Here is a 57,671-nt window from a genome sequence, read left to right on the forward strand (position 1 = left end):
CACCATAAAAGAGAAATCTCTACTTTCCAGCGGTAACACGTTGGGGGGCACGTCACATCTCTATAAAAAGCGTCACCTCATCGAAAATATGTTCGCCAAGCTTAAAGACCGGCGGCGTGTTGCCACCAGATACGACCGGTGCGGCTCACACATTCATGTCCGCTATCCATATCGTAGCAAGCTTCATTTTCTACCTCAAAGAATGAGCTTTGAGCCTAGGGCGCATCACGCTAACGCAGGCCATTTCGGTTCACAAAATGATGCCACTCAGCACGGGGAGTTCATCAACGTGAGGTTTGCTGTGGTTTTGTGAAAAATACGGCTGCAGACGCTCCATTTCTTCAGCCGTCAGCCCAAATAGCTTGCTGATCTTCAGTCTCCTTGTAGAGCCTGAATCAAAATCCCCTATAAAAATTAAGAGGTCCTGCATCTAAGGGGGAGCCGATACACCTCGGCCTTGTGCGGATGGAATATGATTATGATTACTTTGAAATAAAAAATATACTTTATGGTGCGAATATATGATCATTTAAATATACATAATAAATGTTGATCACATTTAAGCCGCTTTATGGTAGAGGGCTACTCACCTTTTATACTAAATTAAATCGTCATTTAAACAAAAATATATTATTTTTACGTTGATGAATGTTGGATTTGAGGTGATGTTTCTTGAGTGAAACATATTATGAGGCGGAAAGATTCCGTTGACATGATGCAGCGCAAGGATTGTTCGGGGACAATCCTGAAGGAGCCGTAATGAAAAATGCTTTGCGATATTTTTTGGGTGTAGCTGGCTTTTTAGGGGCGGGTACTCACGGCATTTGTGCTGCTCCATTTAGTACGGCTTTTGTTCCATACAAAGAAGCGGCAGCGGATACGCCAGTACATTTTGATGTGACTTTGCCTTTGCGTGATCCTGCTGGTTTAGCTGCGCTGGTTGAAAAACAGCACGATCCGGCGGCGCCAGAATATCATCATTGGTTGCAGCCTACAGATATTTTGAGCCGTTTTGGACCTACGGAATATGATGTCGCAAAAGCGAAAGCTGCTCTGGAAGCGCGGGGGCTGAATGTACAGCAAGAGGGTCGTACATTGCATGTGAGCGGACGTGCGGCACCGATTAATGCAACACTTTCAACGTCGCTTAAGGTTGCTCAGTTAGCGGGTGAGAAAGCCCATATTTATACAACGCGTAAGCCTGTATTGCCGGCTGAATTTATTGAAGGATCTGTAGTTACGGGGTTGAGTGCTCATGAGCACGTAGCACGTCCATATCTTCAGCATGTTAAGCTGCCAGAGAGTGTTCAAAACCCTCAAAATCGTTACTCAACCACAGGGGCATACTGGTTTACGGACCTTAAGCAGGCGTATGGCTATCCGTCTTATAACGCACGGATATCTACCTCAAATGGGGTGCGCCGTTTAGATGGAACTGGGGCGACAGTCGCTATTTTGATGGCATCTGACGTTTATGACAGTGATATCGAGGCTATGTTTGAGCATGAACAGTTCAAACAAAAAGCAGGGTTATCGGCCAATCCCAAGCTTGCAGGGCGTGTTGCTGTTGATGGCGGGGCAACAACAAGCAGTTCCGCTTTGGATGAGGCCTCACTTGATGTTCAGCAGGCTTTAGGTGGAGCTCCAGGAGCGAGTGTAATTTTATATACTCTACCCGATCTATCAGACACGCATATCATTGATGGTTATACGAAAATCATTAATGATAATAAGGCAGATGTTGTTTCATCTTCATTTGGTGGGTGTGAATTGTTCTACACCGCTGCTTATAATGAAGGCGTTGATCAGACACAGACATTAAATCTTGAGCATGAACTATTCCTTCAAGGGAATGCTCAGGGTATTACCTTCCTTGCGTCATCTGGCGATGAGGCCGGTTTGGAGTGCCCAAACCTTACATACCTCAATGGGTCGAATGGTCAGTTTATCCCGAGTGTTTCGACCCCCGCGGCAGATCCAAATGTAACGGCAGTTGGCGGAACAAATTTGGTGACAGCCTCCAGCACAGGATCGTTGGATTCAACATATTTGCGTGAAAACGCTTATGGTGATCCAGAAAGTTCTTATGATCCGGATAATGTTGGCGCGCAGGCTTCTGGTGGCTATTGGGGGGCTGGTGGTGGTTTATCAACCATTTTTGCAGCACCAAGCTATCAACAAAATGCGGGTATTAATACCGGGTCGACATCGAACCGTGCCTTACCAGATATTGGTATGCAAGTTGGCGGTTGCCCGGGCTTGGCGCAGTCTCCGTGCAACGGGGGAGATACCGCAGCAGAAGGGAATGGTAATTCTGAACGTTCAGCTGTTGTTGTTTATATTCAGGGGCAAGCATCAGGCTTGATTGGTACGTCTGTTGCATCACCAGAGTTCTCGTCAGTTGTCGCGCTTCTGGTCGAAAAGTCTGGACGTCAAGGAAACTTGAATCCTTATATTTATAATTTAGGGCACAAGCAGTCTTTGGCGCCGAATAGTCGATATGCTGCGTATCATCGGAATATTCCGGGGTATAATGGTGTAGTGACTAATGCGCAGCCTGCACAAACAGGAAATGAGTATTTTAACTATACTGTTGGTAATGGTACGCCTGTTGTAAAGAACTTTATTGGTGCTTATTCTGTGCCTAGTGCAGGAACACCGCAAACGTCAACGAATCCATAAGAAAAGAGGGCCCAACCGCGTAGGTTGGGCCTTTTGTTGGGTGGAGATTTAGCCGTTCAGTTTTAACTCGGTTGCCGTTTTTTGGCGAATATTACGGCAAGCTTCTTGGTCTGTCGTTAAATTAAGACCGTATGATGGTAAAGCGGTTTTCAGTTTTTGAGTGTAGTCTTCAGGAAGCCCTAGAGGTGCTGCATGTGCCGTCAGAAGTTTGAGCACAATAGCAGCGGAGACAGATGCGCCGGGGGAAGCGCCGAGTACGGCCGAGAGTGTACCGTCTGCGCTATTAATAACTTCAGTTCCTAATTTGAGAACGCCACGGCCTTTGGTTTCTGGGCGGATGATTTGCACCCGTTGTCCTGCGATGACACGATGCCAATCCTGCGTTTGAGCAAGAGGATATGTGTCTTGTAAGAAGGCCATGCGGTCTGCGTTGCTTTGGAACACTTCTGTCATCAGATAACGTACAAGCGAGAGATTATCGAAACCTGCACTCAGCGCGGGCCAGAGATTATTTTTTGTGAGAGAGCGTAGGTAATCGCTACGTGCACCCGTTTTTAAGAAGCGTGTTGTGAAACCGGCATATGGGCCAAAGAGAAGCTGTGGTTTCCCGTCGATCATACGTGTGTCCAGATGGGGGACAGACATTGGTGGAGCGCCGACTGGGGCCATGCCGTACACTTTTGCATGGTGGCGGGCGATGACGTCTGGGTTGGTACATTTCATCCAGATGCCGCTTACGGGGAAGCCAGCATATCCTTTGGCTTCAGGTAATTGTGCTTGTTGCAGTAAGGGTAGCGTTGCGCCGCCTGCACCGATGAAGACGCAGCGTGTTGAGAAGGTAATATCGCCTTGAGAACTGCGCGCGGTGATGGACCATCGGCCGCTCGGAGAACGCTGTAAGTCTGTAACGCGATGCTCGGTCAGTAGGCGCACAGAGCCTTTTTGCGTTAACCCTTTGAAGAGAGAGCGTGTGAGCGTCCCAAAATTGACGTCTGTTCCGTGTAAAACGCGTGTTGCAGCGACGGGCTCACTTGGGTTGCGGCCTTCCATTGCGAGAGGCGCCCAAGAGGTAATGGTTGCTGGATCTTCAGAGTATTCCATACCAGCAAAGCAATGATGCGCGGATAGTGCGGCATAGCGCTTTTTGAGGAATGCGACGTCCTTATGGCCATGGACGAGGGCGATATGCGGGCAATTTGTAATAAACTGCTCTGGAGATGGGAGCAGGTTATTGCGTACCCAATGCGCCCAGAGTTGGCGGGAGAGGTCAAAATCTGTGTTGATGCTCAAGGCTTTATCAATGGCGATGCTGCCATCTGTGGCCATGGGCGTATAATTGAGTTCACAATATGCGGCGTGACCTGTCCCGGCATTGTTCCATGCATTGCTGCTTTCTAAGCCCGCTTCGGGCAAACCTTCAAGCACAACAATGTTGAGATGCGGTGCCACCTCTTGGAGGAGTGCGGCAAAAGTCGCACTCATAATACCTGCGCCAATGAGCACGAGATCAGGGGAGGTTAATGTCCGCATGGTGCGTTAGCCGTTGTTTGAGTTGTTAGGCTGGAGAGTATTGGTGATGCGCAGTACGAGCCACGGTATAAGGAAGTAAAGCCAGACAAGAATGAGCATGAAGCGGGTCAAGCTGTGCATGTCTGCCTTGATAACATTGCGGCAAAACATGAAGGCGAGGCCAAGTGCGCAGGATACGCAAATGGCCCCAAAAAGGTTGCCCATGAGGCCGCGCCCATCATTCATCTGTTGGAAGCGTGTGATGATGCTGTTGTGTGTGTTCATGCTCATGGTGCTCAACAGGTTAGACAGTAAAATATTTGGCGCGTGGGTTCAGGAAGACGAGCGCAGATGTGGATTGCTCAGGGTGGAGCTGATAGCCATCTGATAGGGAAATCCCGACGCGTTCTGCCCCAAGAAGTCGTAGGATGGGTTCTTGGTCTTCCAAACGCGGGCAGGCGGGGTAGCCGAAGGAATAGCGTGATCCACGGTAGGACTGAGACAGCATTTTTTCCATGTCACGGTCATCTTCTGCGGCGAAGCCAAGTTCAGCGCGGATGCGCTTATGAGTGTATTCCGCCATGGCCTCGGCCATCTCCACAGATAGGCCGTGGAGATAGAGGTAGTCTTGGTAACGGTCAGCCTCAAACCATTCACGTGCTAGATCAGATGCTTTTTGGCCGACAGTGACCACTTGTAGGCCAATGACATCACGCTCTGGGTCATGAATGTCACGCACGAAATCTGCGATGCACTCGCCGTCTTCTTTCGGTTGGCGTGGCAGGGTGAAGCGTGTGGCTTCGGTGATGCCATCTTCTTCGAATAAGACGAGGTCATTGCCATCACCGGCCGCTTTCCAGTAGCCGTAAATGGCTTGAGGGCGGAGCACGTCTTGCTCTGCGCAGAGGGCGAGCATGCGTTTCATGACGGGGCGGAGTTCCGTTTTGGCGTACTCCATGAACTCTTCAAGAGAGCGGCCTTGCTTACGGAAGCCCCATTGGAATTGGTAGAGGGAGCGTTCGTTGAGGAAAGGCAGGACAGCGTTTGGTGCGGCTTCCACAACTTTAGCGCCCCAGAATGGTGGCGTGAGTACAGCTTCACTCCCGGCGATGCGTGCGCGGCGGGCGCGAGCAGCTTCTTTATCCACCGTACCAAAGCCGCGCGTTTCTTGTATTTCGGGGGCACGCGCGTTGCGGCGGGCACTTTTGCCTGCACGTTTGGTTTGGATAGCGGTGAGGTAGTCGTTGAATTTGCCTTGGGAAATCGTATCCATCAAGGAGAGGCCGTCAAACGCATCACGTGCATAGGCAACGTGACCGGGTTCCCCGCCACCGTAAGAGGCAGCACATTCTTCTTCAACGTAATTTCGGGTCAGAGCGGCACCGCCAAGGATCACCGGTACGTCAATGCCCTGACGGTGCATTTCTTCTAGGTTTTCCCGCATGATAACGGTTGATTTGACGAGAAGGCCGGACATGCCGATGGCATCGGCCTTATGTTCTTTCGCTGCCGTTATCATATCAGCAAGTGGGACTTTGATGCCCAGATTAATGACCTGATAACCGTTATTTGTCAGAATAATATCGACAAGGTTCTTACCAATATCATGCACGTCCCCCTTAACAGTGGCGAGGACCATTGTGCCGCGGTGTTGGCCTTCAACGCGTTCCATATGGGGCTCAAGCCATGCAACGGCGGTTTTCATGGTCTCAGCCGATTGCAGCACGAAGGGGAGTTGCATTTTTCCTGCGCCGAAGAGCTCTCCGACGACTTTCATGCCGTCGAGCAGGACGGTATTGATAATATCAAGGGCGGGCATGGTCTGCATGGCGGCTTCGAGGTCTTCCTCAATGCCTTTACGGTCCCCATCAACAATACGGTCTTTTAGGCGCTCAGCCGGAGTTTCGGCACGGCGCTTTTTGACGGCATCGGCCGCTTTACGGCCAGCAAACAGCTCAAGCAGCTTTTGCAGTGGGTCATAATCTTCAGTTCGGCGGTCAAAAATGAGATCTTCCGCAACTTTGACCTCTTCTGGTGCAATGAGGTGCAGTGGACGGATCTTGCTGACATGAACAATAGCGCCGGTCATGCCCGCTTTGACGGCATGATCCAAAAAGACGGAGTTTAACACGGCGCGAGCCGCCGGGTTGAGCCCGAAGGAAATGTTGGACAGGCCAAGAATGATTTGAATATCAGGGAACTTTTCCCGGATCATCCGAATGCCTTCGAGTGTCCACACCCCGAGTTTACGGTCATCCTCTACACCCGTAGCAATAGTGAAGGTGAGGGGGTCAATCATGAGGTCGGATTGAGGGAGGCCGTATTGTGTGCAGGCAAAATCAACCAGACGTTCGGCAATACGGAGTTTGTCGTGCGGTTCTTTCGCCATGCCCACTTCGTCAATGGTCAGGGCAATCATGGCAGCACCGAACTTGCGTGCAAGCTTCATGCGGTCATGTGCGTGCTCTTCGCCATCTTCAAAGTTGATGGAGTTGATGATGGGTTTGCCGCCATGGCGCTTGAGAGCGGCTTCGATAACGGGGGTTTCGGTGGAATCAATGACTAGGGGAGCGTTTACTGAAGACGTAAAGCGAGAGACAATTTCGTTCATCTCTGCCGTTTCATTGCGCCCGACAAAGGCCGTACAAATATCGAGGGCGTTGGACCCTTCAGACGCTTGTTCACGGCCAATGGCGACGCAGCCGTCCCAGTCTTGGGCTTCTTGCAGTTCACGCCATTTTTTGGACCCATTGGCGTTACAGCGTTCACCAATGGAGAAATAGCTGTTTTCTTGGCGTAGTGGTGTTTGTGTGTAGAGGCTAGCCACGGAGGGCATCCACACAGCATTACGCTTTACGGGTTTGGGGCGCAGACGCTCTCCGCCAAGGCGACGGAGCATTTTATCGAGGGCTGCAATATGTGGCACTGATGTGCCACAGCACCCACCAATGAGGTTGAGCCCATCTTCTTTGACGAAACGTTCAACCCATACGGCCATTTCATCTGGGCCGAGTGGGTAGACGGTTTGACCATCCACAAGTTCCGGAAGGCCAGCATTGGGCTGGATGGAGAGTAGGCCGGGCCAGTTCTCGGACAACCAGCGCACATGTTCAGCCATTTCTTGCGGGCCGGTTGCACAATTGAGGCCGAGTGACGGCACGCCAAGAGATTCGACGACGGTGGCCGCTGCGGCAATATCTGGGCCGACCAAGAGGGTGCCGGTTGTTTCGACCGTGACTTGTACAAAGATCGGCGCATCAGAGTTAAGCTCTAAACGTGCTTGTTTTGCGGCGTTCACGGCGGCTTTGATTTGTAATGTGTCTTGGCATGTTTCGATTAAAAAACCATCGACGCCACCATCAATAAGGCCGCGGCATTGCTCGATAATGCCTGCTTCCAGCGTGTCATAATCAATATTATTGAGCGTCGGGAGTTTTGTACCGGGGCCAATGGAGCCCATGACATAGCGGTGCCGATCATCAGCAAAGCTATCCGCGGCCTCTCGCGCAAGGATCGCGGCAGTACGATTAATTTCGCGTGCGCGGTCTTGAAGATCAAATTCGCTGAGTGTGACTATGGAGCCGCCGAATGTGTTGGTCTCCACCATATCCGCGCCGGCTTCGTAGTAACCACGGTGGATTTCACGAACGAGCTCTGGGCGGGAGAGATTGAGGATTTCTGTACAGTTCTCCTGCCCCCAGTAATCACGTTCAACCTCAAGATCGAGCATTTGAACGCGCGATCCCATGCCGCCGTCACACAGTAGGACCTGATCGGAAAGGGCGTCGAGCAGATGGGGGCGGGAAGACATGAAAGGCGGACCCTCGTAGAGAAACAGCAGCGATATTGCCGGCCTAACCGTCACCATGAGATGGCTGTAAAAACGGTGCGCCCGACGCGAGAAGAAGAACGTGTATAACGGGTGACGTTACCTGCTGGCAAACGGGTAAAAAGTCAGGCTATGGTGCTTGCCCATAAAATGATGAGTGTTTTGCAATGAAACCGCGCTTTTCCCTTGTTTTGCCGCTTTGTGTTGTCTTGGCAATTGTTTCTTGGGCAAGTGCATATCCCGTTACGCGCATGGCTTTGCAGGAGATGTCTCCATTGCCATTGGCCGCTACACGCTATGCATTGGCGGGGGGGATTGCGTTGTTATGGTTACTGGTAACGCGACCTCCTTTTCCCGCGCTGAAAGACTGGCCACAATTAATTGCCTGCGGTGCAACCGGAATTACTTTATACAACATCTTATTCAATAATGGTGAGGTGACGGTCAGTTCAGGTGCAACCAGTTTGCTTTTGGCGGCGATGCCCTTGATTTCAGCGTTGCTAGCTTCTGTGTTCCTTGGGGAGCACTTGCTCCTTCGCGGTTGGATTGGTTCATTGATGAGTTTTACTGGCGTGGCCCTGATTTCGTTGAATGAGGGGGGCGGTATGCACTTGGGGAAGGGGACTTTATTTATCATTGGGGCAGCATGCTGTGGCGCGTTGTATACGAATTTGCAGAGGCGCTTGATCCGCAAATATGGTGCTTTGCCCGTGATTGCCTATGTTTTGATTATTGGCGGTATTTTGCTGTCACCTTGGTTGATGGCTGGCATCACTCGTCTGGAGACGGCGGGGGCAGTTACGCGGTGGTCTGTTATTGAACTGGCTGTTTTACCTGCTGCGCTGGGCTATGCAGCATGGGGCTATGTGATCGGACAGTTAGGGGCTGCTCGTGGTGTTTTGTTTATGTATCTTTTACCGCCAGTGACCATGTTATTAGCGTTTGCGCTGAGCGGTGAGGTTCCCCGATGGTCGACCCTTGAGGGTGGGAGTGTGGTCATGGCGGGGCTGGCTTTGGCGACTTTCCCAGCGCGGCGGAAAGTGCCGGTTATTGTGCCGGAAACTGTTGAATTGGGTGAGGCGTGAGTCGGATCCCACTTTATATTACGCGTGACGTAGAATGCTTCAGTCGCGCGCAGCGTGAGTGTTGTGTGTGTGTGGCTTTAGGCCCCGTGTCTCGGGAAGGTTGGGTGGATGTGGTGGTGCAGCCCCCGCCTTCGCCTTTTCGGAGGCATAGTTTTGGTTGCGCGTGCTGTGCGCGTGACGGTTTGACGGTGCTTCTTGGTGGCTTGTTTCAAGAGTATGTGCGTGGAGTACGTCAGTTTGATGCTCTTGTTTTAGAAGTGACATCATCTGAATATGATGATGTTCAGACTTTATTGCAGCAAGATGCGTTATTAGCTGCGCGTTATGATGTGCAGGTTGAAGAATTAAAGGAAGAACAATGAATATTGCGTCATGGATGGAGCGGTCCGGAGTTGCTTTTGGGACAAGTGGCGCGCGCGGATTGGTCACCGCCATGACGGATGAAATTTGTTGTGTTTATACGCAGGCATTCCTGCGGCATTTAAGAGCAATAGGACAGTTTGAAGCGGGAGCGCTTGTTGCTGTGGCCGGGGATTTGCGGCCGAGCACGCCGCGGATTATGGCTGCTTGTATTGCGGCGATTCAGTTGGAAGGTGGCGTACCCGTTTATGGAGGCACTGTACCGACACCAGCTTTATGTACCTATGCATTTGCGCGGCGTATGCCATCTTTAATGGTGACAGGTAGCCATATTCCGGCTGATCGGAATGGTATTAAGTTTAATCGTGTGGATGGTGAATTCCTGAAAAGTGATGAAGCCGCCATGCGAGACGTAGCGGTGACGGTTCCTGATGGCTTATTTCGTGCTGATGGCTCTTTTGTTCAGGCGGTATCCCTGCCGCCGGTGACGGATATGGTGGCTGAATATGTGGCGCGTTATAGGGATGCCTTTGGGGATACAGTTCTTAAAGGGCAAACTCTGGGCGTCTATCAGCACTCTTCGGTTGGGCGCGATGTTGTTCCTTTGATTTTGCAGGCTTTAGGGGCTGAGGTTGTACCCTTGGCGCGCTCTGAGGTGTTCGTGCCGGTTGATACAGAAGCGGTGCGTCCAGAAGATAAAGCTTTGGCTCTGGAATGGGGCAAGGAGGGGCGTTTTCAGGCTGTCTTGACGATGGATGGAGATGCAGATCGGCCGCTTTTGGCTGATGAAAATGGGCAATGGCTGCGTGGCGATGTGCTCGGGATTTTATGTGCACGTTTTTTGAAGGCTGCGTATGTTGCAACGCCGGTTAGTAGTAATACGGCTTTGGAAAAAGCAGCATTTGCTGTGCAGATATATCGTACGCGTATTGGCTCCCCGTATGTGATTGCTGCGATGCAAGAGGCGATGACGATTGGCAATACCGCCGCCGGGCCGGTGGTAGGATATGAAGCCAATGGTGGCTTTTTGCTGCAAACAGATGTGACGTTACGGGCTGGTGTTTTGTCTGCCTTGCCAACGCGTGATGCGGTCTTGCCTATGTTGGCGGCGTTATGCGCTGCAGCGGAGCGCGGTGTTACTCTTTCTGCGCTATGTGCCGAGTTACCCTCGCGCTTTACGGCCAGTGATCGTTTGAAGGAGATGCCAACGGCGCAAAGCCGCGCCGCTCTGGAAGGTTTGAACAAGGACACATTGGCGGGAGCGAAAGCGTTGGGCTTTGTGGCGTTATGCGGCGATTTGGAGCGGGTAGATGTTACGGATGGCTTGCGTATGACGTTTGCCAATCATGAGATTATTCACTTGCGCCCCTCGGGCAATGCCCCAGAGTTACGTGTTTATGTCGAAGCCGCGACGCAAGAGCGCGCTACGATTTTGTTAGAGAATGGTTTGCGTGCTGTTTCTGTGTGGCGAGATGCTGGCTAGGGGCTTTTTACAAAAAGAAGATATTTAGGTTTGTTCTCGGGTGTTCTCTGGGATGCTGATTGAGGTCGTTATTTTTCAGAACGTCCAGTTTGGAGATCTGAAAAATAACGCTGCAGTCTTGGAGGCGTCAAAAGGTCTCTAACATTTTTCATATTGTCTTTTGGACAGCAAAAAGTCTCCGTAACCCGTCGTCGAGAGAGGAAGGTGTAATGTTGAGGCGCTGCTGCATAGGCGTAATGTCAAAGGTTTTATCTTCTAAGAGGCGGCGTATTTCTTCCGGCATGATGGTGGGGATGACGGCAATATGCCGTGTGTACTGAGCAAGGTAAGCGAGAAAAGAACCGGGGACAGAAATAATAGGACGTTGTTTTAGGCCCGCATGGTCGCTGATTTTTTGTACAAACTCGCGGTATGGTAGTGCCGTGCCGCCTGCAATGACGAGTGTCTCAGGGGTCGTGATGTGGCCATTAAGGAGTAGTGAGATACCGGCGATGATGCAGCGAATAACATCACGTTGTTCAATAGGCTGTACCCGCATGTTGCCACCGCCCGGTAAGGGGACCAAGGGTAATTTACGAATAAGATGCGTTAGGCGTTGCACGTTATTCTCACCATTGGCGCCGTAGATCATGGTGGGGTGCAGGAGTAAGGAGGGGCGCCCATTATCATGCAGCGCAGCTTCGCCCGCCAGAACACCATTACCATGTGCATCGGGCCAGCGGGTGAATTTGCGTGTGCTGCCTAATGCGATGATAGGAGCTGTGCTGGCTTGTAGAATGGCGGGTATATGGCTGGCATGTGCGGTATTGGCGATGAGTGTTACGCCTTGCAGGGCGGTCTGGAGCGTATCCTGATCGGTGAGGTCAGCCTGCATGACGCTCTGTAAATGCGGGCGTAGGTCATCAGGGAGCGTTTCAATGCGGCGTAGGACGGCACGGACATTGTAGCCTTGTGCGATGAGTGCGTTGCACAGGCTACGTCCGGAGCGGCCATTAGCCCCGATTACGGCGATGAGGGACATTATTTAACCGAAAATGTCATGACATTAGGGGTGAAGAGCAGCATTCCCCATGTCGGGTTATGCGCCAGAGCCGGTATCTGAGAAATTGGCAGAGGGGTGGGAGGCACAACGCTAAGGCTCAGCGTACGTCCATTAGGTGCAGTGATGTAGTCAAGCACAGGCGCGAAGACGGGTGCTGATTTGGTGATATTTTGTAAGCCTAGAAGAAGGCTCTTTTGATCTTCTTCGGAAAAGCTTGTTTTGGACAAAAGCAGAGGGGTGTCATGTATGAAGCGATCTCCTTGCAAAGAAAATTGTATATTATTTAGAAAAAAATCTGACCGTGGCGGCGTGGTTTCGGCAGAGGGGATCGTCCCCTTTTGTAGGTGCAGAGAAAACGTAAAATGTATGAAGTCAGGAATCGTGAGAGCCAGCTGTGAAGTTAGGTCATTGTGATTAAATGATACAATTGTGTTTTCTGTGATGGTCGAGCCTGCTCCGTTGAGGTGTACGGGGATTGTCTGTGAGCCAAGGCGAAGGTGTAAGCCTGTGGCTGTCAGGGCAGAATGTGTTCCGTCGTTTTCCGGTGCATTGTGGAAAGAAATTTGATCAATATATCCGTGATTATTACCAAAACTGACAGTGTTGTTGAGTGCAGTGAATGATGCCGTATTTGGAGGTGTGGGGGTATTATTCTTGAGGGTTTCTTGGATGGTGGTGGCTGTGTCGTCTATTTGTGCTGTGAACGCATCACACGTTAAAAAAATGGGTGTTGGGTAGGCTGGAGATGTACCGTCGTCTAAAGACGTTCTGCGAAGAGAGAGTGTCGTTGCGCGGTTTTTACCGTATCGGTCTAGCTGAGCATTCTGTGCGGTAAAGTACCATGCTTGCTGGGCTGTCCGGAGAGTGAAGCGGGCTGAGAGGTCTTCGGTCTCTCCATGATCAAGGATAATATTGCTCGCTTCAACAGCGGTAAGGCCAGCGCCGTGGTCTGGGGGAATGACAAGGCCGCGTAAATGCATTGTGTTAGCGTGTATATGGTAAGATGGGCCATCGAGAGATGGCTGCTCCAGATCAAGGCGTGAGAAGCTTGTTTCACCGGCTGGAGATAATGTCACATGCCCTAAATGCAGTTCATGTGCGCGGTAGGTGATATCGTGAATACGTAATGTGACGTCAGAAAGATGTGCGCCGCGCGCTAGAAGGTCAGGGCGTGCGGCGCTGTATTCAAGCGTCGAGCCTGGAGGGAGCGCGGCACGAAAGCGCGTTAGGCCGTTTTGAAGGGCGTGCTCAGGGCCATAATGGGTGCCGTAGGCGACAACGCCGGCAAAGGCCACTAAGAGGCTGGTGGCAAGTAAAGGGCGTTTCATAGCGGACTCCGACACGACTGCTATAATGCAGTAGGGCTAACTTACAGAGAATGTATGGCCGATAATGTATTTTTCTTATCACGGAGTGGCTTGAGAGCAAAAGTGGGTATAAAAATTACGGTAATATAATACCACATTGCTGTTTTTGGCAGAAAACTGCGGAAAATTAAAGGGTGTAGTGTAAAATAAGCACTTGACGAAAGGCGCTGATACCGCGATAACGCCGCACCTGATCCGCTCCCGGGCATGTTCCGGCGGGCGTTGTCCATAGGTGTGACCTTTTATTTGAGGTCATACCCCGAAACCGGAATATCAACGATGAAGACTACACAGTCGCTGAAGCCGGCGGAGGTGACGAAGAACTGGATCCTGATCGACGCTGAAGGGCTCGTTCTTGGCCGTCTCGCCACTATTATCGCCAATCGTCTGCGCGGCAAGCATAAGCCACAGTTCACCCCGCATGTTGATTGTGGCGACAATGTCGTCGTGATCAACGCGGAAAAGATTGCCCTGACAGGCAACAAGGTGGGCCAGAAGCTGTTCCACTACCACACGGGTCATCCGGGCGGTATTAAAGAGCGCACCATCACGCAGCGTCTGACGGGTAAGAACCCAGGTCACGTTGTTGAGAAGGCTGTCGAGCGTATGATTACGCGCGGCCCGCTGCAGCGCGCTCAAATGAAGCACCTGTACGTTTATGCTGGCGCAGAGCACCCGCATGACGGCCAGAAGCCCGTCAAGCTGGACGTGGCTGCGCTGAACCGCAAGAACACCGTTTCACACGAGTCGTAAGGCCTGACCATGTCCGAGACCCAAGAGCGCACCGGCACGCTGCAGGACCTTGCGAGCGCTGCCCCTTCAATTGCTACCAACGCAGCACCTGTTCGTGAAGCTAAGCACGACGCACAGGGCCGTTCCTACGCTACAGGCCGTCGTAAAGACGCTGTTGCTCGCGTATGGATCAAGCCAGGTAAGGGCGACATCATCGTCAACGGCCGTCCGGTCAAGACGTATTTCGCTCGTCCAGTTCTGCGTATGCTCCTTGCACAGCCATTCCTGATCACGGATCGTTACAACCAGTTTGACGTGTATTGCACGGTTGCTGGTGGCGGTCTGTCCGGTCAGGCTGGTGCAGTTCGTCACGGTATCTCCCGTGCACTGACGCATTACGAGCCAGGTCTGCGCGGTATCCTGAAGCTTGCTGGCTTCCTGACGCGTGACAGCCGTGTTGTTGAGCGTAAGAAGTACGGCCGTGCGAAGGCACGTCGTTCCTTCCAGTTCTCGAAGCGTTGATTTTTCAACGTCTTTGTTGGACAGAAAAAACCCGGCCATGTGCCGGGTTTTTTTGTGCTTTCTGCATTCGGTTCTCAGGGTGGAAGCGCACTATTGCTCGTAGCAGGTGTGCGGTCTGTCTCGTTATGTTCGCAAGAGAGGCGCAGTAGGTATCGAGCGTTTTTTTAGTCTTGCTGCTTGTTTGTGCTTTCGTGTCTTTTAAAAATAAAAAAGGTGCACTCACTGTTGGGCTGTGGCGTTGATGAGTGTGAGTAGTTCTTCAAGTGTGTGTATATTCTGATGCTGCATGATGAGTGTACGTCCGGTGTGTAATGCTTTTAATCGGGCGGCGCTGCGTGTGGCGGGGTCAGGGCACAGGTCATAATCCGCTATTTGGGCGAAGCCGATTGTGCGGCGGATAAGTTCAAGCCCGCAAAAGCCGCATGTATCCTGTAAAATGGTGGTTAGGGTACTTGTTAGTACGGAATATGCAGCGTCATTGGATAAGAGTGAGGCGGCATCTCCTTTGCGTTCTTGGAAGAGACGAGTGAGTTCTTCGCAAAAACTCTGCCAGAACTGTTGGATCTCTTTGAATAAAAGATCGTTTTTTTGGGGGGCGGCGCAGGCATGAAGTATCAGATTGCCGATATAAAGCCCGCAATCAAAGCCGATGGGGCCCATGAGGGCGAATTCACCATCAATGACGCGGATATCACTGCCGTGCAGCATGATGGAGCCGGTGTGCAGGTCCCCGTGGAGAAGCGCTTGGCGTTCTGTAAGGAAACGTATTTGGAGTGCAGTGACGGCACTGTGTAGCGCGGTGTCTTGTTGGAGCGCTGAGATCGTAGTTTCTAAGGCGGGTTCTGCCGGTGGGTTTCGTGAACAGGGGTGGAAGGGATCGTTTAAAATCAGGTCGACGGTGATGCGCGTTAGGGCTGTATTGCCTGAGAAGGCTTCGAGAATATTGGAGCCTGTTTCGAATGGTTGGGTCAGCCAACTGCTAGCGTGGGTCGCGCGGGCAATATAACGCCCGATTGGTGCTGAAAAGCCGCTGTTCACACTCCCGTTGATGAGGGCCGTACGCAAGACTTGATGTGGTATAAGCGCTTCCATGACCAGCAGGTACATTTCAGCATCATAGGTATACAGTTGCGGTGCATAAGGCGTCACTGCGGGGGCTGTATGCTGCATGTAGCGCGCTTCAAACAAGGCACGTTCCAATGGCATGGGCCAATCAGGGGCTACGCGAACATGTGGTAGAGCTTGTTTGCAGCAGAGTGCGCCGGCAGGGCCTGAAACAATAAAGACCAGATTGAGATTGCCATCACTGACTTCTCGGATGTGCCATTCCTGTGGGGAGGGGCCAAGGAGGTGGCTCAGGTCAGGGCGTTTTGTAAGCCAGTCCCGTAGTGTGATGGGCGTGAGGGCGTAATAGGGCATTAGGTGTGTTCCAGCAGGGCGCGTAATGTGGGGACGAATAGGCCATTAAATGATGCTTTGTGTGTAGGGTCTAGGCATGCAAGGGCATCATATTCTGCGTTACCGTCAGCTTTGCAGCGTGCGTCGATGACGTGGAAGGGGAGCATACTGTGGATTGAAACGCCGATATCAATGATATGTGTGCTGGGGTGTTCACACGCAAGAATGGGAGTGCCAATCTCCATCTCCTGAGGGAGTAGGCCGAGTTCCTCTTGCGCTTCTGCTTGTAGCTGTTCGGCAAGGCTAATTCGTGTTGTCTGTTCGCGTGTTTCAACGTTACCCGCTGGAATGCCCTGCCAGTATTCGGGCAGGTAAATAGAGCGGGCGGAGCGCTGGCCGATGATGATGCCATCAGCAGCATGAAAAAGGCCGACAACGGCGAGGGGTTTAAGAGGTTTGTCTGCAAAGAGTGCAGGGCATGTCATTTGTGCAAGGACATTTTTAAATTGATTCCAATGCCCTTCAATATGAGTGGTGGTGAGATGGTCCACGCAAAAGACGCGGCCATTATAAAGACTGGGATGTTGTGCTGTTTTTTGGCTCCAAATCTTGTCAATGGCATTGCTGTGTGTATGGCACAGCGGGTTGATTGTTTCATGTATGGCAATGTCTAAAGAGGCGTGAAGTGGCGTAATGGGCCAATGGTTGTGAGAGGACATGCTCAACCTATGATGCGTGTGTAATTGTGAGAGACTGGAGAATGCATGAGTGGTCTGAGATTGTGATGTGCGGTGTGGCGGGTGTGAGTTGTGGGAAAGCAAGAGACGTGAGGGACAACATTCCGTCATTGAAAACAATTTCAATGCTGCTGCTATTGATGAGTGCTGTGAATGTTAGGGTACGGTCGAAAGTGAGTGGGGCATTTCGCTCTGCAGTCCAAGCGATGTTTTGGGAAGGGGCAAAGCCTGAGTGATCACGCTTCAAGTTTACGTTGTTACGACTGGGAGACAAAATGAGAGTGAACGGCGTACCCTGACCGCTTTGAAAAGTGATGGTGATGTCACGCGGCCACTGACCATCGGTGGTTGATGTGATGGTAGCTTGGAGGGCGTAGCTTTCTGCATGTGTGAGGGGGATGGGTAAGGATTGTGTGGCGTGTAGTGTCTGTTTGTGTAGTGTTTGTTTTTGTAGGTTGTGAAAAATCTCAGTAGGGGCGATGAAGTTATTGGTCAGGATATAACCAGCATCGCTTTCTTGTAATGTCAGCGTGCGGACACGCGTGTAGCTGCCATAATAATTAATGCGGGGTAATTCTGTCGCATAATCCCAGTTATTCTTCCACGCGATGGCGTAATAGTATTCTTGTGGGTGAGATGTAAGCGGGTGATCACCCCAAATAGCGCAGGCGTAGAAGTCACTTCCGCCGTCTAGCCAGCGACCGGTTGGAGCATCTGGTGTGAATGTTTGACCATTAAATTGCCCGACCCAGTAATGGGCCCCAGTAGTGAAGCCATGACGGTAGCCGTTTGCGCTGCATAAAAGGACCCAGCGTTCTCCTTTGTGGTGTCCTTGGTGATCTCTGGCGACGATAGGGAAAAGGGTTGGGCATTCTAGGGTTCCTAAACTGTCGCACAGGAAGCCAGATAGGTAGGACCAGTCTGTGAGATTGGAAGAGCGGTAAAAGCCGATTTTTCCAATTTCTGCGAGGGACATGATCCAGCATTGTTCTTTTTCAAACCATGTAATGCGTGGGTCCCGAAAAACTTTATCTTTAATAGTAGTATTATTGGGCATTGGGTTCGTCATAACAGGGCGGTCAAAAGTAAAGCTTTTCCCGCCATCTGTAGAAAACCAGCGCGCCGTTCCTTGGCCATTGGGCATAGGCATGGTGCAAAGGGCAATAATGGTGTTTTTGCCTAATCCTGCGCGGTCATCATGATCAATGATGAGTGAGCCGCTCCATGGATCGCCGTAGGGGGTAGTATATTTAGGAATGGCAATATCAGCATCACGCCAGTGAATAAGATCGTGTGATGTGGCGAGTTTCCACGCTGTGCCGTTGCCTGTGGGAAAGTCAACGTTATAGAGATAGTAGAAGTGCCAAGTACCATTCACCTTAAGGATGGGTTGTGGGTCCCCACGGAAGGGTAAATGGCTCATTGGAACGCTTTCCTATGATCGCATGAGTTTTATCATGAGAGCATGTTTTTATAGAAAGGGATAGTGTCCAATAAGCCAAGTGTGCGGCTTAGTGCTGAGGGAGGCGAGGTTGTACGGTAACGTATTCTGTATTGCCTTCTGGTTGTAAATATAAAGTACTTTGGCGCTTGGGTATCCAGAGGCGGTAGTGTCGAAGAAAGTCAGCCCCCAAGAGATTTATATCAACATCAGCGACAGATAGTGTGATGTTGTGAAAATTAAGGGAATCAATACTGAAGCTTTTAAATTTGTGCAGATAATTTGTCACTTTATCTTCACTGACGCCATATGAACTCATTGATTTATCTGCATGTAGGTCTGTTTTTTTGATGCCTGCGTCGAGTACGTCATCTTCGGCGAGAAGTGTAGAACTCGCTCCACTGTCGATGATCGCATCAATGGGATGATCATTGATTTTGAGTGTCACGCCAATTTTATTGCGGTCATTGATGGGAGATGAAAAAGGAATAGAGGTATATTTTCCTGGCCATGGGGGAATTTGTCCTGTGCAGCCTTCTACGTCAAATAAAGCGATTTGATGTTGTGGAAGGTCCATTGCAATATCGTAATTACGCAGAAAATCTGCACCGAAGAGGCCAACAATAGGCAGGCCCGCAATCGTATTGTGTCCGGATTTCTCTCCTGTTGATAGGAGGGTTACATTTCGGGCTATTCCTGAGCCGATACCTAAGGTATCGACGGATACGAGATTGGCGAACGTGCTACCACCAACACCGTTGAGTAAAATAGACTGTGGTAGAGTAGTAACTCCTAATGGTTCTATTTGAGCTGACCAAATTAAGCTTTGTGAAGCACCTGTATCAACAAGAAATGCTACAGGGTGTCCGTTCACTGTGGCGCGTACAATTGGAGAGAAATTGTTGTTGATGACTTCCATATTGCCGAGAGAGGTAATATGACAAGAACCATCATCTGCGCAATTGGCTAATCCTAGAGCAAAAAGGGTGCATGCAAGAGATATATATTTCATAAATTAATTTCACCCCAATGTTATTGGTTGTTCATTTTTTTACAATAATTATAAATGAATAATTTAATCAATTATGAATTTTATATTTCCGTATTGAAAATATATTTTTCTTCGTGAATGAAGCGAATAATTTTTGTCTAGTGAGGCCTTTGATGTCGATTAAAAGCATTTTTCACGCTTTAATTGTATTACCTATTTTTTTGGGAATTAACACTCTTTATGCATCTGATGACTTGAGGGTTATGACATTTAATGTGCGTTACCCTAATCCAGAAGATGGAATAAATATTTGGGAAAATCGTCGTGATATTTTGGTGAAAGTGGTGCAGAAATTCTCTCCTGATGTGATGGGAACGCAGGAAATTTTTGTGCAGCAAGCGCACTATATTGTGCAACATTTACCGCAGTATAAATGGTTTGCTGTGGATCGTTTTGGTGGGCACGATAATGAACATATGGGTATTTTCTACAATACAGATCGTGTAACACTTTCCGATCACGGAATGTTTTGGTTGTCTCATACACCTGATGTTCCTGGAAGTATTGGGTGGGGCGCAACGTTGCCTCGTTATGTAAATTGGGGTGTTTTTGAGTATAGAAAAAATTCCGTCTCGCATCGGGGGAGGCGGTTTTTGTTTTTAGACACGCATTTTGCCAATCGTGATGTGGAAGATGCACCGGCACGGGCGCATTCTGTTCGGCTGATTTTAGAAAAATTGCCGCAGTTGGCGCATGGCTTGCCGATTATTTTAGTCGGAGATTTTAATTCGGCGCCGATGGATGAAGCGCATCGTTTGATGGAGAAGGGCTTGGTCGATATGTGGGAGCACACCGCACATAAAGAGGGGCCAGAAGGAACATTTCATGACTTTACGGGGCAATCTCAGGTCATGCTTGATTATATTATGACGCAAGGATTTAAGGCGATCTGGATGAAAGTTGATACGTTTCATCAAGGTGAGCGCTATCCCTCAGACCATTTTCCTGTTGAAGCGATTTTACGCGCGAATTAGTCGTTCGGTGCTGTTGAGCGGCGTTATGTGTGTGCCGCTCAACTTGGTATGAGCAATATCAATCTTTGAGAACACGGCTAATGCCAACGCCAATTAGGCTGCACAGAGCTGTTGCTGCGAACATGGTTGTATAATTTGTGGCCTCAATCAGTTGGCCTAGTATTAGTCCGCAACAAGCCACGGAGAGATCTGTAAAAATAGAGTAGGCGCCAAGGGCTGCTCCGCGGTTTTGTGCGCCAGCGCGGTTAACGGCGAGTGTTCCGAGGGATGGAAACAGGAGTGAGAAGCCCGCGCCTGTGAGTGCTGAACCTGTGAGAGCAGCGATAGGGCTATGAACAAAGCCAATTAGCGCAAGGCCTGAGGCTTCAACCAAGAGAGAAAGGGCTGCAATTTCTGCGCCGCCTCGTGCGTTGATTTGTTTGCCGAAGGCTAAACGGACAAATACGAAGACAAGGCCAAATGTTGTGACGGCAAAGCCTGCGCCGCTCCAATGATTATGGGCATAATAAAGGGCTAGAAAGGATGAAATTGCCCCGAAGCCGACGGACCCCGTAGCCAGAGCCATGCCATGTGGGAAGACAAGGCGTAAGGCATGACTAAAAGGCAGTCTTTTAGCGTGGGATGGGGCGGGTGAGAGGCCTTTGTAAAAGGTGATGATGGTTAGGCCAATTAGAGGGAGTATTAAAGCGGTAATGCCCACGCCGATAATGCTGCCGAAGAGGCCCGGGAGGTGTGCCAGCTTGGCGCCCAATGGGGCCCCTAGGGCGATGCCGCCATAGGAGGTAACACCGTTCCATGAAATAGCCGTTGCTGTGTGCTTACTGCCAACGCGACCGATATTCCAAACGGTAACGCCTGTTGCGACCCAGCTTTCTGCCCAACCGAGAAAGAGGCGGCTGATGAGCAGGACCGTTAAAGAGAGTAGGGCGGTGTGCTGCAAGAAGCCTGCACAGAAGAGGCTGGTGCCAGATAGTATGCAGGCCAGCAGGCCCATGGCAACGACCGGTTTAGGGCCGTATAGGTCAATGCGTTTTCCTGCTGGTGCGCGCCCCGCGAAGGTGGCTAAATATTGAAGTGAAAAGCTGAGCCCTGCGATGGTCGTACTGTATCCTAATTTTTCATGCACGAAGAGTGTCAAAACGGTGCTGGGCAAGCCGATGACAATATAAACGAGCAAATTAAACAGAACGACCGGGAGAACCTGTTGGGTTGGTGAGGTCACCGGCATGTCTTCTGTGGTCATGAGCTCTAACCTTCCGGTCATAGGATAACGTCAGGTGATACGACCAAGGAAAAGGTGGCCGTGTCTGTAGACCACAAGCATCATGATGAGCGGGACAGCATAGAGATGAGTCAATTATGACGCATCGAAAACGCATGGGTGGGCTGAGTATTTCGCAGGGGGCCCTGCCATAACGGTTGGCGTCATGGCAGGGCTTTGATTATTAGCGGCGGCTGGAAGAACTGCGCATATCTTGCATCATGCCAGCAATATTGGTGTTGGCGACGTTTGCGCTAATGTCACCATAAGCGCCGAGGCCATTCTGTCCGTACTGCATATCAACAGCAGTATTGGGGCCTTGGAAATTGAGGTGTACAATAGGAGCTAATGATCCGCCCCAACGATATTGTACCATATCGATGAAGGATTGTACTTTACCACCGGGCATGACGTAATGCGCGTAGCTTTGGTAAGTGTTGAGATTTTGCTCAGGGTTTAGGCCCCAGTCAGCGCCGGCGGCAATTTGTAGATTGGTAGGGTTGCCGAGTACGAGGCCGCTGCTAGCATTAAGCGGAATCCATTCACTTCGTATTCCATGGCCATAGAAACCATACTCTCCATCAGGGCCGTCGAGCCCTTCTGCAAAAGTAAAGCGGTGGCTAATGGTCATTAAGCAATAGTCTCCATCCTGCATGTACATTTGAGGGCGTTCTAGTTGATCATTTGTGCAGTTTGCAGAGATAATAGGCGGCAGGAATCTCCACTGCGTTAGGTCGTCTTTTGTTGCAACGGCGAGGCCAACATTGGCACGATTAAATATGGCAGGAGAGGAGTTTACTTGATCTAAGGATTCAGAATATTTCTCACCGGGCTGATAGCCTAGGTCATCTGCATTACATGGGGTATTGCCGCGAACGCCGGAAGAGTTTCCTGCGAAGAGCATATAGGTTTTTCCAGGGTTCGCGGGGTCATTAAACGTGTATGGGTCACGGAATGACATGAATGGATTTTGTTCACGCGTTTGATAATAATACCCATCGGGTTTTAATAACGGAATATGCTTATCAAAACCTGTGAACCACACATGTGTAGTATCCGCATGGATTTACCCGTTGGCAAGTGTAATGGTGGCGTCTGTTGGTCCGTTATCGGGAAACAGCATATCAGTATAGAACGTCATAATGCCATTCGTACCGACCCGTGTGATGCGGGTTGATCCAGACCATTGAGCGTTAATCCCTGCTTGTCCAGCATATAGGGCTGCACTGCTGCCATCAGGAAAAAGATTGCCGCCATAAATCCAACCGCCAGATGCGGGGCGAGAAGAAGCGGGGAGACCAGCTTTTCTATAAAAATAACCAATCTGGGCATGTACGTGGCGGCCACTGAAATCATAGCCAGCATTATTATTGGCTGTTAGACAGAAAATGACTTCCCATCCGTTGTAGCTATATTGATTTCCCGCGGCATCAGTTAAAGGCCAAGTGTCCCATACCCAAACTTGACCATTAGTCGTCGGAAAATCTTTTGGGATGGTCGGCATTGTTAATGATGGAGGAAGGGAGTTCGCCCCGATGGGAGCATTGGGGTTGGATATCGCTTTAATTTGACGCGCGTCTGCGCGGGTCCATTTACTAGTGTAATTTTCTTCTGGTGCATGAGCGAGGTCAGTATGCGTGCTCGGTGCGGGAAAACCTGAATCTACAGGAATATGTTGAGGCATCGGCTTGATAAGCATTGTACCAGGGGCGGGTGGCCGCTGGGCATCTTGAGCAAAGGCATGCAGGCAAGGAAGTATGGTGAGGGTACTTGCGATACTTAAGATATATTTTTTAGAATAAAATTTGTGCTGCATGGGGCATCCTTGTAATCGTGCGTGTAAATGCACTGTACCGATGCTCTTGAGGCATTCGGAGGGATGGCTTAAAAAGTATAAAAAAATAACAATGCAATTGTATAGAATATAAAATTATTTCTTTTCGTAATACCGTCATGAATGATGGTGTGGGTGTCGAAAATCTCCCTCCAGTTATTAAGCTGAAGGGAGATTGGCCTCAATCTTTAGAAGCCGAAGATGCTAAAGGGGTCTGGGAAGGCAGGTGCTGTTGGGGCTGAAGGGGAGGGGATAGGGTTACTATCCTCTAAAAGTCCTAAGAGGTTAGTATTCGCGAGGTTAGCACTAATATCGCCATACCCCCCTAATCCTTGGATGCCATACCAGGAATTAATTGCAGTATTGGGGCCATTCATTGAAACTTGAACGGTGGGAGACAGTGTTCCGCCCCGGCGATTTTGGACTGTATCAATGAAGGATTCAATCTTTCCATCTGGCATGAGGTAATGTGAATAGCTCTGGAAAGCATTCGGGTTTTGTTGTGGGTTAGGCGCCCAGTCCGCACCTGCAGCCGTATTGAGGTCCGTCGGGTTGGCAAGCATCAGGCCGCTGCTATTGTTTAGTGGAATCCAGTCACTGCGGATGCCTTTACCATAGAAGCCGTATTCACCATCGGGGCCATCAATCCCAGCCGCGTAGGTTGTACGGTGGCTGATGGTCAAGAGGTAGTAATTGCCGTTCTTGATGTACATCTGTGGCCGTTCTGTTTGATCATTCACGCAGTTAGAGGAGATTAAAGGCGGCAGGAATTTCCATTGGGTCAGATCGTGGTTTGTTGCAACGGCTAAGCCAATATTGGCGCGTTGGAAAATGGCACCGGAGCCGTTTACCTGATCAACCGTTTCGGCATATTTGTCGCCAGGCTGGTATCCGAGGTCAGATGCATCACATGGTGTTTGTCCACGAACGCCGGCAGAGTTACCTTCGAAGACCATAAACGTTTTGCCGGGGTTGGCAGGGTCTTTAAAGGTGTATGGGTCACGGAAAGAGAAATATTGGTTTTGCGCCCCTGTTTGATAATAGGTGCCATCGGGTTGCAGCAATGGAGTGTGTTGATCAAACCCTGTGAACCACACATGGGTGGCGTCCGCGTGGATTTGTCCTTTTGCTAGGCTAATGATTGCTTGCGGAGGAGTGATATTGCCGCCAGAGCTGTTACGATTGAAGGCCATGTCCGTATAAAACGTCATGATGCCGTTGGTGCCAATTTGCTGAATCCGTGTTGAGCCGGACCACTGGGCATTATCGGTGTAAGCTTGGCCTGCATAAATGGCTTCGCTGCTACCGTCTGGGAATAAGTTTCCGCCGTAAATCCAGCCGCCAGCAGGTGGGCGCAGGAAGGCAGGAATATCTGCTCGACGGTAGAAATAGCCAATTTTTGCGTGTGTATGACGATCGTCGAAACCATAACCGGCGTTTTTGTCAGCGGTTAGGCAGAAAATAACTTCCCAACCGTTGTAGCTGTATTGATTCCCGGAGGCGTCTGTAAGAGGCCATGTATCCCACACCCAAACTTTATCGCTGATGCTAGGAAAGTCGACAGGAATGGTCGGCATAGTTAGTGCATTTGGCAGGGAGTTTACACCAGCTGCGACATTGGGGTTGGACATGGCTTTAATTTGTCGAGCGTCTGCACGTGTCCAACGACCAGTGTAATCTTCAAAAGGATCGTGCGCAGCGCCGGTGTGCGTGGCGGGAGCGGGGTATCCCGGTTCAAGAGGAATATGTTGGCTCATGCGCTTGAACGGCATTAGCCCTGGAGCGGGAGGGAGCTGAATATCCTGTAGGATACTTGCTAAGGCAGGGGGTAAGCTTTGAGCTGATGCATGACTAAGAGATAGGGAGGCTATCGCTAGTCCAGCCAAAGTAAACAGTTTTCTTTTTGCAAACCCGATAACCATAAATATGGTACCCTATTTCCAGAGCAGAAGATTAAGTTTTTAAAAACACTTATCATTAACTAATGTTTTACATTAATTAACGGTAAGTTGTTATCAAGCTATCTAAAATTTAATGATTCGCACTATGAAATATTATAAATTTTTTTTGTTTTAACGATATGAAACTTTATAACCCACTAAAGTGTTACATAATATTTCATTATTTTTGATGTCTTATTAAGTCATTGTTTCTTGAAAAGAAAAATGAAGCGTGGGTACGGTTTACTGCATGTGACAGGGTGATAATTTATGTTTGGGAACAAAGCGTTTTCGCTATTAACGAAATATTTTCTGGCGCATCAGATTGATGATTGGGGTTGGAAAATTGGTGATTATACGTACGGAAAACCTGAAATTATTGAGGCGGGATATGCTCCTTTAGAAATAGGACGATTTTGTTCGATAGGCCCTGAAGTGCTTATTATTTTGGGTAACCATCGCGTTGATGCAGTCACGACATATCCATTTAAAACATTGAAACAGTTTTGGCCTGAAGCGGAAAATGCAACAGATGATCATGCTACCAAGGGGCGCGTGACGATTGGGCATGATGTGTGGATTGGTGCACGTGCTGTGATTATGTCGGGTGTTAATATTGGGTCTGGGGCTATCGTTGCTGCAGGTGCAATTGTGACGAGAGATGTACCGCCATATTCTATTGTTGGTGGAAACCCTGCGAAAGTAATCCGATATAGGTTTTCAGAAGATATGATTAAAAAATTATTGGGTATTGAATGGTGGTATTGGTCTGAAGATATTTTAAGAGAACGGCTTCCATTTGTGATGAACGACCAGGTTGAAAAATTTGTACAGAATTTTTCTCTCGATCAGTCATGATTTTTGTATCGATGTTTTAATGGTATTTTTCATGAGAGTGGGGTCGAAGGGCTTAGAGATATACTGTCCGGGTGGATAATATGTTTCTAGGTAGTGATTATTGGCATGACCTGAGCTAAAAATAATAGGTATGCCGCGTTGATGAAATACGCGTGCGAGGGGTAGAGCTTCGCCATCCGTGAGTTTGACGTCGAGAATGGCGCAATTGATGCTGTGCGTATCAATGCGCTCTAAAGCAGAGAGTGCTGCCTCGCATGATGAAAACGGACCGTAGCTTTTAATGTTAAGCTCCGCCAAGAGCATTTCGATTTCGAGTGAAATCAGTAGCTCATCTTCAACAAGGAAAACACATTTATTCATAGGTGTAACAGCGTTTGGGTAAGGTGAGGGTTTTGCTGAAAAGATGATTATTCGATGTTGTTTCGCTGGTCGCATTTAGTTGGCGGATGGAAATATCTTCTAGAATACGCCCAAAGCCTTTTTGCGGTTCGAAAGAGCGTTGTCGTTTTTTTTCTTCTGTCCATTCAAGGTACAAAAGGTCATTTTGTATGCGCCAAGTGACGGTGAGTTTACCTTTGGCATCGGAATCTAGGGCGCCATATTTTACGGCATTGGTAGACCACTCATGGAAAATGAGGGCTAATGAAGACAGGGCATCCTGATGTATCAAGATGGGGGGGCCGGAAAAAGATAAGTGAGCGAGGTCTTTATAGGGTGTTAAAATAGCAGATATGAGTTTGTCTAAGTGGGGCTTGTCATGATTGTCTGTTGTCGGTGTTGCTGCGTGGGCTGTGCCTAAGGCCACGATACGTTCACGCATACTCTTTGCGAAGAGTGGAACATTGTCGTGTCGTTGGGCGGCAATGGTGATCATGCTACCGATGATAGCAAATAGATTTTTGATGCGATGGTTCATTTCGCGAACCATGAGTTCACGCGTTTCGACCAGTATATGTTCTGGTGTTACATCAATAGAAACACCAATAAGTGTAACCGGTATCTGGTTGGCAATCAGGTGGCCATAACCGCGTATCCAGCGTGTTTCTCCACTGCGTAGAATAATACGAAAACTGCAGTCAAATTTTTCTATTCCTTTGAGCGCAAGATCAAGATTTTCCTGAAGAATACTTTGGTCCGATGGAAAGACGAGCGCGCCTGTTGTGGTGTTTGTACTGTGTGGGGAGATGGAGGCGCCATTCCCTACGTCAATAGTTGTTTGAGAGAGGGATGGACAATAACTCCAAATACCAATCTGTGCGGCTTTAATGGCAAGGTTTAATCGATCCCGTTCGGCGGAGAGTTGGCGCTCAAGGGAAAGAGCATCTGTAATATCTGTAAAGACGAGTGTGGCGCCGTTAATTGTGGCAATGTCGCTGTGGTATGGCAGAATGCGCAGGGCGTAAACGCGCAATTTATCACGTGTGGTGATACGTTTTTGGACGATGCTTCCGCTTTTGGCGACGTTCAGGGCATCAAGGTGATAGCTGTTTATGTCAAAGGGGCTGGCAACATCGGCGAGTGGACGACCCTTGTCAGTATTTTTTAGAGGAAATAAATGTGTTACAGCTTCTGTGAAGTTGCGGATGCAGGCTTTATTATCAATAACGATGACAGATAAGTTTGTTGATTCTAAGAAATTCTTCAGATCGTTATTTGATGTTGATAGTTGCCCTATTTTTATTTTTAGTTCGTCGTTAACGGTCGATAGCTCTTCGTTTGTCGATTGAAGCTCTTCGTTCATCGACATCATTTCTTCATTTGAGCTTTTTAATTCTTCGTTGGCTGTTTCGAGTTCCTCTGTAGCCATGCGAAGGCTGTATCGTGCGTGCCGTAATTCATTTTCTAACTGCTCGATATGATCGTGATTATTTTCAAATTCGTCAAAATCATCATCAAGGCGTGGCGTGGTGGAGGCCGCCTCCATAAAGATAATGAGAAGGGTCTCATTATCAATAGGGTCGCAGGCAATATCAACTGTGTGGATGATAAATTCAGTACGAATTTCAACCTTGCGTGCGATGACTTTGCGCATTTTAACGCGTGTTTCGCGGATAATTTGACCGAGTACGGTCCTTAGGTCAGGGCCTGATAGAGTAAAAATATTAGCACCATCAATATGGCTGACAGGAAAGTGAAAATATCGCCCTATCTTTCCAAAGGCAGATATTATTTCATTTTCTTTATTAATAACGGCTGTAGGAAAAGAATATTTCTCTAAAACTCGGTGTGATATATTTTTGTTATTGATGTTTTGAATTGGAATTTGTTTGTCAGGATTTTTTTCGATCCGGATTTTATTATAGTCAGTATTGGGAAGGGATAGGGGGTAGGTCTTGCTCTCAGGGGAGCGCAAAAAGATGCGTGCATGAAGGTCTATTGTTGAGAAATAGCCCTCAAAGCGCCCCATACTGTCGGATGGGCCAAGAAACAAAAAGCGGTCAGGTTTGGTTGCAAAGTGTAGTATCGGAGCGACGGATTTTTGTAGGGTATCGTTAAAGTAAATTAGAACATTACGGCATGATATCAGATCAACCTTAGAGAATGGTGGGTCTCGTAACAGGTTATGATTAGAAAAACGTACCATATTACGGATGTAAGACGTTACTTTGAATTTGTCCGATACGGGGGTGGTATATCGTTCTTTTAGGTGCTCAGGGATGTCGATTAAGGAGGCAAGGGGGTAAGTGCCTTCTCGAGCAATATTGAGCATATTATCATCAATATCAGAGGCAAATATTTGAACTGATATATGGTGCGTGAGGCCTGATAAGCGTACGGTTTCAGCGAAAAGCATGGCAATGCTATAGGCTTCTTCACCGCTTGAGCAGGCAGGCACCCAGATGCGTAGTTCATCATTGGGAAGGGCTTGATGTACGAGAGGTTCGATTACCTGTTCATGTAATTTTTTAAAGGCTTCGGGGTCGCGAAAGAATTTCGTCACGTTAATGAGAAAATCTTTGAAGAGGGCTTGGCCTTCTTTGGGGTCATTTTTGATCAATTCTAAGTATTTTTGTTCAGACTCTATCCCAACAATGTGCATACGTCGGGCTATGCGTCTTAGTAGAGTAGAGTGTTTGTAGCCCGAAAAATCATGCCCGACGACAGCGCGTAGCTCACGACATAATTCGTCCATCTGTTCATGAATGAATGTCATATTTGCGGTCAAAGGTGTTGCTGCAATGCGCTTAAGATATTTTTGGATGTTGGGGATAATGTCAGCGGGTGGATATATGAAATCAATAAGCCCAGTGCTAATCGCGGAAAGTGGCATGCTATCATAGCGTGCCGTTTCTGGAGTCTGCGCAATGCACAGGCCACCGTATTCCTTGACACTTTGAGTGCCTAAGGTGCCGTCGGCGCCGGTACCAGAAAGAACAACGCAGGCGGAATTATTTTTTTGGTCTGAGGCCAGGGAACGAAAAAAATCATCAATAGGTCGGCGCACGCCGCGCGGTTGTATGAAGTCTGTAAGTTCGAGTTTCCCTTTGGTGAGCAATAAGCCATGCCCTGGAGGGATGATATAGACGTGGTCAGGAAGAAGGGTTTCTCCGCCTTCACATTGTAGAACGGTTAGGCCGGTATGCCGGTCAAGAAGTTGTGCAAGTAGGCTGTGATAGTCAGGGTCTAAGTGTTGAACGATGACAAAGGCCATATTGGTTGGACATTGTGCTGTTGAAAACATGGACCGGAGAGCCTCGATCCCGCCAGCAGATGAACCAACTCCAACAATGAAGGGGGCGGCGTGTGGTGTGTCTGTCATGGTACGATCTATTGTATTAGAGGTGGGAGGCATCAATTTGGTCCAGCATGATTTTGGCTTGTGCGATGCTTGCGGCCGCATTCGCCACGACGGAAAGTGAGCCGGATAAAACGATCCTATTATTGCTCATGGTTTTTGGAATTTCAGAAAGTGTGGTTTCTAAAACGTGTTCGTACTGTGATAAAATATCAGGATACGTGTTGCTGATATCAAATTGAGATGCAAATAAATACTGTGTATTTTCGAGGCAGTCTTTTAATTTTGATATAAATAATAGATTAATAAATGGGGTGCCATCTTTTTTGAAATTTACGAGTGGTACGCGTATATTGTTAATATTTTTATTATAAATAAAATCACGAATACGCTGCCTGTTGTGCTTATTTTTTGAGTTATTTTGAAGTGCGCGGCAATTTTTTCCGTATAGGTCATTGCCATTATATCCAGTTAGTTCTTCGAATTTTTTATTAACGTAGATTAGGGGGTGGTCATATTTATTGTGCGCAATCGAGATCGCAATAGATGTATTGTCGCAGTATTGAGAAAGAAGTTGTGGAAGAGGCATTGGTGATCCGAAATGTAAAATTTCGGGCGATTATAATTAAAAAAACAATGTATTGAAAGTTTTTTATTTAAATGCGCATTCGACATGATTGGTATTTTTTGTGTGTATTCATGTCGAATGTCATAATATCTATTATATAGATATGTATTGTCTTTTTGCCCAAAGCAGTGATTCTGTTTTTGATGGGTGTATATTTATGTTTAATACTTCACCAAATACAACAGTATGTGTTCCTACGTCTTGTAGGTTGGAAACTGTACACTCAATAGAGACTAATGCATCTTCCAGGATGGGTTGTTTGTACTTTCCTGTGTGCCATGCTCCCAAGGAAAAGCGCTCTTCCATACTCACAGCGCTGGTTGCGAAATGGTTGGACAGAGTTTCATGGCCGTCAGACAAAATATTGACCGCAAATGTACCGTTTTTGAGTAACACCGGGTGGGTTTTTGTTTGTCGGTTGATGCACACCAATAAAGTTGGGGGCGTATCGGTCACGCTGGAAACAGCCGATGCCGTAAAGCCGTAACGACCGTGCTCCCCATCTGTCGTGATGATTGTCACGGCACTAGCCAGGCGCGCCATAGCGTCACGAAACATTTGCGTGTTGATTTGGGGTGAGGTGTTCATGCGGGTCCAGTCGGTTCGTATTCAAAGGGCTGTCAATATGCGTTTATCGTGGAAAGCCTCAAGGGTTTTGTGTGTTGAAAGATGTTTCGACGGGTAGATAGTGGCCTCTATCAGCTTAAAATCACATTATATAAATTGACATATTATAACATTTAGCTTTTTTTAAAACGCGATGGTTCTCCGTTCCGCGGGGATGAAAAGGGAATGCGGTGTGAGGCCGCAGCTGCCCCCGCAACTGTTTATGGCGAGAGGGTTGGTCAATGAGGCAGGTGCTTCAGTCACTGAAAGCTCAGAAGAGTTTTTGGGAAGGCGACCAATGTTTGGTGACCCATGAGCCAGGAGACCTGCCATCAAAAATGGTCACGGACGGCACCTAAGGGCGGGGTGTACTGAAGGCTGCATGAGGATCATGTGGGGTCGTAGTGATGCATTATGGAGAAGGTGTTTCGCACTTATGCGGAGTTATTGCATCCGGGCGTGTGTGCCTGTTGCGTTGTTGGGTTTGAGTGTCTCGAATGTTCATGCTGAGGATGAGCACATTGTAGCGCATGGGCAAGCCACAGCTTTACGGTCTACCCCAGTGATTGGTGGAAGGCTGGGGTTAACTGCTCAGCATAACCCTGCAACCATTAATATTATTACGCGTAGCTTGATGGAGTTACGGGGCATTGCTCACTCAGATGATGCTGCGGATAGTGCTCCGGGTGTGACGTCTGGTGGTTCGCCGGGGAATCCTGCGCAATTAATGATGCGCGGTTTTACTGGGGGGCAGGTTTTAGTGCTGCGTGATGGGATCTATTACGGTCCGACCACGATGGTGAACCGGCCTCTGAATACGTTTAATCTTGAAAACGTGCAGGTGCTGAAAGGCCCATCTTCTGTGTTGTACGGGCAGGGGGCAGTTGGTGGAACGGTTGATATACGGACCCGTGATCCAGCTTTTGATGCTGCTCATGCTAATGCGCTGGTGTCGTATGGTAGTTTTAATACATGGAATGCGGGTGTAGGCGGGTCCATTCCTCTGTCATCGACTTTTGCTGTGCGTGCTGACTTTAGCCGGACGTCTTCTGTGGGGTATGTGCAGGGGGCCAACCCCCACAGTAAGGATCTGACGGTGACGGCATTGTGGCGTCCTAATGCAGATTTTTCGGCTCGCTTGGGAGTTGATTATCTGACGGATCGTTTATCGACATATTACGGTGCGCCTTTAGTGCCTTTGCGGCAAACAGGCGATGCAGCCTCTGGTTTATTGACGTCGAGCCAAGGTCTGGGCCTGACTCGCAGTGAGTTGTGGAAGTATTATAACGTTTCTGATGCAAAAGCCGGGTCAGTGAATGCGACGCCAACGCTACATTTAGATTGGCAAGTGAACCCTCACTTTTCATTGCATAACAAAAGCTATGTTCTTTACGCTAAGCGTGACTGGAACAATGCTGAAACCTATAGTTTTATGGAGAATGCGTCTGCTGTGGACGCTGCCGGCCGGTCCATTGCGGCGGGGCGTATTGGTCGAGACCGTTTCTACGTGTACCAAAACCAGCATCAGGTTGGAGATACAGTACATGTTAGCTTTGATCACTCGGTATTCGGGATAAAAAACCGTTTGGTTCTTGGTGGGGATGCTTATTATTTGCGCTTTATTCGCAATAGGGGATTTCCTGATGCGGACTATGCTGACAGCGTGTCTATGACGGCGCCTCAGGGGGGTAATCTTGGACCATTTGAGGGAGAGTTACCGTACCGAAAGTCTCCGACTACGCTGACAGATGCGGCCGTTTTTTTAGAAGATGTCGTGACGGTTTGGGATCGCTTACGCATTGTCGGAGGGTATCGCTACGATTGGCTGCACTTAGATCGACAAAATTACAATCAAAATGGTGCGTTTAATGCCAAGAGCAGCTTTCAGGGTCGTTATAATCCCAGCAATTTCCGGATAGGCCCTGTTTATGACATCACGCCTACGGTGAGTGTGTATGGCGTCTTTAGTACGGCGGAAGACCCACCAGGTGCGAATTTATTCCTCGCTAATCGTGGCCAATTTTCTGCACTGTCACACACGATGCAGGGGGAGGTCGGTACGAAAGCTACGTTGTTGAATGGTCGTGCGACTACAACTTTGGCACTTTATAATATTGATCGGCGCCGCATTTTGGTGGCAACGGGCCCGGATAGCGTAGCGAATGCTGGGCGGCAGGTTTCTCGTGGTGTAGAATGGGATGGCAATCTTTCTCTGACGCATCATGTCAGCCTGTCTGGGAATGTAGCCTATACGGACTCGCATTTCGGATCTGGGTTTATGCCTTCAGCCGGTATGGATGCTTCTGGTAATCAAGCGCCTAATGTTCCGCGTGTAACGGCGAATATGTGGGGTGTATGGTCACGTGTTGGGGAATTGCCGCTCGATCTGGGAGCGGGGATGCGTTACGTGTCTGCGCGCCAAGGAGATTATGCCAACACAATTACGCTCCATGATTATGCCACAGTGAATGTTTTTGCGGGCTGGCATATGACGAAGAACGTTACGGTGTATGGGCGTATCGATAATATAGGCAATAAATATTATGTGCAGTGGGCTGATCCAAGCTATCCGGGCCAAGTCCTAATGGGGGCGCCACGCTCGTTCTCGATGAGCATACAGGCGGGTTTGTGACGACTGGTTTGTCCATTACGGGCCTGTCCTCTCGGAGGGCAGGTTTGGTGGATGTGTCGTGCTCGGTGCCAGCGGGAAGCTGTGCTGCTGTAATTGGGCCTAATGGTGCAGGAAAAACGACCTTATTACGGCTTTTGGCTGGATTGGACGTTCCACAAGCGGGCAATATCGTCTGGGGTGGAATTTCGGTGCAGAAGATGTGCTTGAAAGAGCGCGCGCAACGCATTGCTTATCTTTCACAGCACGAAGAGGCCGACCCTTCTTTTCCTGTAGAAGAGTATCTCCAGTTAGCGCGCCTGCCATTTGAGAAAAACACGGAGTTGGACCGTGCCAGTCTGGACGATGCGGTGGAGCGCTGTGGTGTACGGCCTTTTTTGCAGGCTCGGCTTGGGCAGTTGTCAGGTGGAGAGAGGCAGCGTGTCATGTTGGCGCGCTGTTTAGCGCAAACACCTGAGTTGTTGTTATTGGATGAGCCGACGAACCATTTAGATCTTGCCGCACGTGGCCAATTATTGCGTGTGGTGCGTGGTTTGCCATGTACCGTTGTGGCGGTTTTACATGACCTCTCTTTGGTGCCCGATTTTGCAGATCATGTGCTGGTGTTACAGCACGGGATGTTGGCTTTAGAGGGTAAGGCAGATGATGTACTGCTATCTGCGGAATGTAGAGCAATTTTTCACTTAAATATTCAGCGGGCTTTGCTGCCAGATGGGGCGCGTATTTTAACATTTCGGGCAGAAGCATGAAGTATTTCAGTTTGCTTTGGGTATGCTTCATTTTCTCGGTAGGGACTGTGCATGCATTCCCCGTGACGGTGAAAAGCTGTGGGGTTCCCGTCACCTTCATGGCCCCTCCGCAGCGTGCGGTGTTTCATGATGTGAATATGACGGAAATGGCTTTTGCCTTGCATCTGCAGGCTTTTATGCGTGGTGTAACCGGCATTACGGGGTGGAATAAAGAGACGGATGATTTTCGACGTGCGTTAGGTGATGTGCCGGAACTTGCGCCGCGTTACCCAACGTTAGAGCAGCTTATGGCGGCGCAGTCGGATCTTTTTGTTGCAGGGTGGAATTATGGCATGCGGGTTGGCGGGGATGTCACGCCGGAACGTTTGGCGAGTGAAGGTATTGCAAGTCTTGTACTGACGGAAAGTTGTCCGCGTGCAGGTGGGGCGCATCACCCGATCACTTTGGATGCGTTGTTGTATAATGATGAATACCGTTTGGGGGTTGTGTTCGGTAAAGAGCATGAGGCGCGTATTTTAATTGATGGGTGGAAAGCACGGATTTCCGCACTTGAAAAGTCTCTTTCTGGTATGCGGTCGGTGCCAGTTTTTTTGTATGATAGTGGCAGTGCAGAGCCTTTTACGGCTGGTCGTGATGCCTTGGTGACTGAATTGATACGCCTCGCTGGGGGGCGGAATATTTTCGATGATTTGCCGATTAATTGGGGAACGGCTTCTTGGGAAGAGGTGTCTGTTCGGCAGCCAGAAGTTGTGGTGGTGGTAGATTATGGGCATGGATCAGCGGAAGCCGTGGAAAGTTTGCGGCATCAAGCGTTGTTGGACGGGAGTTCAGCCATTATGCCGAAGCATATTGTCGTTTTGCATTATGACGAAGTGACGCCGGGGCCGAAGAATATTGATGCGGTTGAAGCACTGGCGCATTTTCTGCATCCAGATGCGAAATGGTAGGGTAGGCGTAATGAAGGCCCTGTGTCTTGGTTTATGTCTTGTGCTGGAGTTGGTGTGCGGCCTGATGTTTGGAACGGCACGCTTGACCTCTTCTCAAGTGATGCATGCGCTTTGGCTTGGACCGGGCGGGCATGATGTCGGGGGGCGGATCATATGGTCCGTCCGTTTGCCGCGTTGTCTTCTCGCGTTGGTTGCGGGGGGATGTTTTGCGCAAGGAGGAGCACTGCTGCAAATTGTAACGCGTAATGTTTTGGCTGATCCGTATCTATTTGGCTTATCGTCAGGTGCTGCGGCAGGGGCCGTCGCTGTTATTGTTTTTCTAGGTAATTTTGCAGGGATATGGACCCCGTTTTTGGGGGCAGGTTTCGGGGCTGTTCTTGCGACCTGCGTGTTCGGTTTATTATTGCTTGCCTCTCAAGGCGGTGAAAGAAAAAGCCATTTGGTTTTAGGCGGTCTGGCGATATCGTTCTTATTCTCAGCGCTTACAAATATTTTTATTGTTTTTGGAGACCGTAATACGGCGCAGTCTGTGCTGTTTTGGACGATGGGGAGTTTTGCTTCGGCGCAATGGCAGTTTATTCCTTTTGCACTTGTTGGGCTGTTTATATTATTGCTGTTTCGATCTATTTATAATCAGTCATTATACGCTTTGCTTGCAGGGGACGATACAGCTCGTTCGTTAGGTGTTGATGCACAGCGTCTGCGTAAACGGGCTATTTTTTGCTGTGCCATTGGGTGTGGTTTGAATGTTTGTGTGTGTGGTCCCGTGCCTTTTATTGGGCTTGTCGTTCCACATTTGGCGCGTTTTATGAACCCACGTGTGGACTCTGTAGGTTATTATAGTGCAGCTTTGGGAGCACTTTTAACGTTGGGTGCTGATATTGTAAGCCGCTCCATCATGCCAGCACAAGAACTGCCTGTTGGTGTTCTAATCTCTGTAATTGGAAGTGTTTTTCTTCTAATTTTTTTGAAAAAGTATAAATCAGCTTTTTGAAAAACACTTCCTCTGCACAGTGCGATGTGCAGAGGAAGTGTTCGCTTTAAATTTTGCGTTTCAGCGTCATGAGAGGCTCAAATGCAAACATGTCTGTAAAGCGGCAATAAAGCGGGGCTGGGAGATCGATATATGGAGAGCGTGCAGCTAAACGATTGCGCCACTCCATGCATGCTTTTTGGAAGGCGGCGGCGACGTCGTCCGGCATTGGGCGGAAAGGGTAGCCGAATGTGATGTGGAAGCGGAAGGTATCGAGGTTTGGTGTCATTAGACCCGTTGTGCGGGCAATATCATGGCGTAATTGATAAAGTGTGGTGCGTTCTGATGTGTCCGCAGGCAACAGAGGGATGATGGTAAGGCCTTTTGTTTCATCTGTATCAACGCGCATACGGATAGGGCTAGGGTAGGTGAAGCGTTGAGCCTGTAGGCGCTCAAGTAAGGTTTGTGTGATTTCTGCTATGGGGGCAGTGAGCGGTTTTCCCGCTGGCCACAGGTGAGCGGCGCGTCTTTGAGGGTCAGCACAGCCATAGATGGTCATATGATAGCTGGCCGGAGGGGTAGCGGCGACATAATCACGGAAGTGACGTGTGACTTCTGCGTTAATGTTTAGCATTTCTTGGAACGCAGGGCTGTTAAATGGCAGTGGGCAAATGATCGTATCCCCCGCCCAAGGAAGAACATTGCCAGTATCGCTGAATTTTCCGTCATTCTGTATGGGCGCATTTTTTGCGTATGACGGCATAGATAGGAGAGAAGTGCTGCACGCGGCTCCAAGGGTTTTGATCAGCATGCGGCGTTTGATTAAGTTATGATCGCTCATGAAGAATAGCTTTCAGATTATAATATGATGATTTTCTGGATATATTTTAATAATATATAAAAATATTATGTATGAAGTATTTCTGAATGTAATGTGAAGAATATATTTTCTATATTATGGGTGGGATGGAGCGGGTACATCCCACCCATAATGATTGTTATGCTAGGGGGAGGCCCTCAGAAATGCTTGTAAAACCGCCTTCTGTTGCTTCAATGCGTAGTTGCTTTAAAGGGGCATACGCATCGCAATGGTAGAATGACTGCGCTTGTTCTAGGCTAGGGAAAGAAATAACTACCAAAATATTTTTGGCTTTTCCTTCAACGGGAGAAAGTTTTTGGTCGGAGACCAGAGCTTGTCCGCCGTATTCCTTTACCAAGGGTAAGGCTTGTTGAACGTATTCGGACATTTTTTCGGGATTAATAACCGAAAAATTACCAATTAAATAAGCCGGTGGTACTGTGTTGGTCATCTTTTATATCCTATTTCGGCGCATTTATTTTTCGGCACCATTGCGGAACTGTAGGGTGACTTCTGCGACACGCTGCCCTAGATGTGCAGCCGTATCAAGGTCGCTTTTGATCGGTGAAAGATCTGGGGATTCACGGTTGGATTGAGCCATAGCACCTAACCATCCGCCGATACGGTTCATTTTATCATCGCCAATATTGGCAAAAAGATCGAGGCCGACCCAGATCATGCCATGTTGAGCGGCAAATAGAGCCATGGTGATGAGGGAGTTTAATTTATCGCCATGCATGGCACCGGAGTTCGTGAAACCTGCTGCGATTTTATTGCGCCATTTTTGGGGAACCCAAGCGACGCCTGTTGAGTCTTCCATGACTTTCTTGAGGCGTGCGCTAACAGTTCCATTATAAGTGGGGGAACCAAAAATTATGGCATCGCTTTGCTCCAGTGTCGCCCAAGGAATGTTACCGTCGGCCACTGGGATGAGGGTTGCCTGCGCTCCATCGACGCGTGACACGCCTTCGGCCACAGCTTGAGCTTGTTTGGCGGTGTGGCCAACGCCACTATCGAATAAGATGGCAATCTGCATGCGACGAAAACCTTCGAAAATTGTGCGCTGTTTTACGTCGACAGAATAATGTAGAAATTAATGATCTTGTGGTGATATTTTTTCTCAGTTTTGTATCTTTTAATTCTACATATGGAGGGGGTGTTGAGGGATAATTTTGATGGTGTCGCTATTTTTGTCGAAGTGGTAGAGGCCGGAGGATTCGCTAAAGCCGCAGAGCGTATCGCGTTAACTCGTTCTGCTGTTGGTAAAAGCATTGCGCGCTTGGAGGCTCGTTTAGGGGTACAGTTATTTCATCGTACGACGCGGAGTCATTGCCTTACGGAAGAAGGGCAAATTTATTATGAACACTGCCTGCGGGCTTTGGAAGAGTTAAGGCAGGCGACGCGTTTATTGGATACAGGCCAGCGTGAGGTACGAGGGCATTTGAAAATTGCTATGCCAACTTTATTTGGGCGCTATTGTGTAGAACCTATTTTAATAGAGTTGGCGCGTACCTATCCCTCGTTAGAGCTTGATCTCCGCTTTAGTGATCATGTGGTGGATATTATTGGGGAAGGGTTTGACCTAGCGGTTCGGCATCATGCTCTTGCTGAAAATAATCATTTACATGCACGAAAGTTGCTAAGGCAGACAAAGGTGGTTTGTGCGTCGCCATCCTATTTGGAGCAACGTGGTCCTTTAGAGTGCTTGTCTCAACTGTCAGATCACGAATCATTGGTTTATTGGCATCGTGATCATGTTTACCCATGGGTATTCCAAGATCGTTCTGGAGCAGAGATTATTCCAGAGTTACGTTGGCGTTTACGTTTTGATCATTACGAGGCCATTTTAGATGCAACTCTGAAGGGAATGGGGGTAGCGTATCTGCCGCATTGGTTGGCGCACTCTTATATTGCTTCTGGAGCATTGGTGCCCGTATTGGAGGGTTTTACATCAGGAGCATTTGATACATATGCCGTCTGGCCAAGTGTGCGGTATATGCCGATGCGATTGCGGGTTGTGATTGATGCGCTTGTACGTGAATTAAAACAGATCGAGGCATAGAAAAAGGCCGGTTTTACCCGGCCTTCATCAAGGTTAGAAATTTGCTGCGATGTTAAAGCCAAAAGAACGTCCAAGAATGGCGTTATAATAGCGTGTTGTGCTGAATTGATAAGGAAAAGGTGGTGAGGATCCTAAGACGTTATTCACCATGAAAGTCGCCGTATATTTTTTAGCGAATGTATACCCAACCGTCATGTTGAATAAGGCAAAGGATGGTGACTTAGGGTACTGAAAATAGTTACTTGATTGGTTCACGAGGTTGGAGGAACGTCCGTAATATTGTGTTTGCCACTGGAAGAAAGCATCTTTCCACATATAATTGAAGTTCGCAGTGAAATTGTCTGCGGGGTTTCCAGAGCCGCCGAATTGATACTGGGTTGATCCGCCGAGGATATAATAATTATTGAAATAATGCGTGTAGTTAACGCTTGTAGCGATTTCACCAGCATTATCACCCAACCCAATGCGCTGTAGTGGGAGTTGATAATTCAGGACAGCTTGTAGCAAACGGACTTTGCTGACGCCGACATTTTGATAGGTATCGGTAAAGCTCGTGATTTGATGGGTTGTTTTGTTACGTGTGAAGAGTTGGCAGTAGGAGTTGGTGGGGAAATCAGCAGAATCGTAGCAGGCATCCATATCGTATTGTACGCCCGGCTGCGTGATTTGGTTGTTGATACGGATATTCATGTAATCGGCTTGTAGGGTCAGGCCCGGAATCCAGCGAGGCGTAATAACCGCGCCGATGCTTTTGGCCGTGCCTTGTTCGTTGGTGAGGTGTGAGTTGCCACCACCGAGGCCTTTGACTGAGAAGTTTGAAATATTAGACAAGAAACCCTGAGGAACGCCTGCGACTGCGCAGTTATGCGCGCGCATGGCGGGGTTGGTGCCGCCATTGATGTAGTTGGTATCGCAGGGGTCATTGCCGCTTTCATAAGAAGCGCCCAAGGGCTGAACCAACTCTGCTACGCCTGGTGCGCGTAGAGAGCGCATGTAAGAGCCTCGTACGGCAATGTCTTTAGTGAAAGATAGGGTGCCGCCAGCAGCATACGTCCAGAAGGCGCCAGTGTAGCTGTTATCAATATAGCGCATCGAAGAGTTCGCTGAGGCATGGTAGATGAACGGGATATGCATGCTCGGTTTTACGAGCGGAATATCCGTTTCGGCAAAGGCCTCGTTGGTGTGATAGGCACCGGAAGAGGGGAGTACGGGGATAGAGATACCTTCGCCGGATTCCAAATAGGGGCCGGGATCGTATGAATTGCTTTCTCGGCGGTGTTCATATCCGGCAACAACCTGCCACTGGCCTGCAGGTAGTTGCATGACATTGCCTTTAATGTCAGCAACGAAATCGAGCATGGTATTCACGCTACGGTCTTTTGATTGCGTATCGATATAATCGACCGATTGCTGGCTAGCTTGATTGGTGCCGATGGGGTTGAAGGGGGCGCATGTGGCGCTAAATGACATTACGGACGCGCTGGTATATCCGGGCGAGCAGATCGCTTGCCCAGCAGCATTGGTGGTAACGTTGAGTGCATTATTCAGGTTTTGAATAAGTGGCTCATTTTGCATATCGACCATTGCATTACGGCCATATTGGAAGGTGGCTTCCCACTTCCAGTTGCGATGCAATGCGTCAAAGTTACCATCTAGTCCGGTCACAAAACGATAGAGTTCGTTTTGTGATTCATAACGACCATTCATGATTTGTGTGTTGGCATCAGCAACGTAAAATTGGTTGGTTGATGTGCCGCTCTGATTTAAAGCATTTTGGATGGTGCTTTGTTCTGTTGACGTTAGGAAGGGACTATTAATGCTAACGGGGAAGTTTCCGTTGACTTGGCCAGCATTGCCATATTGAGCGGTGGCCATGTAATAGCTGTTGGCCGGGTTAATGCTGTTGTAGCGCTCGTACCAAGTTTCCCAGTGAAAACGCAGATTATTGCTGAAATTATAATGCCCAAGTGTAACGAATGATACGCGTGTTACGTCAGACATCAGGTTGTTAAAGGCATTGCTTTTAAGGCCGTTACCGCCTGATGCGTTGTAGCCGTATGAATCGATAGAATTATAAGTCAGAGGAATCAGGCTTTTACCATCTTTGGAAAAAATAAGCGTTTGGCCCGCAGCATTTGTAATGCCGCTCTGGTTGCTGCCTTGAAAGGGAATGACATCGCTTGTATTCGGGATGCCGCTTTGGGTAAATAACAGGCTACGATATTGTGTCGAAAGTGCATTTTCGTAAGGTTTATTTGATACCGTTTCAAGCCAAGGTTGGTCCGCGCCGGAAAAATACCGGCTGTTGCCAGAAATAGAGTCATTATGCGTGTATTCAACGTCAACAACAATTCCACCGCGGTCATGGTCAAAGTGGCGGCCTGCTAAGAAGTCAACTTTATGGCTGAGGCCATCAAGCTGTTGGGTCCAACCTGCTTGCCCATCGACCTGAAGGCCTTGGAAGTCATTTTTCAAAATTAAATTAACGGTACCGGCAATGGCGTCTGAGCCGTATGTGGGGGCGCCGCCTGTTTTTACCACTTCGCTGCGATCCACGAGGCTATCTGGAATCTCGGTTAAATCTACAGCAGATCCGGAGACATTGCCGAACATTGATGCGCTCGAACCCGGAGTGAAGCGTAAACCGTTTACAACGGTCAGAGTATGTTCTGCCCCAAGATTGAAGAGGTTGGCGAAAGATTGGCCGCTACCCATGCCGTTGCCACTTTGATTGCCAATAGGGCTGGCAGCCGGAGCAAAAGCAGTGTCTTCGCGGAGGAGTGCGAGGGCAATGTTGGTGTAGCCGCGTCTACGAATCTGGTCAGAACTCAGCGTCGTGATGGGTTCGGCTTGATCGAGAGAGTTCTTGATCAAACGCGAGCCGGTCACGGTAATCTGCTCCACGCCGGATGGTGTAACGGTGGCGTTATTGAGCGTCTGCGCGACCGCAGTAGGGCTAGTGGTGCGCGCAGGCGTTATGGCTTGTGTTGATGTTGAACTTTCAGAAGAGGGTGGATTTGTGATGGGGGCTTTGGAAGAGGTTTTTTTGTGATGGTGTAGCGCTGCATGCTTTGGCGGTTTTGCGTGAGCGCTGAGGGGGAGAAGGGCTGCGGAAACACTGAGGGCTGTAGACCACAGAAAATACCTCTTTTTCATCGTTAAATACTCCATTTCAATCAACAAAACGATGACATAAAGTTGTAATTTTAAATAACAAAAAATACCAGTTTAAAGGGTTTTGTTCGATATCGCATCAAACTGTGTCTTTTGGGTAACTAATATGCGATACAGTAACAATACGATTTAGCAATAATTTTGGTGAAAAAAACTATATTCCATTTTATGAAATTATATTTTGGGAGGATAAATAATTTAGTTGCTATTTTTGTTTGGTATAAAGCGTCGAAAATAAATAGCCACACGATAAAAAGATCAAATTATACATGTGGCCATAATATTATATAAGATAATTAAGATTTTTTTCTGGAATTTGATAAGGTGAATCCAATTCCAACTAATACAAAACCACCCAGTTCAATCGCTTCAATACGCTCACCTAAAAGAAGTGTGGCGAATAGTGTGCCAAAAACGGGCATAAGATAGAAAAAGATACTAGCTTTTGCAGAGCCAATAAGTTGTACGCCGCGGTTGAACAGGAAAAAGGCCAAAAGGGAAGGGCCGATTGCTAGGTAAGTGATGGCACCAATATTAGGTAACGTCAGGTGCGGTAATCCTGAAGATGTAAAAAACTCCAGTGGTAGAAGAAGTAAAGTAGCGCAAAGGAAAGTCGCAAATAGAAAACTACTTGGGTGCAGAGGTGGTTTGCAACGCAACAACGCCGCGTAGGATGACTGACATAGCATGGCGAGGCCTGCGAGGATTGTGCCCATATTGAGGGCACCGCCCGTCGTGCCCGGCTTGCCGAGGATAACACATAAAACGCCAACGGCGGCGAAAGCCATGGCAATGAGTTGGCGCATTGTCGGGCGTTCGCCAAACAAAAGAAGACCAAACCCAAGAATACTGATGGGCATAGCGGATTGGATCAGTAACGCCGAGGTTGCTGTTGTTTGCCGTACTGCAAAATACGCCAATGTATTGCTACCAGCAATGCCGAGCAGTGATAGTAGTAATAAAATCGGCAAGTGCTTGCGGATGGTTGGGAAATCTTTTCTCAAATGCGGTAAGGCAAATGGGGTCACGAGGATTGTTGCGAGGACCCAGCGTAAAAAAGACAGCGTAACCGGTGTTAGGGACGCGGGAATAGCGCGTCCGAGAACAAAGTTACTGGCCCAGAAGCAGGTAGCCAGTGTGAGCAGAAGATATGGTGTGTTCCATATGCTGAAGCGGGATGATGAAGGGGTGCTCATGTGATGTTCTGCTCCATCAAAGCCTGTAAGGCTGCGCCAAAGCGTTGGACGTCTTCGTTACCAAAACCAGCGATATTGATGCGCCCAGAATGAGCCATGTAGATGGCATAATGTTCGCGCAGCCATGCCACTTGACTTGGGGTTAGGGGAAGGGTTGCAAACATGCCCTTGCCATGGGCGATGGGGGATAAATTGAGGGAGCCAATCATACCAAGCTGAGCCAGCTCTTGCCGTAGTGACAAAATGCGCGTGCGCATGAACTCTAATTCTTCGCGCCAGACATTGTGTAGTGCTGGGTCGGTCAGAATTAAACGAACGACAGCAGCGCCATGGTCGGGGGGCATAGACCAGTTGGTCCGTGCAAGATGCAGTAGGTTGGATATGGTGCAGTCTAGGCTCTCGGCGTCTGGTGCACTGACGTAAAGGGCGCCTGTTCGTTCACGGTAAAGGCCAAAATTTTTATCGCATGAATAGGCAAGTAGGCCGTAAGGAACAGCTGAAAGGACTGTACGTGCGCCTAAAGCATCGTCTTCCCATCCGTCGCCGAGGCCTTGATAGGCAATGTCGATCAGGGGCAGAAGTTGGCGGTGTGCAATGATGTCTGCAATCACACGCCAATCTTGACCTGCGGGGTCAATACCTAGTGGGTTGTGACAACAGCCATGGAGTAGGACGGCGTCACCAGCTTCAGCGGAGTTTAGGGCTTCTTTGAAGCGCTCGAGGTCAAAGCTCTGTGTATTTAGGTCAAAGCATGAGGCCGTAATAACGGACAGGCCAACTTCCTTAAAGATGGCGAGGTGGTTTGCCCATGTGGGGCTAGCCACGAGGATACGTTTTACACCGCTACGAATTAAGAGTTCACCAGCGAGGCGCAGCGCGCCTGTGCCCCCGGGAGTTTGTAAGCCATCGATGGCGCGTAATTTTTGGGTGTCACCAAACAATTGTTCTGCAATTGCGCTTACAAAACCTTTATCGCCTTCTGGGCCGAGATAGGATTTGCTGTCTTGTGTGGTGAGTAGCTTCTCTTCTGCTTGTTTGACGGCAGACATGACGGGGGTTGCGCCGTGTACGTCTCGAAAGACGCCGACGCCAAGATCGATCTTTTCAGCTCTTGGATCCGCTGCGTATGCCTTAATGAGGGCGAGGAGAGGATCGTTTGGCTGATGGGTTAGTGTTGAGAAGGGCATGCTCTCACTCCAGCAAAATGAACCGGAATGGTAATGCTTATTTTGTGCAATGTCCGTGTTCTTTGTGGCGTTTTGCATGGATGACTGCACGTTTTATGTGCTATTTTAGTCTAATGTGATTTTTTCATGCGGAAGAGCTGAGTGTTATGTTGGACCGTTTTGATGTGCTTATTCTGGAAATTTGGCAGCAGTGGGGCGATATCGGTCCGCAAGGAATGAGCGAGAAAGTACATTTATCGGCGTCTCAGTGTTCTCGCCGCATGCAGCGTTTACGCTCGGAAGGATATGTTCAGAATATAGCGGCTGTGTTGGACGCAGCTAAAATAGGAATTGGCGTGCATGCCTATATTCTACTGACGCTTCATTCACATAGTGCAGAGTGCCTGAGTAGATTTCGTCAGAAAATTATGGAGATGAATGAAGTGTCAGAGTGTCAAACATTAACCGGTGGATCAGATGTGATTCTGAAGGTTTCAACCTGCAACTTGGCAACGTTCAATCATTTTTTGAACCATGAACTTCTATCTATACCTGAAGTTTCAACGGCTCACTCAAGTATTGTTTTAGATAATATAAAAAGAACTACGAATTTTACTTTAAAATATTCCAATTGAGTTTTTAATTGATAATCATTTGCATGTAATTGCAAAAATAATACTTTACGAATTGAAAAAGGGTATGTTAGCTGACGGTCAGAAATGGAGAAGAATGATGACCGTTAAAGACCAAAAAGTTGTTGATTTCCTGAATGCGCAGCTAACGAATGAGCTGACGGCAATTAACCAATACTTCCTGCACGCTCGTACGCTGCGTCATTGGGGTGTGACGCATCTTGCGAAGAAGGAATATGACGAATCTATCGAAGAAATGCGTCATGCAGATTGGTTGATTGAGCGTATTCTGTTCCTCGGCGGTCTGCCAAATGTTCAGCGTTTGAACCAGATTTTGATCGGTGAGAGCGTTGAAGAAGTGCTCAAATGCGATCTGCAGCTTGAAAAGAAGGCGCTGGAAGATCTGCGCGACGGTATCGCATACTGTGAGAGCGTTCGTGACTACGTATCACGTGACTTGATGCTGAAGATCCTCATCAATGAGGAAGAGCATGAAGATTACATTGATCGTCAGTTTGACCTGATCAAGCAGGTCGGCATTGAGCGCTACATCCAAACCAACTCTGCACCAGCAACAGAGCAAGAGTAATCTTGTAGCACAATGTGCTTTTGGGAAAGGCGGGCTTAGGCTCGCCTTTTTTGTTTTTGGCTTGAAACGCCGCTTAACAGCTAGGCTGTAGGGTCAATGGTGAGGCGCTATGCTTTTGTAGGGCTTCTTTTAGTAGGCACACCATCCCTGGCACGCAATTGCCACACTGGGCGCGGCATTTGCGGGCAGTATAAATTTCAGACGGGCGTGACGCCCCTGATTGAATAGCGGCTTCAACGTCAAGATGAGAGAGGGCGTTGCATGAACAGACAATCATAACTGCCTGCAATCCTTTGGTGTTGCGAATGAGTTTCACTCTATATGAGGTGAGAATAATTCGCAAATGCAAATTTAACTGATATGAAATTTAATTTTTTGTGTCATTCGCGCTGAGCAGTGTTGACGCTCGAATTGCTGATTTTTGAAAAACTCCTTATGCCTCCACGCTCGTTTTTTGATCTAAGGGGCAGTTGTGAAATTTGTGCGGTGTCTATTCGTGGCTCTGGGGTGTTGGGTTTATTGGCCTGGGCTTGTCTCTGCTGCGTCATGCACGCAATTTTTTGCTGGGGGGCGTCCGCCAGTTATTTTGGCTGGAGCAATGTTCCATAGCGGTGTTGTGCTGTGTAATGACGAGTATGCTGTTCAAGCCTCACCAGAAACAAAAGGGCCGCTATGGTCAGCGGAAGATTTGACCGAAGAGAATGTTGAGATTGCACGCCAAACGCCGAGGTTAAATGATTTCCGACCGGATGATCGTTTGGCTATTTCTGCAGGTGCTGGGTTGCTAGATTATCGTGATGCTGGGTTTGATCGGGGGCATATGACGCCGAGTGGTGATGAGCCCGGCAGTGATGCACAGTCTCAATCTTTTCTACTGTCTAATATTGTACCACAAACGGCTGAGCTAAATCGGGGGCCGTGGGAGGGGGTAGAAAGTGCTGTGCGCGGTTGGGCGGAGCAAGAGGGGGAGCTCTTTGTCGTGACCGGGCCGGGCTATAATCCTGAGCATATGCCCGTCACGATTGGAGTGGGGCATATTCCTGTTCCAGATGTTACGTGGAAAGCGGTGTATGATCCCGCCGGGCCTGGAACGGGGGCATATGTCTGTACAAATACGTCAGCACCGCAGTGTAAGATAACGTCTGTTGCGATGTTGACAGCTTTAGTTGGTATTGACCCTTTTCCAGCACTGGCGCCGAATATAAAGGCAACGGTTTTTTCGATGCCACCTATTCGCCAAAGCCCTTATGCCATGGCGCATAGGCCGGATAGTCATAAATTACTCAAAGAATGGGGGACGCGGGCAGCGCAAAAGGCACTCAAGTCACTTTTGCATGCTTTGGTACCGCATTGATGGTGTGTAGTGAGGGAAGGTTCCGAATATGTGGGGCTTGGGGAGCGCTGATTGTTTGAATCTTGGACTATAGAGAGTCTTCTTTTTCTGATTGAAAAAGAAGACTTTTGAGTTTGGGGACACTGTTCTTACTAATGTGGGAAGTTAGGAGATATCATACCCGTTAGGGTGATCAACGCGCCAGCGTAAGGCGGTCTCGACGATAGTATCAATATCACCAAATTGTGGGTTCCAACCTGTTTCACGGCGAATGCGTGAAGAATCGGCTACGAGAACACTGGGATCACCTTCGCGGCGTGGGGCCCATTCCCAAGGGACATTACGCCCGGAAACGCGAGCAACACTCTGAATAACGTCTAAGTTACTAAAGCCTTGGCCATTGCCGAGGTTATAGGTCACCGAACGGTCATTTAGTTGATCAATAGCGCGGATATGGGCATCAGCGAGATCGGCAACGTGAATATAATCACGGATGCAGGTGCCATCAGAGGTTGGGTAGTCATTGCCGAACAGCTTTAGGGGCGGACGGCGGCCAAGCATCGCGTCAATAGTGAGTGGAATGAGGTGTGTTTCTGGGCGATGGTCTTCACCAAGGCGTCCCTGCAGGTCTGCGCCAGCAGCATTGAAATAGCGCAAGCAGGCGTGGCGCATACCGTGGATGCGGTCAGCCCAAAGGAGCGCGCGTTCAATGAAGAACTTGCTCTCACCATAGGGGGACCCGGGGTCGATAAGGGCGTCATCTGCGATTGGCGGTGGCCGGTCGTCACCGCCGAAGAGGGCAGCAGTGGAGGAAAATACAAAGCGTTTAACGCCGTATTTGGTGCAGGCTTCGATTAAGTTAAGTGATGTGAGCGTATTTTGGCGTAGATAATGGTACGGTTCTACCATTGAGGCGCCAACGAGAGAGAGGGCAGCAAAATGCAGCACCGCATTCCAGGGTCCTTGTGACACGATGCGTTCTACTTCTGCTGTATTGAGCAGATCAACTTGCTCAAATTGTGCGCCGGGGGGAACGGCCGCACGGTGGCCCGTGCTCAAATTATCGAGAATAACAACGTCATGGCCAGCATCTAGCAGGGTGAGCGCAACATGGCTTCCTACAAACCCGGCTCCACCCGTCACAAGATAACGCATGTTTGGATAGCTTTCAGTGATGTTATGGCAAAGCGGTTACGCTGTGGGGTCGCCCCTCGCGATTAGCGAGGGTTGACGAAGAATGGCGGAATTGCAGTGTTATTTTCGATGTGTTGATCGATTTTTCCGCATGCGGCCATAGCCTCAGCAATGGTGACATCCATGTCGAGGTAGCGATAGGTGCCGAGGCGCCCGAGGAAGGACACGCCTTGTGAGTTTTCAGCAAGGGAAATGTAGTCTTCCAGCATCCGCGTTTCGGTCGTCAGGCGGATTGGATAGTACGGTGTGTCTCCCGGTTCTGCGAGGCGGCTATGCTCACGGAAACAGACGGTTTTTTCGAGCTCAGATGCTTCCCATGGAGCGAAGTGCTTGTGCTCGGAGATGCGTGTGAAAGGCACATCTTCATCGCAATAATTGATAACGGCTGTTCCTTGATAATCGCCTTCAGCGTCGAAGCGTTCAAAATCAAGGGTGCGATAACCTAAGCGGCCATGGGTGAAATCAAAATAACGGTCGATTGGGCCGGTGTAAAAGACGTGATCGAAGTTTTCCTGTGCGCGAACGTCTTCAAAGCGTGTGTTCAGACGTAGTTCAAGGCGTGGGGTGTCAATAATACCCTCCACGAGAGCTGTGTATCCGTCTTCTGGAATGCCTTGATAGGGGTGGTTGAAGTAATTGTCGTCATAGTTGAAGCGTAAGGGGAGGCGCTTCAAAATGGATGCTGGGAGTTCGGTTGGATCGAGGCCCCATTGCTTACGTGTATAGCCACGGAAGAAAGCGTGATAGAGTTCAGGCCCAATCATGGAGAGAGCTTGTTCTTCAAAATTTTTGGGTTCGGTAATGGACTTGTCAGCTTTTTCTTCAATGAAACGACGCGCTTCATCGGGGCCCATGGTTTTGTTGAAGAATTGGTTGATGGTCAGCAGGTTGACGGGAAGTGTGTAGACTTCGTCTTTTGAGATCGCTTTGACGCGGTTCACATAGGGGCGGAACGTGCCGAATTGTTGGATGTAATCCCACACATGTTTATGCGCGGTATGAAAAATATGCGGACCGTAATGGTGAACCATGACATCGGTTTTGTCATCGCGCGAGGTATGGCAGTTACCACCGAGGTGAGGGCGTTCGTCTATAAGAAGAACGTCGTGTCCCTTTTCAGCTAAATGACGACCAACAACGGCTCCACTGAACCCTGCGCCAACAATACAAAACTTCATCCGTGTCCCCTATGGTTGTGGCGTACTGAAGATGTACCCCATGTGCCGCTCGGTGCTTGTTTAAGCGCCTACTTTTTGTGGGCATTAAGTTTTTCGTCATGCCTTGTAAAGGTAGCCGAGGCTTCTCTCTGCGTGGGAGTGTGCTACCGTCCTACCAAGAAAAGTAAAGTTAATAATAAGTTTAGGGGGTGGGGTGTGTGCGTTAGGAGCGTGATTGGACTTGTGCTGCTGTTCGTCGGAAGTGTTGGGGGGATCAGTGCGCAGGAGAAAAGTTGGCTACCGGAAGAGGGGGCTAAGATTCCGGGTAATGCTTTGGCCTGGCCTACTGTGCTGGAGCCAGTGCCGCAGTCTTTATCTGAAATGTTGAATCAGGGAGCTGTTGTGTTGTTGGTGGCTGGTGGGAAGGAGGGACCAGAGGTCACTCTGCGTTTTAAGAGGAAAGTTATTCTTTGTTATGTTAGCCCAGCCCCGGTAGGGGGTGTGCCAACATCGCGCTGCTGGCGTTTAAACTAAGTATTTATGAGAGTTATACTTCGATGAAGAGTCTTCCTGGCTTCGCACTTTTTGCACGAGCCTTTGATTATTTTGAAGAAATTGCCATGCTGATTCTGACGGTAAGCATTTCTTTGGTGGCTTGTGTTGGGCTGTTTCATGTCGTGGTTGCTGTTGGGCGAATGCTGATCCACACGGGCCTCAACCCCACGAGTCCGGATGTTTTGCAGTCATTGTTTGGATTGTTTTTCACGGTATTGATCGCTTTAGAGTTTAAACATTCTATTCTGGTGCTCCCTGAAGCGCAGACACATAGTATGACGCGTATGCGTTCAGTGCTGCTTATTGGTATGATGGCAACTGTCCGTAAATTTATTGTATTAGACCTGAATGGCATTAATGTGCCGGAAATGGTTGCGCTTTCTGGTGCAGTTTTGGCGCTAGGCGTCGTGTATTGGTTGGTGCGTAATAAAAGCGCAACGCCATAAAAATTGATGTTGTTATACCGCTAGAGTTTATACCCTAGCGGTATTTTCGTGATTATGGTTGGTAAATTGTGTCTACGAGCACGATTTCAGTATCTTCGAGCGCCGTGACTTTGAGAGTTTCTGTTTCGGAGATAGCAGCGCCATCGCGTGTATGAACGATGGTCCCTTCAATTTCGACCGATCCAGTGGCTGGGACGAGGTACCCAAGGCGGTTTTTGCCGAGAGGATATTCAACCGTTTCACCTTTACGGATGGTTGCACCAACAACGCGAGCGTCGGCGTTAATAGTGAGAGCATCTGTATCTTCATTAAGACCGGATGCGAGTGTGACGAACTGATTGGCGCGTTCTCCTTTTGGGAAAGTACGCGTACCCCAGGACGGCGCGTGGCCGTTGCGATTTGGTAAAATCCAAATCTGGAACAAGCGTGTGGTGATATCTTCATGGTTGTACTCGCTGTGATATACGCCGGTCCCGGCTGACATGACTTGCACGTCTCCAGCTTCTGTTCGGCCTTTATTCCCTAGACTATCTTCGTGCGTTATGGCTCCTTCACGGACATAAGTGATGATTTCCATATTTTTGTGAGGGTGGGTGCCGAAGCCGGTGCCTGCGGCAATGGCATCGTCATTCCAGACACGTAGGTCGCCCCAGTGCATACGATTATCATCAAAGTAACTGGCAAATGAGAAATGATGTTTGGCATCTAGCCAGCCGTGGTTAGCATGGCCGAGTGAATTAAAAGAGCGAACTTCGATCATGATGGATCTCCTGTCAAAAGCAGTGGTCTTTGTCTGTGATGAAAGATAGTTATTGAGTTTGAGGCATTATATAGAAATAAAGGAAAGTCATGGTTTCTTAATTTTTCATTTTGGCATGAGGCGGCTGGATAATGCGATTACCGGATTTTGAAGGGTGGGCTATTTTTGCCAAGGTCGCCGAACGGGGTTCATTTACGCGGGCTGCTGATGAACTCAATTTGTCTAAGCCGACAGTCTCAAAAGCTATTAGCCGCTTAGAGCAATCTTTGGGCGTAGCTCTTTTTAATCGTAATTCGCGGCAAATGTCTTTGACCGAAATGGGGCGCTCATTGGTCGGTCACGCAAACCGTATTGTGGCGGAGGCAGAGGCCGCGGAGAATGAGGCACGAGGTGGAACGTTGCGCCCGTCAGGGTTGATCCGTGTGGCGGCTCCTATGACATTTGGTGTTAAGCATTTTGCGCCACTCTTGCCAGCATTTCTCGAGCAGTATCCTGATATTGATGTGAATGTTGATTTTAGTGATACGCTCGTCGATCTGGTGGCAGAAGGATATGATGTGGCGTTACGTATTGCGTCATTAGCGGACTCAGCTTTGCGTGCGCGGCGTCTGTGCCGGGTGCGATTATTACTTGTTGCCGCTCCTCATTATCTTGACCGCATAGGAAGGCCTGAGCACCCACGGGATCTCGCTGATCAAAAAAGCTTTGTGTATACGAATACGACAGCGCCAGGAACGTTGCGGTTAAAACACGCCGCGACTGGGAGGGAGTTTGTTCTCGCGCAGCAGGCGCGTATGCGCGCAGATAATGCAGAGGCCTTTTTGCCTGCTTTAGAAGCAGGTTTAGGTTATGGGCTGTTTCCTGAATTTATGATTTGGGAAGGTCTACGGGATGGTCGGTTCGAGCATATTTTGCCGGAATGGGGAGCCGCAGAGATTGCCTTATATTTGGTAACATCTGGCAACACACTGCGCCCTGTACGAGTAACAGCCTTTATGGATTATATGGTGAATGCTCTCGAAACGCCTCAATGGGCCCAAAAAATATGATTATGGTGTGGAATCTTGTAAAACGAGGCGGGGTTTAATGATGCGGCTTTATATGGCGGGCATGCTCTTATTGTACGGATTGGCGGGGCAGCCTGTGCTCGCGCAAGATATGATGGGGTTAGAGCAAAGTAGTTTATTAACGCGTCCTTTATTTGATCCGAGTAGGCGGGGAAAGATCCTCCAACAGTCACATGATGAATTACCGGTGGTTACGGGGGTGGTTGGAGACCACGGTGGTTGGACAGCAATATTTGCAGGTACCCCACATACACTCGGTGGGTTAAGTGTGCATGCTGGAGGGACTTTTGAAGGCTGGACAGTTGTTGCCGTCTCTCCCTTAGAAGTGCGTTTGGAGCGTATGGGAGTGCTGCGTAGGATTGTACCTAAATCTGAATATTCATCGGGACATCCGCAGGTTGAAATAAGGAATTGATGAATAGAGAAGTGTATTTCAATTTTATAAAAATATTTAAGTCAGGATGTCTCTATACTGTGTGTGGTTTATTTTCGGGGGTCATAAAATATTCATAAGCATTTTGAGAAACTAGATTGTAGGGAAAGCATCATTCGCGCGGGTTGTGCGGGCGTGTAGGGGCATTATCGCTCTGTGTGTTGTATATGAGGGGTGGTTGTTGTGGTTATGAAACGGACAAAAGTAGCATTTTCTGCTGCGTTGATGCTCAGCGCTTTTGGTACGAGTGTGGTGCACTCTGCCGACGGTGATTTTGGCTGGCAGAATGATGGTGATGATATTGCGCATCATGATCATGCACGGGCGTTTCCTACACGTACCCCTATCAAGCATGTTGTTGTTATCTACCAAGAAAACGTAGCGTTCGATCATTATTTTGGAACATATCCAAAGGCTGCGAACCCAACGGGGGAGCCGTCATTTACGGCGGCTGAGCATACGCCTTATGTCAACAACCTGCGCTCAGCTAACCTTTTAGCACAAAACCCGAATACTAACCCAGCCAATGGCGCTGGTGCGGCATTGCCGTTCCGTCTGGACCGTTCGCAAGCCAGCACGGCAGATCAAAATCATGCATACACCGCTGAGCAGCACGCTTATGATAACGGGAATGCGGATTTGTTCCCGCTCTATACAGGGCGCGGTTCTTCCGGTGGTGTCGGGGCGTTTGGTACGTCCGGTCAGGTCTTGGGATATTATGACGGTAACACCGTAACGGCTTACTGGCATTACGCTCAGCGCTTTGCCATGAGTGATAATAGTTATAGTGACACTTATGGCCCATCAACGCCGGGCGCTTTGGAAGTCGTTTCTGGCCAAACAAATGGCCTGAAAATTCGTATGACGACGGCGAAGCCCGCCACAGCAACAAAATCCTCTGCCTTCGCTGATGATGGGCAGGGTGGTTATACGATGATCAACGATATTGATCCTTCTTATGATGTTTGTTCATCAAAGACGGACCAAGGCAGCATGACCAGCCGTAATATTGGTGATCTTTTGAACCAACGTGGCATTACATGGGGCGGCTTTATGGGCGGCTTCAACTTGGGTGCGGTGAATGCGGATGGTTCCACGGGCTGCCAGCGCTCTACATATTCGACAGTCGTTTCGCAGAATGTCGCGGATTATATCCCGCATCACAATTGGTTCCAGTATTACGCATCCACGGCTAACCCGACGCATGCACGTCCTGTCTCTATGCACGCGGTTGGCTATAGTGTTGTGCCAGATTCTCAGCAGGCTGAACCAGCTAATCATGAATATGATCTGGAAGATTTTTACGCGGCTGTAAAAATACATAACTTCCCGGCAGTCTCATTCATTAAAATGCCCGCTTACCAAGATGGGCATGCAGGGTATTCTGACCCGTTGGATGAACAATCTGGCGTTGTGAAATTGGTTAATTTCATTCAGAAGCGTCCGGAATGGCGAGATACAGCGGTTATTATTGCTTATGATGATTCCGATGGCTGGTACGATCACGCTTACACGACGCCGACGCGCAGTTCTTTTTCATCGGCTGATCAACTGAGTGCCAATGGCGTATGCGGTACTGGTGAAGCACCGAAGGGTGTATCAGGTAAGCCTGTGAATGGGCGTTGTGGCCCTGGCACACGCTTGCCGCTGATTGTTGTTTCCCCATGGGCACGGACGAACTTTGTAGGTCATAAGTTAACCTCTCAAGCTTCTGTGCCGAAGTTTATCGAAGATAACTGGTTAGACGGTAAGCGTTTGGGGCAGGGATCTTTTGATGCCAGTGCGGGGTCATTGGATGAACTGTTTGATTTTGATCGTAACCCTCAAACTGGAACGCTTATTCTGGATGAGAACACGGGCGATATTAAACATGATGGCGAACACCATGGGCATCACGATGCAGGTGGGGACAACACGCCGCCAGCACCACCAGCACCGCAAGATGGGCTTGCGGGTTTCTTGTCGTGGTTGCTGCCTTCATGGCTGATTGCTTTGTTTAACTGATTGTATGCGACGATTAGCGAAAATGGTGCAGCTTTTAGGGAGCTGCACCATTGTTTTTTGTGGGATGGTGAGTGGCGCTGCGAACGCGCAGTCCACAGCGCAATGCGCGCCATCTGCGGATGGACGTAACCCGTGCCCTGTTGTGTTGCATCGCCCTGATCAGCACCCGTTATCGGCGATGGCTGAAGTCGGAAAAGCGATTTTTTACGATAAGGGTTTGTCAGGGTCAGGACGTTTGTCTTGTGCTTCCTGTCATGCCCCTGATCAGCATTATGGTCCGACTGGAGAGGCAGCTGTTTTTTTGGGTGGGGTCGGTTTGAATCGGGAGGGGCGCCGCGCTATTCCCACGCTGACTTATGCGGAGCGGCGTCCAAATTTTAGTATTGGCCCGGATAATGCTGTCTCGGAAACAGCGCCAACATTAAGCGATACAACGGCGACGAGTAACGCGCCGCGCGGCTCTAAAAGCGCGACAAATACGGCGTCTTCGGCAGCGAATATGGTGCCGCAAGGTGGGCTCTTTTGGGATGGGCGGGCAGATACTCTGCAAGCACAGGCTGAGGGGCCGTTATTTGATGCGGATGAGATGGCCGCAACGCCGCAGCATGTCATGGAGCATTTAGCGCATGCACCTTATGCGCAAACATTGAGAGTGCTGGCGGGAATTCCAGAGGGCACAACACCGCCTTTGTTAATGAATGAGGCCCTTTTTGCGCTGGCGCGTTACCAGATAGAGGCAGGAAGTTTTCATTTATACAACAGCAAATTTGACGCGTGGCTGGAAGGCAAGGCCAAATTCACAGCGCAAGAGCGGGAGGGGTATTTAGCTTTTAACGACCCTGCTCGTGGGAATTGTGCTGCGTGCCATTTAGACACGGCAACGCCAGAAGGCTTGCCACCATTATTTACGGATCACCAGTATGAAGCTTTGGGTGCGCCGCGCAATATGGCGATCACGCGCAACCAAAATGCTGAATATTATGACCTTGGCGTTTGTGACCGAGAGCCCGGTGGACGCAAAACGCTTTCAGCTTATTGTGGAATGTTTACAACGCCTACATTGCGCAATAGCGCCACGCGGCATGTCTTTTTTCATAATGGTGTTTTCCATTCTTTGCCCGATGTTTTGGATTTTTACGCGTTACGCGATGTGGAGCCAGAGCATTTTTATGGAAAAGGCCATGTGGAGCCCAATGATCTGCCAAAAGCGTATCATGAGAATTTGGACCGTAAAGATGCGCCTTTTGGTGGAAAAAAAGGTGATAAGCCACAGCTTACGGAACAGGATCGTGCTGCGATTGTTGTGTTCTTGTCCACATTAACCGATCAGCCAGAAGGACGCTGAATTTTACGTATGCCTACTGGTTGAGCGGAGTATGCTCTGGCATGGTCTTTTGCATGAAAGCAGCATGTCAGAGGGGGCGGTACTTGCATTTTTGGCGTTCTATTCGGGCATTGGGCGCCGTGTCCCATCAGGTATGGCAGGGTAAGGGGCGGCGGAAGGCTGATTCTGGTTTTGCTTTGCTATTGGTTTTATGGACGCTCGCTTTCTTGGCACTAATTGGTACGCATGTGTTGTTGCAGGGCCGTACGATGGTGGTGGATGCGAGTGCACGCCAGAAGCATGTAGCGTTAGAACTGGCCGCAGATAGTGCCATTCGACAAGAACTATATGGGTTGGTCTTAGCCTCGCCGCATATTCCTGCGGGGTTGGAGGCGTGGCATGAGCGTGAAGACGGGCCGTATCATGTCATGATACGTGCTCATCTTGAGCGAGGTCAGGTCAATCCGAGTGTGATATCGCGTGATTTACTGCTGGCTGTAATGGAAAGTAGCGGCATAGCTGCACCAGATGCAGAGCGTGCTTCCAGTGCATTATATGGGTGGCGTGGTCACCCTTTATTGGGAGCTGCACCGCCGCCGGGTTCTTTTGTGCCAGCAGATATGGGGGCAGGGTGTGTCGTGACGCACGGGCCGTTTCATAGTTTGGATGATATGGCGTCTTTACCCGGTGTTGGGTGGGGCATTGTGCGGCGTATTGCTCCTGCAGTGTCTTTATCTCAGATGCAATATCCAGTTAGTGCGGGAGCTGAGCCAGCGGTTCAGGCTGCCTTAAAGCGCCTTAATCGATCCGGCACTTCGGGAGCTTCTGAATGGCTCTCTCAGCCGCCGACGCTAGGTGGAGGTGTGAGTGTCATCGTTGAAGCGTTAGTGCGCGATGAGCAAGGAGCGGAAAAGCGCCGGGCAAATATTGTTTTAATGCCGGATGCTGAACCAGAGCCTTGGCGTGTGATGCGCTGGGAAACTGTGCCGGTAGAGTAGTTCTTTTGCTTTCTTGTGCGGTTTATTGAAGTGCAGTGGAAACGTCTGATTTAACGGGTGTGTGGACCGTACAGCTTTTGAGCTTCTGCGAGTATTTTATGTTGGTAACGTTGATTTAGTTCGGGGGTGTGCGAGTGGTAATCCCCAATGGCCTGCATCAGATTTCCGTGTGTTTCATTAAGAAAGCTCCGCAGAATGAGAGCTGATGCGGCGAGGTTGAAGCAATTATCAGAGACAAGGCGAGAGGCGGTTTGGGTTGGCGTCATATTAACGATCTGGGCCAGAGGCTTCACCCAGAGAGAGTTAATTTGCATGAGCCCCATATCAAAACTGCCATCTCCGTTAGGGT

The 57,671-nt window shown here is 49.0% G+C and carries 49 protein-coding genes, 2 pseudogenes and 1 riboswitch (1 of these 52 running past the window's edge); of the genes and pseudogenes, 24 read left to right on the top strand and 27 right to left on the bottom strand.

Annotated elements, in window-relative coordinates; translation table 11 throughout:
• Together KB213_RS10790 and KB213_RS10795 are read left to right on the top strand one after the other, a co-directional pair.
• A pseudogene (locus KB213_RS10790) lies at positions 1-206 on the top strand (transposase); the annotation flags it as partial.
• Between the two features lie 553 nt (positions 207-759).
• On the top strand, positions 760-2,682 hold the full coding sequence (locus KB213_RS10795; protein ID WP_211683025.1) for a S53 family peptidase: 1,923 nt from the start codon (positions 760-762) through the stop codon (positions 2,680-2,682).
• 48 nt (positions 2,683-2,730) lie between these two features.
• Here KB213_RS10795 and mqo read toward each other — a convergent pair whose 3' ends face one another.
• The 3 genes from mqo to metH are packed head-to-tail and all read right to left on the bottom strand — an operon-like array spanning position 2,731 to position 8,002.
• On the bottom strand, positions 2,731-4,212 hold the full coding sequence (gene mqo, locus KB213_RS10800) for a malate dehydrogenase (quinone) (RefSeq protein WP_211683028.1): 1,482 nt from the start codon (positions 4,210-4,212) through the stop codon (positions 2,731-2,733).
• Between the two features lie 6 nt (positions 4,213-4,218).
• A complete protein-coding gene (locus KB213_RS10805) occupies positions 4,219-4,476 on the bottom strand; it encodes a hypothetical protein (RefSeq protein ID WP_157070889.1) in 258 nt (85 codons plus the stop codon).
• A gap of 19 nt (positions 4,477-4,495) precedes the next feature.
• A complete protein-coding gene (gene metH, locus KB213_RS10810) occupies positions 4,496-8,002 on the bottom strand; it encodes a methionine synthase (RefSeq protein WP_211683029.1) in 3,507 nt (1,168 codons plus the stop codon).
• 185 nt (positions 8,003-8,187) lie between these two features.
• On the opposite strand from metH, the gene KB213_RS10815 reads away from it, so the two are divergent.
• The 3 genes from KB213_RS10815 to KB213_RS10825 are packed head-to-tail and all read left to right on the top strand — an operon-like array spanning position 8,188 to position 10,948.
• Positions 8,188-9,105 carry a DMT family transporter gene (locus KB213_RS10815; protein ID WP_211683031.1) on the top strand — a complete coding sequence of 306 codons (918 nt, stop codon included), beginning with the start codon at positions 8,188-8,190 and terminating at the stop codon, positions 9,103-9,105.
• Positions 9,102-9,467, top strand: coding sequence for a hypothetical protein (locus tag KB213_RS10820; protein WP_211683033.1), 366 nt, complete (start codon positions 9,102-9,104; stop codon positions 9,465-9,467). The genes KB213_RS10815 and KB213_RS10820 overlap by 4 nt, the downstream gene beginning before the upstream one ends.
• Positions 9,464-10,948 carry a phosphomannomutase gene (locus KB213_RS10825; protein WP_249110512.1) on the top strand — a complete coding sequence of 495 codons (1,485 nt, stop codon included), beginning with the start codon at positions 9,464-9,466 and terminating at the stop codon, positions 10,946-10,948. The genes KB213_RS10820 and KB213_RS10825 overlap by 4 nt, the downstream gene beginning before the upstream one ends.
• Before the next feature lie 148 nt (positions 10,949-11,096).
• Here KB213_RS10825 and KB213_RS10830 read toward each other — a convergent pair whose 3' ends face one another.
• Positions 11,097-11,969: an SDR family oxidoreductase gene (locus KB213_RS10830; RefSeq protein WP_211683035.1), complete on the bottom strand. Its 873-nt coding sequence runs from the start codon at positions 11,967-11,969 to the stop codon at positions 11,097-11,099.
• The gene (locus KB213_RS10835; protein WP_211683037.1) at positions 11,969-13,318 is read right to left on the bottom strand and encodes a hypothetical protein; all 1,350 of its coding nucleotides are present in this window, start codon (positions 13,316-13,318) and stop codon (positions 11,969-11,971) included. The genes KB213_RS10830 and KB213_RS10835 overlap by 1 nt, the downstream gene beginning before the upstream one ends.
• A gap of 318 nt (positions 13,319-13,636) precedes the next feature.
• Between KB213_RS10835 and rplM the strand changes: the two genes are divergently transcribed.
• Positions 13,637-14,110, top strand: a complete 474-nt coding sequence (gene rplM, locus KB213_RS10840; RefSeq protein ID WP_068171224.1) for a 50S ribosomal protein L13 — start codon at positions 13,637-13,639, stop codon at positions 14,108-14,110.
• A 9-nt stretch (positions 14,111-14,119) separates the two neighbouring features.
• The gene (gene rpsI / locus KB213_RS10845; protein ID WP_084367075.1) at positions 14,120-14,611 is read left to right on the top strand and encodes a 30S ribosomal protein S9; all 492 of its coding nucleotides are present in this window, start codon (positions 14,120-14,122) and stop codon (positions 14,609-14,611) included.
• Between the two features lie 219 nt (positions 14,612-14,830).
• Here rpsI and mtnK read toward each other — a convergent pair whose 3' ends face one another.
• The 4 genes from mtnK to KB213_RS10865 all read right to left on the bottom strand — a co-directional run bounded on the left by mtnK (position 14,831) and on the right by KB213_RS10865 (position 19,199).
• Entirely contained in the window at positions 14,831-16,030 is a 1,200-nt protein-coding gene (gene mtnK, locus KB213_RS10850) for an S-methyl-5-thioribose kinase (protein WP_211683039.1), read from the bottom strand.
• Positions 16,030-16,728, bottom strand: a complete 699-nt coding sequence (locus KB213_RS10855) for an NUDIX hydrolase (protein ID WP_211683041.1) — start codon at positions 16,726-16,728, stop codon at positions 16,030-16,032. The genes mtnK and KB213_RS10855 overlap by 1 nt, the downstream gene beginning before the upstream one ends.
• 7 nt (positions 16,729-16,735) lie before the next feature.
• Positions 16,736-18,169, bottom strand: coding sequence for a glycoside hydrolase family 32 protein (locus KB213_RS10860; protein WP_211683044.1), 1,434 nt, complete (start codon positions 18,167-18,169; stop codon positions 16,736-16,738).
• Between the two features lie 88 nt (positions 18,170-18,257).
• Entirely contained in the window at positions 18,258-19,199 is a 942-nt protein-coding gene (locus KB213_RS10865) for a retropepsin-like aspartic protease family protein (protein WP_211683046.1), read from the bottom strand.
• A gap of 113 nt (positions 19,200-19,312) precedes the next feature.
• Here KB213_RS10865 and KB213_RS10870 point away from each other — a divergent pair, with 113 nt between their 5' ends.
• Entirely contained in the window at positions 19,313-20,212 is a 900-nt protein-coding gene (locus tag KB213_RS10870) for an endonuclease/exonuclease/phosphatase family protein (RefSeq protein WP_211683048.1), read from the top strand.
• 58 nt (positions 20,213-20,270) lie between these two features.
• Here the strand turns inward: KB213_RS10870 and KB213_RS10875 are convergent, their stop codons facing one another.
• From KB213_RS10875 to KB213_RS10890, 3 genes and pseudogenes are all read right to left on the bottom strand, one after another.
• Entirely contained in the window at positions 20,271-21,455 is a 1,185-nt protein-coding gene (locus tag KB213_RS10875) for an MFS transporter (protein WP_211683050.1), read from the bottom strand.
• Positions 21,456-21,657: 202 nt separating this feature from the next.
• A pseudogene (locus KB213_RS12870) lies at positions 21,658-23,289 on the bottom strand (glycoside hydrolase family 68 protein).
• Positions 23,290-23,495: 206 nt separating this feature from the next.
• The gene (locus KB213_RS10890; protein WP_408903741.1) at positions 23,496-25,223 is read right to left on the bottom strand and encodes a glycoside hydrolase family 68 protein; all 1,728 of its coding nucleotides are present in this window, start codon (positions 25,221-25,223) and stop codon (positions 23,496-23,498) included.
• A gap of 294 nt (positions 25,224-25,517) precedes the next feature.
• Between KB213_RS10890 and KB213_RS10895 the strand changes: the two genes are divergently transcribed.
• On the top strand, positions 25,518-26,105 hold the full coding sequence (locus KB213_RS10895; RefSeq protein ID WP_211683058.1) for a CatB-related O-acetyltransferase: 588 nt from the start codon (positions 25,518-25,520) through the stop codon (positions 26,103-26,105).
• Here KB213_RS10895 and KB213_RS10900 read toward each other — a convergent pair.
• The 4 genes from KB213_RS10900 to KB213_RS10915 form a co-directional block, all read right to left on the bottom strand.
• Positions 26,100-26,465 carry a response regulator gene (locus tag KB213_RS10900; RefSeq protein ID WP_211683060.1) on the bottom strand — a complete coding sequence of 122 codons (366 nt, stop codon included), beginning with the start codon at positions 26,463-26,465 and terminating at the stop codon, positions 26,100-26,102. The genes KB213_RS10895 and KB213_RS10900 overlap by 6 nt on opposite strands.
• The gene (locus tag KB213_RS10905; RefSeq protein ID WP_211683062.1) at positions 26,458-29,865 is read right to left on the bottom strand and encodes a CheR family methyltransferase; all 3,408 of its coding nucleotides are present in this window, start codon (positions 29,863-29,865) and stop codon (positions 26,458-26,460) included. Before KB213_RS10905 ends, KB213_RS10900 begins: the two co-directional genes overlap by 8 nt.
• Before the next feature lie 16 nt (positions 29,866-29,881).
• Positions 29,882-30,430, bottom strand: coding sequence for a PAS domain-containing protein (locus KB213_RS10910; RefSeq protein ID WP_211683064.1), 549 nt, complete (start codon positions 30,428-30,430; stop codon positions 29,882-29,884).
• Between the two features lie 132 nt (positions 30,431-30,562).
• Entirely contained in the window at positions 30,563-31,057 is a 495-nt protein-coding gene (locus KB213_RS10915) for a flavin reductase (RefSeq protein WP_211683066.1), read from the bottom strand.
• A 156-nt stretch (positions 31,058-31,213) separates the two neighbouring features.
• Positions 31,214-31,423, top strand: a riboswitch (cobalamin riboswitch).
• 88 nt (positions 31,424-31,511) lie between these two features.
• On the opposite strand from KB213_RS10915, the gene KB213_RS10920 reads away from it, so the two are divergent.
• The 4 genes from KB213_RS10920 to KB213_RS10935 are packed head-to-tail and all read left to right on the top strand — an operon-like array spanning position 31,512 to position 36,394.
• Complete coding sequence (locus KB213_RS10920; protein WP_211683069.1) at positions 31,512-33,707, top strand: TonB-dependent receptor; 2,196 nt, start codon at positions 31,512-31,514, stop codon at positions 33,705-33,707.
• On the top strand, positions 33,704-34,453 hold the full coding sequence (locus tag KB213_RS10925; protein WP_211683071.1) for an ABC transporter ATP-binding protein: 750 nt from the start codon (positions 33,704-33,706) through the stop codon (positions 34,451-34,453). Before KB213_RS10920 ends, KB213_RS10925 begins: the two co-directional genes overlap by 4 nt.
• Positions 34,450-35,400 (top strand): ABC transporter substrate-binding protein, encoded by a 951-nt coding sequence (locus KB213_RS10930; protein ID WP_211683073.1) that lies wholly within the window; start codon positions 34,450-34,452, stop codon positions 35,398-35,400. The genes KB213_RS10925 and KB213_RS10930 overlap by 4 nt, the downstream gene beginning before the upstream one ends.
• Before the next feature lie 10 nt (positions 35,401-35,410).
• A complete protein-coding gene (locus tag KB213_RS10935; RefSeq protein ID WP_211683076.1) occupies positions 35,411-36,394 on the top strand; it encodes a FecCD family ABC transporter permease in 984 nt (327 codons plus the stop codon).
• Positions 36,395-36,440: 46 nt separating this feature from the next.
• Here KB213_RS10935 and KB213_RS10940 read toward each other — a convergent pair whose 3' ends face one another.
• From KB213_RS10940 to KB213_RS10950, 3 genes are all read right to left on the bottom strand, one after another.
• Positions 36,441-37,214 carry a DUF1868 domain-containing protein gene (locus KB213_RS10940; RefSeq protein WP_211683078.1) on the bottom strand — a complete coding sequence of 258 codons (774 nt, stop codon included), beginning with the start codon at positions 37,212-37,214 and terminating at the stop codon, positions 36,441-36,443.
• 157 nt (positions 37,215-37,371) lie between these two features.
• The gene (locus KB213_RS10945) at positions 37,372-37,683 is read right to left on the bottom strand and encodes a DUF1330 domain-containing protein (protein WP_211683080.1); all 312 of its coding nucleotides are present in this window, start codon (positions 37,681-37,683) and stop codon (positions 37,372-37,374) included.
• 24 nt (positions 37,684-37,707) lie between these two features.
• Positions 37,708-38,268, bottom strand: coding sequence for a flavodoxin family protein (locus KB213_RS10950; protein WP_211683082.1), 561 nt, complete (start codon positions 38,266-38,268; stop codon positions 37,708-37,710).
• A 123-nt stretch (positions 38,269-38,391) separates the two neighbouring features.
• Between KB213_RS10950 and KB213_RS10955 the strand changes: the two genes are divergently transcribed.
• The gene (locus tag KB213_RS10955; protein ID WP_211683084.1) at positions 38,392-39,294 is read left to right on the top strand and encodes a LysR family transcriptional regulator; all 903 of its coding nucleotides are present in this window, start codon (positions 38,392-38,394) and stop codon (positions 39,292-39,294) included.
• A 33-nt stretch (positions 39,295-39,327) separates the two neighbouring features.
• Here the strand turns inward: KB213_RS10955 and KB213_RS10960 are convergent, their stop codons facing one another.
• The 3 genes from KB213_RS10960 to KB213_RS10970 all read right to left on the bottom strand — a co-directional run bounded on the left by KB213_RS10960 (position 39,328) and on the right by KB213_RS10970 (position 44,851).
• Positions 39,328-42,450 (bottom strand): TonB-dependent receptor domain-containing protein, encoded by a 3,123-nt coding sequence (locus tag KB213_RS10960; protein WP_211683086.1) that lies wholly within the window; start codon positions 42,448-42,450, stop codon positions 39,328-39,330.
• A gap of 314 nt (positions 42,451-42,764) precedes the next feature.
• A complete protein-coding gene (locus tag KB213_RS10965; protein ID WP_211683088.1) occupies positions 42,765-43,664 on the bottom strand; it encodes a DMT family transporter in 900 nt (299 codons plus the stop codon).
• Positions 43,661-44,851 (bottom strand): aromatic amino acid transaminase, encoded by a 1,191-nt coding sequence (locus tag KB213_RS10970; RefSeq protein ID WP_211683090.1) that lies wholly within the window; start codon positions 44,849-44,851, stop codon positions 43,661-43,663. Before KB213_RS10970 ends, KB213_RS10965 begins: the two co-directional genes overlap by 4 nt.
• Positions 44,852-44,997: 146 nt before the next feature.
• Between KB213_RS10970 and KB213_RS10975 the strand changes: the two genes are divergently transcribed.
• Positions 44,998-45,465 carry an Lrp/AsnC family transcriptional regulator gene (locus tag KB213_RS10975; protein WP_211683091.1) on the top strand — a complete coding sequence of 156 codons (468 nt, stop codon included), beginning with the start codon at positions 44,998-45,000 and terminating at the stop codon, positions 45,463-45,465.
• 97 nt (positions 45,466-45,562) lie between these two features.
• Positions 45,563-46,051 (top strand): bacterioferritin, encoded by a 489-nt coding sequence (gene bfr / locus KB213_RS10980; protein ID WP_211683143.1) that lies wholly within the window; start codon positions 45,563-45,565, stop codon positions 46,049-46,051.
• Between the two features lie 73 nt (positions 46,052-46,124).
• Here bfr and KB213_RS10985 read toward each other — a convergent pair whose 3' ends face one another.
• Positions 46,125-46,328: a (2Fe-2S)-binding protein gene (locus KB213_RS10985; protein WP_211683093.1), complete on the bottom strand. Its 204-nt coding sequence runs from the start codon at positions 46,326-46,328 to the stop codon at positions 46,125-46,127.
• Between the two features lie 195 nt (positions 46,329-46,523).
• Here KB213_RS10985 and KB213_RS10990 point away from each other — a divergent pair, with 195 nt between their 5' ends.
• A complete protein-coding gene (locus KB213_RS10990; protein ID WP_346266708.1) occupies positions 46,524-47,405 on the top strand; it encodes a DNA/RNA non-specific endonuclease in 882 nt (293 codons plus the stop codon).
• A gap of 144 nt (positions 47,406-47,549) precedes the next feature.
• On the opposite strand, the gene galE is transcribed toward KB213_RS10990, so the two are convergent.
• Both galE and glf read right to left on the bottom strand, forming a co-directional pair.
• Positions 47,550-48,539, bottom strand: coding sequence for a UDP-glucose 4-epimerase GalE (gene galE / locus KB213_RS10995; RefSeq protein ID WP_211683095.1), 990 nt, complete (start codon positions 48,537-48,539; stop codon positions 47,550-47,552).
• Positions 48,540-48,601: 62 nt separating this feature from the next.
• Positions 48,602-49,756, bottom strand: coding sequence for a UDP-galactopyranose mutase (gene glf, locus KB213_RS11000; RefSeq protein ID WP_211683097.1), 1,155 nt, complete (start codon positions 49,754-49,756; stop codon positions 48,602-48,604).
• Positions 49,757-49,966: 210 nt separating this feature from the next.
• Between glf and KB213_RS11005 the strand changes: the two genes are divergently transcribed.
• The gene (locus KB213_RS11005; RefSeq protein ID WP_211683099.1) at positions 49,967-50,269 is read left to right on the top strand and encodes a hypothetical protein; all 303 of its coding nucleotides are present in this window, start codon (positions 49,967-49,969) and stop codon (positions 50,267-50,269) included.
• Positions 50,270-50,292: 23 nt separating this feature from the next.
• On the top strand, positions 50,293-50,736 hold the full coding sequence (locus KB213_RS11010) for a phosphate-starvation-inducible PsiE family protein (protein WP_211683101.1): 444 nt from the start codon (positions 50,293-50,295) through the stop codon (positions 50,734-50,736).
• A 52-nt stretch (positions 50,737-50,788) separates the two neighbouring features.
• Here KB213_RS11010 and KB213_RS11015 read toward each other — a convergent pair whose 3' ends face one another.
• Positions 50,789-51,496, bottom strand: a complete 708-nt coding sequence (locus tag KB213_RS11015) for a pirin family protein (protein WP_211683103.1) — start codon at positions 51,494-51,496, stop codon at positions 50,789-50,791.
• 131 nt (positions 51,497-51,627) lie between these two features.
• On the opposite strand from KB213_RS11015, the gene KB213_RS11020 reads away from it, so the two are divergent.
• The 5 genes from KB213_RS11020 (at position 51,628) to KB213_RS11040 (ending at position 57,322) form a co-directional block, all read left to right on the top strand.
• On the top strand, positions 51,628-52,545 hold the full coding sequence (locus tag KB213_RS11020; protein ID WP_211683105.1) for a LysR family transcriptional regulator: 918 nt from the start codon (positions 51,628-51,630) through the stop codon (positions 52,543-52,545).
• Between the two features lie 37 nt (positions 52,546-52,582).
• The gene (locus KB213_RS11025) at positions 52,583-52,978 is read left to right on the top strand and encodes a hypothetical protein (RefSeq protein ID WP_211683107.1); all 396 of its coding nucleotides are present in this window, start codon (positions 52,583-52,585) and stop codon (positions 52,976-52,978) included.
• Between the two features lie 207 nt (positions 52,979-53,185).
• Positions 53,186-55,000, top strand: a complete 1,815-nt coding sequence (locus tag KB213_RS11030) for a phospholipase C (RefSeq protein WP_249110513.1) — start codon at positions 53,186-53,188, stop codon at positions 54,998-55,000.
• A 4-nt stretch (positions 55,001-55,004) separates the two neighbouring features.
• Positions 55,005-56,345 carry a cytochrome-c peroxidase gene (locus tag KB213_RS11035; RefSeq protein WP_249110515.1) on the top strand — a complete coding sequence of 447 codons (1,341 nt, stop codon included), beginning with the start codon at positions 55,005-55,007 and terminating at the stop codon, positions 56,343-56,345.
• Positions 56,346-56,428: 83 nt separating this feature from the next.
• The gene (locus KB213_RS11040; protein ID WP_211683109.1) at positions 56,429-57,322 is read left to right on the top strand and encodes a hypothetical protein; all 894 of its coding nucleotides are present in this window, start codon (positions 56,429-56,431) and stop codon (positions 57,320-57,322) included.
• Between the two features lie 50 nt (positions 57,323-57,372).
• Here KB213_RS11040 and KB213_RS11045 read toward each other — a convergent pair whose 3' ends face one another.
• On the bottom strand, positions 57,373-57,671 hold the 3' portion of the coding sequence (locus KB213_RS11045; protein ID WP_211683110.1) for a lytic transglycosylase domain-containing protein. It continues 112 nt past the right edge of the window; only the last 299 of its 411 coding nucleotides appear in the window; its start codon lies off the right edge, out of view; the stop codon is at positions 57,373-57,375.

The organism is Neokomagataea anthophila (genome assembly GCF_018122595.1).
GTDB lineage: Bacteria > Pseudomonadota > Alphaproteobacteria > Acetobacterales > Acetobacteraceae > Gluconobacter > Gluconobacter anthophilus.

What these genes read in the sequence shown, in the direction of transcription:
- KB213_RS10795 (WP_211683025.1), top strand. Translation starts at nt 760, where the DNA reads ATGAAAAATGCTTTGCGATATTTTTTGGGTGTAGCTGGCTTTTTAGGG.
- mqo (WP_211683028.1), bottom strand. Translation starts at nt 4,212, where the DNA reads ATGCGGACATTAACCTCCCCTGATCTCGTGCTCATTGGCGCAGGTATT.
- KB213_RS10805 (WP_157070889.1), bottom strand. Translation starts at nt 4,476, where the DNA reads ATGAACACACACAACAGCATCATCACACGCTTCCAACAGATGAATGAT.
- metH (WP_211683029.1), bottom strand. Translation starts at nt 8,002, where the DNA reads ATGTCTTCCCGCCCCCATCTGCTCGACGCCCTTTCCGATCAGGTCCTA.
- KB213_RS10815 (WP_211683031.1), top strand. Translation starts at nt 8,188, where the DNA reads ATGAAACCGCGCTTTTCCCTTGTTTTGCCGCTTTGTGTTGTCTTGGCA.
- KB213_RS10825 (WP_249110512.1), top strand. Translation starts at nt 9,464, where the DNA reads ATGAATATTGCGTCATGGATGGAGCGGTCCGGAGTTGCTTTTGGGACA.
- KB213_RS10830 (WP_211683035.1), bottom strand. Translation starts at nt 11,969, where the DNA reads ATGTCCCTCATCGCCGTAATCGGGGCTAATGGCCGCTCCGGACGTAGC.
- KB213_RS10835 (WP_211683037.1), bottom strand. Translation starts at nt 13,318, where the DNA reads ATGAAACGCCCTTTACTTGCCACCAGCCTCTTAGTGGCCTTTGCCGGC.
- rplM (WP_068171224.1), top strand. Translation starts at nt 13,637, where the DNA reads ATGAAGACTACACAGTCGCTGAAGCCGGCGGAGGTGACGAAGAACTGG.
- rpsI (WP_084367075.1), top strand. Translation starts at nt 14,120, where the DNA reads ATGTCCGAGACCCAAGAGCGCACCGGCACGCTGCAGGACCTTGCGAGC.
- mtnK (WP_211683039.1), bottom strand. Translation starts at nt 16,030, where the DNA reads ATGCCCTATTACGCCCTCACGCCCATCACACTACGGGACTGGCTTACA.
- KB213_RS10855 (WP_211683041.1), bottom strand. Translation starts at nt 16,728, where the DNA reads ATGTCCTCTCACAACCATTGGCCCATTACGCCACTTCACGCCTCTTTA.
- KB213_RS10860 (WP_211683044.1), bottom strand. Translation starts at nt 18,169, where the DNA reads ATGAGCCATTTACCCTTCCGTGGGGACCCACAACCCATCCTTAAGGTG.
- KB213_RS10865 (WP_211683046.1), bottom strand. Translation starts at nt 19,199, where the DNA reads ATGAAATATATATCTCTTGCATGCACCCTTTTTGCTCTAGGATTAGCC.
- KB213_RS10875 (WP_211683050.1), bottom strand. Translation starts at nt 21,455, where the DNA reads ATGACCACAGAAGACATGCCGGTGACCTCACCAACCCAACAGGTTCTC.
- KB213_RS10895 (WP_211683058.1), top strand. Translation starts at nt 25,518, where the DNA reads ATGTTTGGGAACAAAGCGTTTTCGCTATTAACGAAATATTTTCTGGCG.
- KB213_RS10900 (WP_211683060.1), bottom strand. Translation starts at nt 26,465, where the DNA reads ATGAATAAATGTGTTTTCCTTGTTGAAGATGAGCTACTGATTTCACTC.
- KB213_RS10905 (WP_211683062.1), bottom strand. Translation starts at nt 29,865, where the DNA reads ATGACAGACACACCACACGCCGCCCCCTTCATTGTTGGAGTTGGTTCA.
- KB213_RS10910 (WP_211683064.1), bottom strand. Translation starts at nt 30,430, where the DNA reads ATGCCTCTTCCACAACTTCTTTCTCAATACTGCGACAATACATCTATT.
- KB213_RS10915 (WP_211683066.1), bottom strand. Translation starts at nt 31,057, where the DNA reads ATGAACACCTCACCCCAAATCAACACGCAAATGTTTCGTGACGCTATG.
- KB213_RS10920 (WP_211683069.1), top strand. Translation starts at nt 31,512, where the DNA reads ATGCGGAGTTATTGCATCCGGGCGTGTGTGCCTGTTGCGTTGTTGGGT.
- KB213_RS10930 (WP_211683073.1), top strand. Translation starts at nt 34,450, where the DNA reads ATGAAGTATTTCAGTTTGCTTTGGGTATGCTTCATTTTCTCGGTAGGG.
- KB213_RS10935 (WP_211683076.1), top strand. Translation starts at nt 35,411, where the DNA reads ATGAAGGCCCTGTGTCTTGGTTTATGTCTTGTGCTGGAGTTGGTGTGC.
- KB213_RS10940 (WP_211683078.1), bottom strand. Translation starts at nt 37,214, where the DNA reads ATGAGCGATCATAACTTAATCAAACGCCGCATGCTGATCAAAACCCTT.
- KB213_RS10945 (WP_211683080.1), bottom strand. Translation starts at nt 37,683, where the DNA reads ATGACCAACACAGTACCACCGGCTTATTTAATTGGTAATTTTTCGGTT.
- KB213_RS10950 (WP_211683082.1), bottom strand. Translation starts at nt 38,268, where the DNA reads ATGCAGATTGCCATCTTATTCGATAGTGGCGTTGGCCACACCGCCAAA.
- KB213_RS10960 (WP_211683086.1), bottom strand. Translation starts at nt 42,450, where the DNA reads ATGAAAAAGAGGTATTTTCTGTGGTCTACAGCCCTCAGTGTTTCCGCA.
- KB213_RS10965 (WP_211683088.1), bottom strand. Translation starts at nt 43,664, where the DNA reads ATGAGCACCCCTTCATCATCCCGCTTCAGCATATGGAACACACCATAT.
- KB213_RS10970 (WP_211683090.1), bottom strand. Translation starts at nt 44,851, where the DNA reads ATGCCCTTCTCAACACTAACCCATCAGCCAAACGATCCTCTCCTCGCC.
- KB213_RS10975 (WP_211683091.1), top strand. Translation starts at nt 44,998, where the DNA reads ATGTTGGACCGTTTTGATGTGCTTATTCTGGAAATTTGGCAGCAGTGG.
- bfr (WP_211683143.1), top strand. Translation starts at nt 45,563, where the DNA reads ATGACCGTTAAAGACCAAAAAGTTGTTGATTTCCTGAATGCGCAGCTA.
- KB213_RS10985 (WP_211683093.1), bottom strand. Translation starts at nt 46,328, where the DNA reads ATGATTGTCTGTTCATGCAACGCCCTCTCTCATCTTGACGTTGAAGCC.
- galE (WP_211683095.1), bottom strand. Translation starts at nt 48,539, where the DNA reads ATGCGTTATCTTGTGACGGGTGGAGCCGGGTTTGTAGGAAGCCATGTT.
- glf (WP_211683097.1), bottom strand. Translation starts at nt 49,756, where the DNA reads ATGAAGTTTTGTATTGTTGGCGCAGGGTTCAGTGGAGCCGTTGTTGGT.
- KB213_RS11010 (WP_211683101.1), top strand. Translation starts at nt 50,293, where the DNA reads ATGAAGAGTCTTCCTGGCTTCGCACTTTTTGCACGAGCCTTTGATTAT.
- KB213_RS11015 (WP_211683103.1), bottom strand. Translation starts at nt 51,496, where the DNA reads ATGATCGAAGTTCGCTCTTTTAATTCACTCGGCCATGCTAACCACGGC.
- KB213_RS11020 (WP_211683105.1), top strand. Translation starts at nt 51,628, where the DNA reads ATGCGATTACCGGATTTTGAAGGGTGGGCTATTTTTGCCAAGGTCGCC.
- KB213_RS11025 (WP_211683107.1), top strand. Translation starts at nt 52,583, where the DNA reads ATGATGCGGCTTTATATGGCGGGCATGCTCTTATTGTACGGATTGGCG.
- KB213_RS11030 (WP_249110513.1), top strand. Translation starts at nt 53,186, where the DNA reads ATGAAACGGACAAAAGTAGCATTTTCTGCTGCGTTGATGCTCAGCGCT.
- KB213_RS11035 (WP_249110515.1), top strand. Translation starts at nt 55,005, where the DNA reads ATGCGACGATTAGCGAAAATGGTGCAGCTTTTAGGGAGCTGCACCATT.